At 63.0% G+C, this 56,146-nt stretch carries 57 protein-coding genes (1 of these 57 cut by a window edge); 25 read left to right on the top strand and 32 right to left on the bottom strand.

What is annotated here, in order from left to right; genetic code table 11:
* The 4 genes from AC54AF_RS18125 to AC54AF_RS18110 all read right to left on the bottom strand — a co-directional run.
* A protein-coding gene (locus AC54AF_RS18125; RefSeq protein WP_496637651.1) for a substrate-binding periplasmic protein crosses the window boundary here: on the bottom strand, positions 1-373 show its beginning. 386 nt of this gene lie to the left of the window's left edge; 373 of the gene's 759 nt are visible here — the first part of the coding sequence; the start codon lies at positions 371-373; the stop codon falls past the left edge of the window.
* Complete coding sequence (gene nadC, locus AC54AF_RS18120; protein ID WP_496637650.1) at positions 373-1,239, bottom strand: carboxylating nicotinate-nucleotide diphosphorylase; 867 nt, start codon at positions 1,237-1,239, stop codon at positions 373-375. The genes AC54AF_RS18125 and nadC overlap by 1 nt, the downstream gene beginning before the upstream one ends.
* A complete protein-coding gene (gene nadA, locus AC54AF_RS18115; protein WP_034756048.1) occupies positions 1,236-2,369 on the bottom strand; it encodes a quinolinate synthase NadA in 1,134 nt (377 codons plus the stop codon). The genes nadC and nadA overlap by 4 nt, the downstream gene beginning before the upstream one ends.
* Before the next feature lie 240 nt (positions 2,370-2,609).
* Positions 2,610-4,208 carry an ABC-F family ATPase gene (locus AC54AF_RS18110; protein ID WP_131686473.1) on the bottom strand — a complete coding sequence of 533 codons (1,599 nt, stop codon included), beginning with the start codon at positions 4,206-4,208 and terminating at the stop codon, positions 2,610-2,612.
* Between the two features lie 207 nt (positions 4,209-4,415).
* On the opposite strand from AC54AF_RS18110, the gene AC54AF_RS18105 reads away from it, so the two are divergent.
* The gene (locus AC54AF_RS18105; RefSeq protein ID WP_496637649.1) at positions 4,416-4,958 is read left to right on the top strand and encodes a DUF2939 domain-containing protein; all 543 of its coding nucleotides are present in this window, start codon (positions 4,416-4,418) and stop codon (positions 4,956-4,958) included.
* Positions 4,959-5,007: 49 nt separating this feature from the next.
* Here the strand turns inward: AC54AF_RS18105 and AC54AF_RS18100 are convergent, their stop codons facing one another.
* The 6 genes from AC54AF_RS18100 to AC54AF_RS18075 all read right to left on the bottom strand — a co-directional run bounded on the left by AC54AF_RS18100 (position 5,008) and on the right by AC54AF_RS18075 (position 11,512).
* Entirely contained in the window at positions 5,008-6,345 is a 1,338-nt protein-coding gene (locus tag AC54AF_RS18100; RefSeq protein WP_496637648.1) for an acetate kinase, read from the bottom strand.
* Positions 6,346-6,461: 116 nt separating this feature from the next.
* Complete coding sequence (locus tag AC54AF_RS18095) at positions 6,462-6,965, bottom strand: hypothetical protein (RefSeq protein ID WP_496637647.1); 504 nt, start codon at positions 6,963-6,965, stop codon at positions 6,462-6,464.
* 29 nt (positions 6,966-6,994) lie between these two features.
* Positions 6,995-7,735: a C39 family peptidase gene (locus AC54AF_RS18090; RefSeq protein ID WP_496637646.1), complete on the bottom strand. Its 741-nt coding sequence runs from the start codon at positions 7,733-7,735 to the stop codon at positions 6,995-6,997.
* 2 nt (positions 7,736-7,737) lie between these two features.
* Complete coding sequence (locus AC54AF_RS18085) at positions 7,738-8,190, bottom strand: hypothetical protein (RefSeq protein ID WP_496637645.1); 453 nt, start codon at positions 8,188-8,190, stop codon at positions 7,738-7,740.
* Positions 8,191-8,251: 61 nt separating this feature from the next.
* On the bottom strand, positions 8,252-9,799 hold the full coding sequence (locus tag AC54AF_RS18080) for a hypothetical protein (RefSeq protein WP_496637644.1): 1,548 nt from the start codon (positions 9,797-9,799) through the stop codon (positions 8,252-8,254).
* A 366-nt stretch (positions 9,800-10,165) separates the two neighbouring features.
* Entirely contained in the window at positions 10,166-11,512 is a 1,347-nt protein-coding gene (locus AC54AF_RS18075; RefSeq protein ID WP_496637643.1) for a sigma-54 interaction domain-containing protein, read from the bottom strand.
* 339 nt (positions 11,513-11,851) lie between these two features.
* On the opposite strand from AC54AF_RS18075, the gene AC54AF_RS18070 reads away from it, so the two are divergent.
* Together AC54AF_RS18070 and AC54AF_RS18065 are read left to right on the top strand one after the other, a co-directional pair.
* Positions 11,852-12,571: a hypothetical protein gene (locus tag AC54AF_RS18070; protein ID WP_496637642.1), complete on the top strand. Its 720-nt coding sequence runs from the start codon at positions 11,852-11,854 to the stop codon at positions 12,569-12,571.
* A complete protein-coding gene (locus AC54AF_RS18065; RefSeq protein ID WP_496637641.1) occupies positions 12,568-12,801 on the top strand; it encodes a hypothetical protein in 234 nt (77 codons plus the stop codon). Before AC54AF_RS18070 ends, AC54AF_RS18065 begins: the two co-directional genes overlap by 4 nt.
* A gap of 37 nt (positions 12,802-12,838) precedes the next feature.
* On the opposite strand, the gene AC54AF_RS18060 is transcribed toward AC54AF_RS18065, so the two are convergent.
* Both AC54AF_RS18060 and AC54AF_RS18055 read right to left on the bottom strand, forming a co-directional pair.
* Entirely contained in the window at positions 12,839-13,531 is a 693-nt protein-coding gene (locus tag AC54AF_RS18060) for a DUF3334 family protein (protein ID WP_496637640.1), read from the bottom strand.
* A gap of 298 nt (positions 13,532-13,829) precedes the next feature.
* Positions 13,830-15,455: a methyl-accepting chemotaxis protein gene (locus tag AC54AF_RS18055; protein ID WP_496637639.1), complete on the bottom strand. Its 1,626-nt coding sequence runs from the start codon at positions 15,453-15,455 to the stop codon at positions 13,830-13,832.
* A 136-nt stretch (positions 15,456-15,591) separates the two neighbouring features.
* Between AC54AF_RS18055 and AC54AF_RS18050 the strand changes: the two genes are divergently transcribed.
* Positions 15,592-16,428 carry an AraC family transcriptional regulator gene (locus tag AC54AF_RS18050; RefSeq protein WP_496637638.1) on the top strand — a complete coding sequence of 279 codons (837 nt, stop codon included), beginning with the start codon at positions 15,592-15,594 and terminating at the stop codon, positions 16,426-16,428.
* Positions 16,429-16,440: 12 nt separating this feature from the next.
* On the opposite strand, the gene AC54AF_RS18045 is transcribed toward AC54AF_RS18050, so the two are convergent.
* Together AC54AF_RS18045 and AC54AF_RS18040 are read right to left on the bottom strand one after the other, a co-directional pair.
* Positions 16,441-16,698: a DUF1488 family protein gene (locus tag AC54AF_RS18045; protein ID WP_131686463.1), complete on the bottom strand. Its 258-nt coding sequence runs from the start codon at positions 16,696-16,698 to the stop codon at positions 16,441-16,443.
* 15 nt (positions 16,699-16,713) lie between these two features.
* Complete coding sequence (locus tag AC54AF_RS18040; RefSeq protein WP_496637637.1) at positions 16,714-17,865, bottom strand: sensor histidine kinase; 1,152 nt, start codon at positions 17,863-17,865, stop codon at positions 16,714-16,716.
* A 169-nt stretch (positions 17,866-18,034) separates the two neighbouring features.
* Between AC54AF_RS18040 and AC54AF_RS18035 the strand changes: the two genes are divergently transcribed.
* From AC54AF_RS18035 to AC54AF_RS17985, 11 genes are all read left to right on the top strand, one after another.
* Entirely contained in the window at positions 18,035-18,352 is a 318-nt protein-coding gene (locus AC54AF_RS18035; RefSeq protein WP_131686462.1) for a hypothetical protein, read from the top strand.
* Between the two features lie 118 nt (positions 18,353-18,470).
* Positions 18,471-20,141: a DUF6138 family protein gene (locus tag AC54AF_RS18030; RefSeq protein ID WP_496637636.1), complete on the top strand. Its 1,671-nt coding sequence runs from the start codon at positions 18,471-18,473 to the stop codon at positions 20,139-20,141.
* Positions 20,142-20,252: 111 nt separating this feature from the next.
* Positions 20,253-20,939: a hypothetical protein gene (locus AC54AF_RS18025; protein WP_496637635.1), complete on the top strand. Its 687-nt coding sequence runs from the start codon at positions 20,253-20,255 to the stop codon at positions 20,937-20,939.
* Positions 20,940-20,963: 24 nt separating this feature from the next.
* Complete coding sequence (locus AC54AF_RS18020) at positions 20,964-21,296, top strand: hypothetical protein (protein WP_496637634.1); 333 nt, start codon at positions 20,964-20,966, stop codon at positions 21,294-21,296.
* A gap of 84 nt (positions 21,297-21,380) precedes the next feature.
* Positions 21,381-22,022 carry a hypothetical protein gene (locus tag AC54AF_RS18015; RefSeq protein WP_496637633.1) on the top strand — a complete coding sequence of 214 codons (642 nt, stop codon included), beginning with the start codon at positions 21,381-21,383 and terminating at the stop codon, positions 22,020-22,022.
* Positions 22,023-22,103: 81 nt separating this feature from the next.
* Positions 22,104-22,958, top strand: a complete 855-nt coding sequence (locus tag AC54AF_RS18010; RefSeq protein WP_496637632.1) for an alpha/beta hydrolase — start codon at positions 22,104-22,106, stop codon at positions 22,956-22,958.
* Positions 22,959-23,053: 95 nt separating this feature from the next.
* Positions 23,054-23,908 carry an undecaprenyl-diphosphate phosphatase gene (locus AC54AF_RS18005; protein WP_496637631.1) on the top strand — a complete coding sequence of 285 codons (855 nt, stop codon included), beginning with the start codon at positions 23,054-23,056 and terminating at the stop codon, positions 23,906-23,908.
* 182 nt (positions 23,909-24,090) lie between these two features.
* Entirely contained in the window at positions 24,091-24,660 is a 570-nt protein-coding gene (gene mntP / locus AC54AF_RS18000) for a manganese efflux pump MntP (protein ID WP_496637630.1), read from the top strand.
* A 101-nt stretch (positions 24,661-24,761) separates the two neighbouring features.
* Entirely contained in the window at positions 24,762-24,968 is a 207-nt protein-coding gene (locus tag AC54AF_RS17995) for a hypothetical protein (RefSeq protein ID WP_131686454.1), read from the top strand.
* A 237-nt stretch (positions 24,969-25,205) separates the two neighbouring features.
* The gene (locus AC54AF_RS17990) at positions 25,206-25,511 is read left to right on the top strand and encodes a hypothetical protein (protein ID WP_496637629.1); all 306 of its coding nucleotides are present in this window, start codon (positions 25,206-25,208) and stop codon (positions 25,509-25,511) included.
* A 73-nt stretch (positions 25,512-25,584) separates the two neighbouring features.
* Positions 25,585-25,830, top strand: a complete 246-nt coding sequence (locus tag AC54AF_RS17985) for a hypothetical protein (protein WP_496637628.1) — start codon at positions 25,585-25,587, stop codon at positions 25,828-25,830.
* 6 nt (positions 25,831-25,836) lie between these two features.
* Here the strand turns inward: AC54AF_RS17985 and AC54AF_RS17980 are convergent, their stop codons facing one another.
* Positions 25,837-26,058 (bottom strand): hypothetical protein, encoded by a 222-nt coding sequence (locus AC54AF_RS17980; protein WP_496637627.1) that lies wholly within the window; start codon positions 26,056-26,058, stop codon positions 25,837-25,839.
* 145 nt (positions 26,059-26,203) lie between these two features.
* Here AC54AF_RS17980 and AC54AF_RS17975 point away from each other — a divergent pair, with 145 nt between their 5' ends.
* Positions 26,204-26,920, top strand: a complete 717-nt coding sequence (locus AC54AF_RS17975; protein WP_496637626.1) for an SOS response-associated peptidase — start codon at positions 26,204-26,206, stop codon at positions 26,918-26,920.
* Here the strand turns inward: AC54AF_RS17975 and AC54AF_RS17970 are convergent.
* The 8 genes from AC54AF_RS17970 to queE all read right to left on the bottom strand — a co-directional run bounded on the left by AC54AF_RS17970 (position 26,917) and on the right by queE (position 35,501).
* Positions 26,917-28,095: a DUF418 domain-containing protein gene (locus AC54AF_RS17970; protein ID WP_496637625.1), complete on the bottom strand. Its 1,179-nt coding sequence runs from the start codon at positions 28,093-28,095 to the stop codon at positions 26,917-26,919. The two genes, AC54AF_RS17975 and AC54AF_RS17970, sit on opposite strands and share 4 nt — an antisense overlap.
* Positions 28,096-28,109: 14 nt before the next feature.
* Complete coding sequence (ldcA, locus tag AC54AF_RS17965; protein WP_496637624.1) at positions 28,110-29,027, bottom strand: muramoyltetrapeptide carboxypeptidase; 918 nt, start codon at positions 29,025-29,027, stop codon at positions 28,110-28,112.
* Positions 29,028-29,059: 32 nt separating this feature from the next.
* Positions 29,060-29,977: an alpha/beta fold hydrolase gene (locus AC54AF_RS17960; RefSeq protein WP_131686447.1), complete on the bottom strand. Its 918-nt coding sequence runs from the start codon at positions 29,975-29,977 to the stop codon at positions 29,060-29,062.
* Between the two features lie 152 nt (positions 29,978-30,129).
* Positions 30,130-31,284, bottom strand: coding sequence for a hemin-degrading factor (locus AC54AF_RS17955; protein ID WP_496637623.1), 1,155 nt, complete (start codon positions 31,282-31,284; stop codon positions 30,130-30,132).
* Positions 31,285-31,346: 62 nt separating this feature from the next.
* Positions 31,347-33,710: a TonB-dependent hemoglobin/transferrin/lactoferrin family receptor gene (locus AC54AF_RS17950; RefSeq protein WP_496637622.1), complete on the bottom strand. Its 2,364-nt coding sequence runs from the start codon at positions 33,708-33,710 to the stop codon at positions 31,347-31,349.
* Positions 33,711-33,893: 183 nt separating this feature from the next.
* Positions 33,894-34,406 (bottom strand): tRNA adenosine(34) deaminase TadA, encoded by a 513-nt coding sequence (gene tadA / locus AC54AF_RS17945; RefSeq protein WP_496637621.1) that lies wholly within the window; start codon positions 34,404-34,406, stop codon positions 33,894-33,896.
* Positions 34,399-34,845, bottom strand: a complete 447-nt coding sequence (queD, locus tag AC54AF_RS17940; RefSeq protein ID WP_131686443.1) for a 6-carboxytetrahydropterin synthase QueD — start codon at positions 34,843-34,845, stop codon at positions 34,399-34,401. The genes tadA and queD overlap by 8 nt, the downstream gene beginning before the upstream one ends.
* A gap of 20 nt (positions 34,846-34,865) precedes the next feature.
* Positions 34,866-35,501 (bottom strand): 7-carboxy-7-deazaguanine synthase, encoded by a 636-nt coding sequence (queE, locus tag AC54AF_RS17935; protein WP_496637620.1) that lies wholly within the window; start codon positions 35,499-35,501, stop codon positions 34,866-34,868.
* 256 nt (positions 35,502-35,757) lie between these two features.
* Here queE and AC54AF_RS17930 point away from each other — a divergent pair, with 256 nt between their 5' ends.
* The 5 genes from AC54AF_RS17930 (at position 35,758) to AC54AF_RS17910 (ending at position 41,515) form a co-directional block, all read left to right on the top strand.
* The gene (locus tag AC54AF_RS17930) at positions 35,758-36,663 is read left to right on the top strand and encodes a sensor histidine kinase (RefSeq protein WP_496637619.1); all 906 of its coding nucleotides are present in this window, start codon (positions 35,758-35,760) and stop codon (positions 36,661-36,663) included.
* An 88-nt stretch (positions 36,664-36,751) separates the two neighbouring features.
* Positions 36,752-37,738: a sensor domain-containing diguanylate cyclase gene (locus tag AC54AF_RS17925; protein WP_496637618.1), complete on the top strand. Its 987-nt coding sequence runs from the start codon at positions 36,752-36,754 to the stop codon at positions 37,736-37,738.
* 72 nt (positions 37,739-37,810) lie between these two features.
* The gene (locus AC54AF_RS17920; protein ID WP_496637617.1) at positions 37,811-38,098 is read left to right on the top strand and encodes a type II toxin-antitoxin system Phd/YefM family antitoxin; all 288 of its coding nucleotides are present in this window, start codon (positions 37,811-37,813) and stop codon (positions 38,096-38,098) included.
* A complete protein-coding gene (locus AC54AF_RS17915) occupies positions 38,085-38,432 on the top strand; it encodes a type II toxin-antitoxin system RelE/ParE family toxin (RefSeq protein ID WP_496637616.1) in 348 nt (115 codons plus the stop codon). Before AC54AF_RS17920 ends, AC54AF_RS17915 begins: the two co-directional genes overlap by 14 nt.
* A gap of 218 nt (positions 38,433-38,650) precedes the next feature.
* Positions 38,651-41,515 (top strand): M16 family metallopeptidase, encoded by a 2,865-nt coding sequence (locus AC54AF_RS17910; protein WP_496637615.1) that lies wholly within the window; start codon positions 38,651-38,653, stop codon positions 41,513-41,515.
* A 132-nt stretch (positions 41,516-41,647) separates the two neighbouring features.
* Here the strand turns inward: AC54AF_RS17910 and AC54AF_RS17905 are convergent, their stop codons facing one another.
* Both AC54AF_RS17905 and AC54AF_RS17900 read right to left on the bottom strand, forming a co-directional pair.
* Entirely contained in the window at positions 41,648-41,902 is a 255-nt protein-coding gene (locus AC54AF_RS17905; RefSeq protein ID WP_035819202.1) for a nucleotidyltransferase family protein, read from the bottom strand.
* 21 nt (positions 41,903-41,923) lie between these two features.
* Positions 41,924-42,709 (bottom strand): DNA/RNA non-specific endonuclease, encoded by a 786-nt coding sequence (locus tag AC54AF_RS17900; RefSeq protein WP_496637614.1) that lies wholly within the window; start codon positions 42,707-42,709, stop codon positions 41,924-41,926.
* Between the two features lie 204 nt (positions 42,710-42,913).
* Between AC54AF_RS17900 and AC54AF_RS17895 the strand changes: the two genes are divergently transcribed.
* Positions 42,914-43,441, top strand: coding sequence for an SRPBCC family protein (locus tag AC54AF_RS17895; protein ID WP_496637613.1), 528 nt, complete (start codon positions 42,914-42,916; stop codon positions 43,439-43,441).
* A 76-nt stretch (positions 43,442-43,517) separates the two neighbouring features.
* On the opposite strand, the gene AC54AF_RS17890 is transcribed toward AC54AF_RS17895, so the two are convergent.
* The 6 genes from AC54AF_RS17890 to AC54AF_RS17865 form a co-directional block, all read right to left on the bottom strand.
* Complete coding sequence (locus AC54AF_RS17890; RefSeq protein WP_496637612.1) at positions 43,518-44,531, bottom strand: response regulator; 1,014 nt, start codon at positions 44,529-44,531, stop codon at positions 43,518-43,520.
* Entirely contained in the window at positions 44,524-45,621 is a 1,098-nt protein-coding gene (locus tag AC54AF_RS17885) for a hybrid sensor histidine kinase/response regulator (RefSeq protein WP_496637611.1), read from the bottom strand. Before AC54AF_RS17885 ends, AC54AF_RS17890 begins: the two co-directional genes overlap by 8 nt.
* A gap of 1 nt (position 45,622) precedes the next feature.
* Positions 45,623-46,966, bottom strand: a complete 1,344-nt coding sequence (locus AC54AF_RS17880) for an ATP-binding protein (RefSeq protein ID WP_131686631.1) — start codon at positions 46,964-46,966, stop codon at positions 45,623-45,625.
* A 2-nt stretch (positions 46,967-46,968) separates the two neighbouring features.
* Positions 46,969-48,363 (bottom strand): class I SAM-dependent methyltransferase, encoded by a 1,395-nt coding sequence (locus AC54AF_RS17875; RefSeq protein ID WP_496637610.1) that lies wholly within the window; start codon positions 48,361-48,363, stop codon positions 46,969-46,971.
* A 369-nt stretch (positions 48,364-48,732) separates the two neighbouring features.
* Positions 48,733-49,758 carry an AraC family transcriptional regulator gene (locus AC54AF_RS17870; protein ID WP_496637609.1) on the bottom strand — a complete coding sequence of 342 codons (1,026 nt, stop codon included), beginning with the start codon at positions 49,756-49,758 and terminating at the stop codon, positions 48,733-48,735.
* On the bottom strand, positions 49,758-50,672 hold the full coding sequence (locus AC54AF_RS17865; protein ID WP_496637608.1) for a GGDEF domain-containing protein: 915 nt from the start codon (positions 50,670-50,672) through the stop codon (positions 49,758-49,760). The genes AC54AF_RS17870 and AC54AF_RS17865 overlap by 1 nt, the downstream gene beginning before the upstream one ends.
* Before the next feature lie 306 nt (positions 50,673-50,978).
* Between AC54AF_RS17865 and AC54AF_RS17860 the strand changes: the two genes are divergently transcribed.
* Both AC54AF_RS17860 and AC54AF_RS17855 read left to right on the top strand, forming a co-directional pair.
* Complete coding sequence (locus AC54AF_RS17860; RefSeq protein ID WP_496637607.1) at positions 50,979-53,516, top strand: TonB-dependent receptor; 2,538 nt, start codon at positions 50,979-50,981, stop codon at positions 53,514-53,516.
* 17 nt (positions 53,517-53,533) lie between these two features.
* The gene (locus tag AC54AF_RS17855) at positions 53,534-55,393 is read left to right on the top strand and encodes a phytase (protein ID WP_496637606.1); all 1,860 of its coding nucleotides are present in this window, start codon (positions 53,534-53,536) and stop codon (positions 55,391-55,393) included.
* Between the two features lie 81 nt (positions 55,394-55,474).
* Here the strand turns inward: AC54AF_RS17855 and AC54AF_RS17850 are convergent, their stop codons facing one another.
* Positions 55,475-55,888, bottom strand: coding sequence for a hypothetical protein (locus AC54AF_RS17850; RefSeq protein ID WP_496637605.1), 414 nt, complete (start codon positions 55,886-55,888; stop codon positions 55,475-55,477).
* Between the two features lie 53 nt (positions 55,889-55,941).
* On the opposite strand from AC54AF_RS17850, the gene AC54AF_RS17845 reads away from it, so the two are divergent.
* The coding region (locus AC54AF_RS17845) for a hypothetical protein (protein ID WP_496637604.1) at positions 55,942-56,146 on the top strand (205 nt) is incomplete at its 3' end.

Genomic DNA, 56,146 nt, shown 5'->3' with positions numbered 1-56,146 from the left:
CCCAACTGAAGCTGGCGTTCTGGCGCGTATAAAAGACCATCTGGTCCTGGTAAAACGGCTTGTCGGAAAACGCCATGCTGGCGATGCGCTCGGGCGTCTTGTAGGGGCCGATCAGGATATCGGCCTGGCCCTGCACCAGCATGGCTTGCGCGCGCGCCCACGGCACCATGCGAAAACGCACGGTATGCCCCGTGCGCGCCGCCATCAAGCGCAACAGTTCCGCGCCCAGGCCGCCATACTCGCCACTCTCCTGGTACTCGAACACGCGTTCGAACTGCGCGCCCACAGCCAGCAGCTCGCGTGCCTGCAGGGGCACGGCAAATGCCGGCCACAGCAGCGCCAGGGCCAGCAGACGCCGCCCTGCTTTTTTCATCAGCCGACGATGCGCAAGGAGTAATCGGTGGCCCGCACATCCTTGGTCAGGCTGCCGATCGAAATGCGGTCCACGCCTGTTTCGGCAATGGCGCGCACGGTGTCGACATGGATGCCGCCCGACGCTTCGAGCAAGGCGCGGCCATCGGTCAAGGCCACGGCTTCGCGCAGCATGTCGTTGCTGAAGTTATCGAGCAAGACGGAGACGGCACCCGCATCCAGCGCTTCGCGCAATTGCGCCAGGGTTTCCACCTCGATTTGCACGGGCACGCCCGCATCGAGGTTGCGCGCGTTTTCCAGGGCCTGGCTGACGCCGCCCGCGGCTGCGATATGGTTTTCCTTGATCAGGATGCCGTCGTACAGGGCCAGGCGCTGGTTCTTGCCGCCGCCCACGCGCACCGCATACTTTTGCGCCAGGCGCAGGCCCGGCAAGGTCTTGCGCGTATCTAAAATGGACGCCTTGGTGCCGGCGACCACATCGACATACTGGCGCGTGGCCGTGGCGACCGCCGACAGCAGCTGCAGGAAATTGAGGGCGCTGCGCTCGGCCGTGAGCAAGGCGCGCGCCGGCGCTTTGATCGTGCACACGACGCTGTCGGCCGTCATCCTGTCGCCTTCGGCGTAATGCCAAACGATGTCGATGCTGCGGTCCAGGCTTTTCATGATGCCTTCGAACCACGGCGCACCGCACAGCACGGCCGCTTCGCGCACGATGACACGGGCCGTGACGATATGGTCGGGCGGCACCAGCTCGCCCGTCAGGTCGCACTGGCCCACGTCTTCCAGCAAGGCGGCCAGCAAATTGCCTTCGAACGCGCGCGCCAGGGCCGGGTCAAAAGGAGCGAAAGAATTAACGAGGGTACTCATGCTGGACCGATTCCTTGGAACAATGTGGTTTCTTTTGCCAGGTCCGCGCCCGGCTTGAGGCCCGCCTTCTTGGCGGCGGCGAAGTCGAGCATGCGATTGATCGAACGCACGGCCAGCTGGCCGACGGCAGGATCGACGTGGATTTCATTGTGCATGTTTTCCAGTGTCTGCGCCAGGTTCAGCAAGCCGTTCATGGCCATCCACGGGCAGTGCGCGCAGCTTTTGCACGTGGCGCTGTTGCCGGCCGTGGGCGCTTCGATGAAGCGCTTGCCCGGCGCGGCCGCGCGCATCTTGTGCAGGATGCCGTTGTCGGTGGCGACAATAAACGTGTCCGTGTCCATGGTTTGCGCCGCCGCAATCATTTGCGACGTGGAACCCACCATGTCGGCCAGCGCCACCACGTTGGCGGGCGATTCCGGGTGCACGAGCACCTTGGCTTGCGGATACTCTTCCTTGAGCAAATCGAGTTCGATGCCCTTGAATTCGTCATGCACGAGACAGCTGCCCTGCCACAGCAGCATGTCGGCGCCCGTCTGCTTCTGGATGTACGAGCCCAGGTGTTTATCGGGTGCCCAGAGGATTTTCTTGCCCTGCGCATGCAGGTGGGCAACGATATCGAGACCGATGGACGACGTCACCATCCAGTCCGCGCGCGCCTTCACGGCCGCGCTGGTGTTGGCGTAAACCACCACCGTGCGGTCCGGATGGGCATCGCAGAAGGCCGTGAATTCATCGACCGGGCAGCCGAGGTCGAGCGAGCAGGTCGCGTCGAGGTCGGGCATCAATACCGTTTTCTCGGGACTGAGGATCTTTGCCGTTTCACCCATGAAACGCACGCCGGCCACGACCAGGGTCTTGGCCGGATGGTCGCGCCCGAAGCGGGCCATTTCCAGGGAATCGGAGACGCAGCCGCCCGTGGCTTCGGCCAGGTCTTGCAGGTCGGCATCAACGTAGTAGTGGGCAACGAGCACGGCTTCGCGCTCGATCAGCAGGCGCTTGATGCGCGTGATCAGTTCGGCTTTTTCAGCCGGGGAAGGCGTCGCTGGCGTGCGTGCCCAGGCGTGGGCAGTGCAGCTGGCTCCGTCTTGTGGATGTTCATACTCGACGGATTTGATGGCTAAAGTTTGCATGGCTGTGTCAAACAAAAACGGGATAGACCGGCACGATGGCAATGAAGCAGGTGCGCCGGAACGAAAGGACCGCGGCGCGTCGGTGCGGTGCTGGTGGCTGGCGGTTGGCAACACTGGCTGGCATTGTCGGATTACGCTACGCCTCGGCGGCCCCGCTAATCCGACCTACGCGACCAACTCACCCTGACGTAGGTCGGATTAGCGCACAGCGCGTAATCCGACGCAACGCTAGCACACGAATTAATCGATACCCTGGCTCTTCAGGTAATCCTCATAGTTGCCGCGGTAATCGACCACTTCATCTTCCTTGATCTCGATGATGCGATTGGCCAGCGAGGAGACAAATTCGCGGTCATGCGACACGAAGATCAGGGTGCCCGCGTATTTTTCCAGCGCGATGTTCAAGGACTCGATCGATTCCATGTCCATGTGGTTGGTCGGCTCATCGAGCATCAGCACGTTGTGGCGGCCCAGCATCAGCTTGCCGTACATCATGCGGCCTTTTTCACCACCGGACAGTACCTTGACGGCCTTCTTGACATCGTCGCCGCCGAACAGCAAACGGCCCAGGATGGAGCGCACGGCCTGGTCGTCGTCGCCCTCTTTCGTCCACTGGCCGATCCAGTCGGTCAGGTTCGTGTCTTTGGCGAAATCTTCCGTCGGGTCTTGCGGCATGTAGCCCACGTTGGCGTTTTCCGCCCACTTCACGCGGCCCTGGTCCGGCTGCAAGCCGGCGATGTCGCCCGCGATGCAGCGCAGCATGGTGGTCTTGCCGGCGCCGTTGGCGCCGATGATGGCGATGCGTTCGCCCGCCTCGACCATGATGCTGAAATTCTTGAACAGCTGGCGGTCGAAGCCTTTCGAAATATTTTCGACTTCCACGGCCAGGCGGTGCAATTTCTTTTCGCCGTCGAAACGCACGAACGGATAGGCGCGCGACGATGGCTTGATGTCGTCGACCTTGATCTTTTCGATCTGCTTGGCGCGCGACGTCGCCTGGCGGGCCTTCGATTTGTTGGCGGCGAAGCGGCGCACGAATTCCTGCAGCTCGGCAACCTTGTCTTTCGCTTTCGCGTTGTTGGCCAGTTGCTGGTTGCGCGCCTGGGTCGAGGCGAACATGTATTCGTCGTAGTTGCCTGGATAAATCTTCAGGGTGCCGTAGTCCATGTCGGCCACGTGGGTGCAGACCTGGTTCAGGAAGTGGCGATCATGGGAAATGATGATCATGGTGGAATTGCGCTCGTTGAGCACGTCTTCCAGCCAGCGAATCGTGTTGATGTCCAGGTTATTCGTCGGCTCGTCGAGCAGCAGGATGTCCGGGTTCGAGAACAGCGCCTGCGCCAGCAGCACGCGCAGCTTCCAGCCTGGCGAGACATTGCTCATCGGGCCTTGATGCAGCTCGATGGCGACACCGGCGCCCAGCAGCAGTTCGCCGGCGCGCGATTCGGCCGTGTAGCCGTCGTATTCGGACACTTTGCCTTCCAGTTCGGCGGCCTGCATGTAGTCATCGTCCGTCGCTTCCGGGTTCGCGTAGATCGCGTCGCGCTGCTGGATGGCGGCCCACATTTCCGTGTGGCCCATCATGACGACGTCGAGCACGCGCATGTCTTCAAAGGCAAACTGGTCCTGGCGCAGCTTGCCCAGGCGCTCGTTGGTATCGAGCATGACGTTGCCGCCCGACGGATCCAGGTCGCCGCCCAGGATCTTCATGAACGTCGACTTGCCGCAGCCGTTCGCGCCGATCAAACCATAGCGGTTGCCGTCGCCGAACTTGACGGAGATATTCTCAAACAATGGCTTGGCGCCAAACTGCATCGTAATGTTAGCTGTAGAAAGCATTAGTGGGTCTTTATCCAGTGAAAACAGGTAGTTAAGTACTTTTCTCCCATTATACAGCACCCACCCTCATCACTCTATAGTGGTCCGCCAAGGGCGCTCCCGAGTGTATGCAGAGAAATAATGGCAAGAAAATATGATTGCCGTATCTCCATTTAGCGGCTACGCTGCGTGCCATCCGTTTTCTACCCTCCATATCACAGGCCTCACTTGAAAAAAATCACCATCGCCGCCGCCGTGGCCGCCATTGCCATCGCCGCCACCGCCTATGCGTCGCCGTACTACGCCTTGCACCAGATCAAGGCTGCGCTGGCCGAACGCAACGCCGACGCCCTGGCCACACACGTGGACTTCCCCGCCCTGCGCGCCAGCGTCAAGACGCAGCTGGAGGCCAGCATGGCGCGCAGCATCGAGGCGACAGCCGGCAGCGATAACCCGCTGGCCGCTCTGGGCCAATCGATCGCCAGCGCCATGCTGGGCAAGATGGTCGACACCATGGTCTCGCCCGCCGGCGTGGTGGCGCTGGTCAACAAGAGCGCCGTCAGCCCGCAAGCAAGCGACACGGCAGATGCGCCCGCCGATGGCGCACGGAAGAAGGCCGACTATTCGGCAGGCTATGCCGGCGTGAACACCTTCGTCGTGCGCGCGAAGGATGGCAATGCGCAGGAAGGCGCACTGGTCCTGCTGCGCCATGGCGTATGGGGCTGGAAGCTGAGTTCGATCGAGATTGCATCGGCGATGGCCGGACGCTAGGGACGAGCGAGCGGCAGCCTGTCGGGGCTGCGTTAGCCACCGCCCGCCATCAAAAGGTCATCGGCAGCCTGACCGAGATGGACACATCCGGCGTATCGCGCGTCAGACCGGCGCCCACGGACACGTTCAAGCTCCGGTCCTTGCCAAGGCGATACGAAAATCCCATCAGCAAGGTGCCAAGCTGCGTGCGCACGGAACCGGGCACGGTCAGGCCATTCTGGCGCGTGCGTCCAACGCTGCTGTGATCGTAGCCCAGGCTGAGCGACGCCTTTTCATTGAGCGCCAGACCGATGCCGAAATTCACGCCTAAGATTTTTCCCGGCTCGATGGTGCCCAGAGGTTCGCGCACGCCATTGAGCACCAGGCGGCTGACGTCGGTGCGCTTGAAGCTGTGCAGGTAGCTGATGCTGCCAAAAAATACGGCTGGATCAGAGGGAAACAGCCAGGTCAGGCTGGGCTGCAGGGAATAGAAACCGGAGCCGGTGGGCAAGTCCACCGGCAAGCCCGTGCCAGTCGCATTCTCGCCCACGCAGCGCTGCGTACAGTCGGTGACGACCTCGAACGGATCGCGTCCGGTGCGCGACTTGAAGCGCAGGCCGGCCACGTAGTACGGCTTGTCGGCGCCGCCATCGTTCAGTTGGTAGCGTGCCGCCACCTCGATATCGCCCAAGGCGCGCCCGCTCGTGTCAAAGACCCGCTCTACGGCCGTGCCCGTAAACAGTTCGCGGCTGACGGTGGCATCGGAGCGATAGACATAGGGCACCTTGGCTTCGACTTCAAGACGGTTGCTCAAGCCGGTACGCACGGCCAGGGCGGCCGTGAAGGTATTGCGCTTGACTTCGCGCACATCGATCAAGCCGATCAGCAAGGCGGGAATAATGGTGTAGCCGACCAGGGCGACCCTATTGCTGGACGAGTAACCGAATTGCATCGACGGTTCCAGCACGTAGCTCCCCTTGGGCGTGAGCACGCCTGGCTGTTCGAACAGGGGCGCCACTTCGGGCGGCCGGATGGGGCGGCTGGGAGCCTGCCCCACCGGCTGGGGCGTCGATGGCGACGGCGTCTCTGGAGCGGAGACGAGGTCCTGGACCTCCGCCAGCGACAGGTATGCCCCCCGCAAACCCGTGCCCCGCTGCCTGGCCAGGCGGTTATTGTCGAGAGGTTCGGTGCCCTGCAGCACCTCGATGCGGCGCTGTTGCTCATGCATCGATGCGCGCAGCGCGTCCAGCAGGTTCCGCTGTTGAGCCAGTTGCGCCTTCAGGCTTGCCAGCTGCGCCGCCAGATCGTCCTGGCCGGCGCCGGGTGCCTGCTGGGCCTGAACGGCTGCACACAGCAAAATAGCCGATACACCCGCCGTACCCAATCGCATTACGTAAAGATGCCGCATAGTCTCTCCCGATGACAAGCCCTGCCTGTCAATAGCCGGCCCGGGCAACACCTCCGCAAAGGCCAGGCGCTACTGCACGATGCCGCCCGGGAAATCCGGGCGGCTTGCTGAAAACCCTATTTGGATCCTGCCACCGTGCCTAGCGCATGTTGCAAGGTGTCCTGGAAGTTCGCCAACTTCAACAATGCAAGACTGTTCACGCTGCTATTCACGATCGTCTGGGTACGCAAGACCTGGTCATTCAAGCTGTTCTGGATCACGGTGGCGGCCATCGTTTGCGCCATCGGGCCTGACGAAAACACATTGCCGGCGCCATTTTGCAAGACATTCATCGAGGCGATTGCCGTCCGCGCCAGGCTCGCTTCCTCGACGCTCAGGTGCGCCACATCGGCAATCGTGAACGCCACGCTGGACACCACGTTGCCATTGATGCTGACCAGGCGCTCGATTCCCAACGACAAACTCAAGCCACCGGGCATGTCGAAGCCGCCACGCGCCTGCTCCAGCGTTTCCTCGCTGACCGCCGTCCAGCCCGTTTCCGGCAGTGCGGCGTAAGCATTCTGCGCGGCAACTAGCAGGCACGCCAGGCTAGCAGCGATCCACCGCTCTTTCTTATGCATACATCCTCCAGCGTGGCGTTTGCCCGCCATTAAAAATTCCCACCGTCATTCTTCGGCATGGTGAGCTGATCGAGGCCGCTGCGGCTGATCGCCAGTCCCAGCGGCGCTTGCGGCGCCGCGCGCCAGTCATCCACATCATTGAAGCGGCCCGCCTGCATTGCCACCTCAGTCGCCGCCGGCCCCGGCGTGGACGGCGTCGCGCGGCCATGGATCACAAACAGCAGGCGGCCCTGCCAGATCTCCTCGAAAGCGGCGCGCGGCATGGCCCGCGTGCCGCCGGCCGGATCGCCGATCAACACGCGGCTCTGGTTCAGTCCCTTGACCACGACGAAATGCCGGTAGCCTTTCTCGGCCACCAGCACGATGGCGGGAAAGCCCGCCTCGACCAACTTATCGAGCGGCAACTGAAACCCGTCGGCCAGAAAGCCTCGGGTCCCGAGGAAACGCTTGATATCGAGCAAGGAAAATCCTTCGCGACGGATCTTCTGCTGATCACCCTGCTGGTACATTTGCTCAAAAACAAACGCTTCCGTCACGGGATCGGCGTAATGATGGGTCAGCAGGGTGGCCACCGCGGCGGAGCCACAGCTGAAGTCGTATTGCTGATGCAAGGTGCGCTGGAATCGCGCCTCGCGCATGCTGACAACGGGCACCGCAAAGCGCGCGCTGCCAAAGGCGCCGATATCGGCCGCGCCAGCGCCTGGGGATGCCAGCCCGCCAAGCAAGGGCAGGCACAGCAGGAGCGGCGGGAATGTGCCGGGGGTGGCCATGCCTAGCGCAATTGCAAATTGATGATGGTGGCGTTCTGGATCAACACATTGGCGCCCGAATTCTGAATCACGATCGGGATGCCGGAAGCGTTGGCAAATGCGGCGCCATCGATCGTGTTGGCCCCCGTGTTGACGTAGCTGGCCGAGTTGCCCGTGACGAAACCACTCAGGCGCGCTTCATTGGTAATCGTCTCGGTGCCGCCACGCGCCTGGTCCAGCGCATATTCGCCAGCGGCCGGGCCAAGGCCCCCGGCCAAGGTCCCATCCGCCGCCAGCGGCATCAGCGCGGTCAGCGCAGTGGTCGTCGAAGCAACAATCGGCAGACTCAACTCTGGCCCGGCAAGCAAGGGCAGCGCCGTTGCTTCCTGTGCAGCCAAGGCACCTGTGGAAAGACAGGCCAGGCTGGCACAGCATATCGAATGAAAAAAAAGGCGCATGCTCATCCCCTTGTCCATGACCTGCGACGCTCCGCCGCGGCATTGCCACGGCGGAGCCTGACACCAAGCAGACGCTAGCTTAGTGTCCCACTGCCAGATTGGCCTGCACCGTCACACTTTGCTGTATCAGCGAAGAAATGCCGCTGTTCTGGCTGATGACCAGCAAGCCTGCCGCCGACTGCGCGGTACCGCTCATGGTGTTGGACATGTCGAACATGCCGGCATTGACGGCCACCGTGCCACCGGCACCGCCCGTGCCGCCAGCGCCGGAACCGCCCGTTGCCGCGCCGCCCGTGTTGGTGCCACCGCTACCGGCGGCGCCGCCACTATTGCTGCCGCCGCCGGCACCGCCGGCGCCGCCAGCACCGGCAATGGCGCTGCCGTTCGATGGCGAGCCGTTGCTAGCGCTGCCATTGCTCGAACTGCCGCCAGCCGCACCGGCGCCACCCGTGTTTTGCGCCATCCCGCTGCTGCCGCCATTACCGCCCGCCGCACCAGCGGCGCCGTTGCCGCCAGTACTGGTGCCACCCGCGCCGTCACCACCGGCACCACCGGCACCGCCAGTTGCCGCGGCCCCTGCACCGCCCGTACTCGTCAAGGCGGCGCCAGCGCCGCCAGCACCGGAGCTACCGGCACCGCCTGCGGCACCGGCACCTGCTGTATTGGTGCCACCGGCACCACCGGCGCCGCCCGTCGCCGTGCCACCGTTGGCAGTGGAGACGCCGCCACCGGAGTTCTTGGCCAGGCCGCCGGCACTGCCGCTGCCACCAGAGCCGCCAGCGGCGCTGCGGCTATAGCCACCGTCGCCACCTGCACCGCCGATGGATTTGCCGCTATCGCCGCCGTTACCGCCTGTCGTGCGGCCAGTATCGCCGCCAGAGCCGCCTTTGGCATCACCCGCCAGGCCGCCCTTGCCGCCGTTGCCGCCATAGATATCGCCACCGGCCGCACCACGGCCACCTGCGCCACCCTTGCCACCGGCACCGGCGTCGCCGCTGCTGGCATTCTTGGCCAGTCCACCGGCGCCACCGGCCCCGGCCGTGCTGTCACCCACCATCGCAGCGCCATTGATGGCACTGCCATTCCTGGCGCTGCCCCCTTTTGCGCCCGATGCGCCGTCGCCACCGATGGCCGCGCCGCCCCAGCCGCCCTTGCCGTAGGCATCGCCCCCCTGTGCGCTGCCGCCGATGCCACCCTTGCCTGTGCCACCGCTGGTATTGCCATTGTTGGTGGCGTAGTTGCCGATGTCACTGACCTTGTTACCCGACACCGCGCCACTGAGGGTGCTCGCTGCCGTCGCCGTCGATGTATTGAAGGCATTGGCAGCGTTGCTGGTGCTGGTGCTGCCATTGTTTGCCGCGGATGAACCCAGCGCAGTGGCTTTCGCGTCGCCGCTGCTATTGTTTTGCCCAGTGCTCTTGTCATTACTCTGGTCCGAGTTATTGTCTTGCGTAGCGGTGGAATGCGCGTTCGCCCCCGGCCCGGCACCGGACTGCGTCGAGGCATTGCTCGCCGTCTGGGTATTGACACCCGTGACATCATCGACCTTGGTCGAGCCATTGTTCTGGGCATGAGCGCTGAAACCGAAGGCCAGCGCTACCGCTGCCGCGATGAGAGTTTTTTTCATTGCAGTTTCCTCTTTAAAAGTTAATCAGGATGCTGGCACCAGACTGAAGCGTCGGGTCCACAGCTACACAGCAAATTTGGTGCCAGCAATGAAAAATTTGACCAAGCCATTGAATTCAAACGCCTTATTCGATGATCTTCGGCTTGCATGGCATTCCCCCCGGAAACTTGGCAAGCAAAACACAGAAAACTGTCGCAGCCGTGCGCCACCCGCCTTTCCGGTTCCGCTTACAAGAACAGCGCTATCTACGCAAAATCAAGCACTTGCAAGGTGCCACGCCGCTCCGGCGCCTGTCTCAATCCTGTTACACCGTTTCAGCTGTGACAATCCACGCGCGGACCGCAGGATTTCCCTGATGCGCCAGGTTCAAGATTCAATATTGAGCTTTTTGATCAGCCGGTACAGCGTCATGCGCGACACGCCCAGGTCGCGCGCGGCCTTGCTGATATTGCTGCCAGCACTGGCCAGGCAGGCCTGCACGGCTTCACGGTCCGCACGCCAGCGAATGCCGTCGAGTGCGACATCGGCGCCTGACTCGTCCGCAACGGACAAGCCCAGATCTTGCGGCATGATCGCCCTGCCTTCGGCCATCACCATGGCGCGCCGCACCCGGTTGATCAATTCGCGCACATTGCCCGGCCAGGTATGACTGCAGATTGCTTCGACGGCGGCGTGGCTGAAGCCGCGCACCAGCGGCGCCCGCTCCGACACATAAGTGGCAAAAAAATGGTTTGCCAGCAACATCAAGTCTTCCTTCCTGTCGCGCAAAGGAGGCACATCGAGCGCCAGCACGTTGAGCCGGTAGTACAAATCCTCGCGAAACTTCCCCTGCCGCACGGCCTCCAGCAAATTGACATGCGAGGCGGCAATGACGCGCGCGTCTACGGCGGTGCTGTGCGTGGCGCCGACACGGTAGATCGTTTTTTCCTGCAGGAAGCGCAGCAAATTGGTTTGCAGGGGGAGCGGCAAATCGCCTATCTCGTCAAGAAATACCGTGCCTCCGGCCGCCGACTCGATCAAGCCCCGCTTCTCGCGCGTGGCGCCCGTGAACGCGCCCCGTTCATGGCCAAACAGCTCGGATTGCGCCAGGCCTGCCGGAATCGCGCCACAGTTGATAGGCACGAAGGGGCCTGCCGCCCGCGCGGAATGGACATGTATGGCTTGCGCTGTCAATTCCTTGCCACTGCCCGACTCGCCCCAGATCAGCACAGGCGCGCTGGCGCCGGCGACCTTGAGGATCTGGCGCCGCAAACGGCCAATGGCGGCGCCGCTGCCCTTTAACGACATATCAGGCAGTTCCAGTGCGCACCGCGGCGCGTCCGGCAGCTCGCGCAAAGTGGCGTAGCCATATGCATGGCCCAGGGTATGCCGCAGTCGCAGCATGTCGACAGGCAAAGTGTGATAATCATGGCAATGGTCACGGACCAGGCGCCGGCATGCGGCCACTTGCAAGGCGCGCGGTGGAAAAATGCCCACCCATTGCATATCCCAATGCTGATGCAAGAAACTGTCGAGTTCTCCCAGCCCGTCGAACGAAGAAATCAGTACCCCAACCGGAAAGGCCTGCGTGCGCAGCGCGCGTGCCGCGGCCGCCAGGCCTGTCACGCTGCACACTTGCCAGCCTTCCCACGCCACGCCAAACTGCCGCATGCCTGGCTCATGCAGCAAACCATTGCCACTCAAGTCGATACACAATAACTGTCGTTTCAACATCCAGCCTCCAAATGGACTGAGATCATCAGAAAGCATCGTGCCACCGCGTCCCGCAAGAAGAAGCACCCTGCGGGGCAGTGAATGAAGCCTTAATAATCAATGGCTTAAGATAAGGACTGGTAAAGAAATACCGGCGCTGGAATAGCTCTCTGGCAGGGTAGCGAGATTTGTGTATATGTGTGACAATCTTATTGATGCATATCACTGTGGCACAAAAAAATACTTTTCTTTTATAGCGAGTTTGTATTTCTGCCACACTGCACTTTCCATCGCCATCCCAGGTGCGGGCAAGCCGTTCGACATCTTTTTCTTCACGGACGACGCACCTCCAGAGATTCCATGCTGACAAAACCTGTTCTTACGCTGGCCATCGCCGCCTGCCTCGCCAACACGGGCATGGCTGCCGCCCCCCTCGATCTGGCCGAGCGCAGCCACTCTGTCGCCTCACGCATGCAGGCGGAAACGTCGCATGCCGCCGATCCCGACGCCCCCGCGCCGCTGCCCGTGCCCAGCGACATCTCGCTGGCCGAACTGGAGCGCCGCCTGGCATTGGGCCAGGCGCAGGCGGCTGAAAAACACTACACGAGCGCGCTCGATCCGGCCGCGCTGGCGGCCCTGGCACAGCAGATGGGGTGCCACGATATTGTCGGCGTGCAGCCGTTCGGCTTCCCGCTGGAACGGGCGCAGCCCACCGTCCTGAGCGGCGCGCACCTGCTGGCCCGCTGCCCGGACCGGGCCTACGTGACGATCACGGCCATGTCGATGGCGGGCAAGACGGGCAAGCGCGCCAGCATGTCACCGCAGTCGTTCAAGCAGACGGTGGATGGCCGGCCGGCGCGGCGCCTGTACTACAAGGCGCCCAGCGGCCGCCAGAAGGAATCGCTGACCATTGTCGACGGCAGTTATGCCTATGCGTTGGAATACTGGTCGCTCGATGATAGCCAGCAGAGCGGCATCGCGGGAGAACGGCGGCTGGAGAAAGTATCGTCGCTGCCTCCGCCCGGCCTCATGGCGGCGCCAGCGATGCGCGGGCATGGCCGGGAACGAGATAAGCCATGAATGTCAACAAGATCAGCAGGACAGCAAGCAATGCCCTTGCCATCAGCAGCGTGGTGCTGGGGCCGGCGGGCGTATATGCTTTTTTGATCGCGTCCCTGTGCAGCATGTTCTTTGACATGACGTCCGGCACGGCCCTTGCGTGGATCGGTGGTCCGCTGTTTGTTGTGTTTGGTATTCTGGGAGGTATATTTTTACCCGACAGCTTGCGCAAGGCAAACATCATCGGCTAGCGGCGGCAAGCATGCCGCCGCTAGTGGCAAGGCCCGTTTACATGCCCAGGGACTTGAGCAGGTCGGCGTTGTCGTCGTCTTCCGGTTCCGCTGCAGGCGCCGGGGAGGCGTCGCGTTCGCGGTTCGCGTATTCCGTATCCATCAGCGAGTCGGCATCGACTTCGCGCGAATCGAAATCGTGCAACTTGATGAACTCGGTCCGGTCGATCGCCAGTTCCAGATAGAAAATATTGTTCTTTTCCGTGTAGAAGGTGACGCGGCGCATTTCCGGGCGGTCCAGCGGCGTGTCGACGCTGAGCATCACCTGCTTGTTCAGCACCAGCATCTTCGGCTGGCTCTGGGTGATATTCGTCTGCAGTTCGCGCCGCACCTTGCCAGTGAAATCGCCCACGATCTGGTTCATCAGCTCGCCCATGATGTTCGACACTTCGTCCGACGTGTAGAAGCTGGCCAGCTCCGACTTCGGCATACCCATGTGCAACATGTAGCGCTCGTAGATTTCCATCGCCGTATCGGCGGCAAAATTGAGCACGACCAGGCCCGTGAAGCCACCATCGAACATCACGAAGCAGCCGATGTCCGGCTTCAGGCCGGTCTTGGTGATGCGCTGCACCATGCCCGAATAATTGACCTTGCTTTGCGTTGCAACGTTGAGCACCCGAACCACCGAGTTGCACAAACTCATCAACAAATCTTCTGTACCGTACACAACATCCTTTTCTGCATCCATGAGCAACCTCTCCTACTATTTTAAAGATGACAGCACCGTTCCCTGCCCGCGGCGAGCCGAAACACGACCGTTTCGCTCAGCTGTCGGACGACTTCACCTTTGCATGCCTGACCTTGCGTGGCAGCGCGCGCCGCGTTGCCGCCAGCACGCACCGCCCTCTTACCTTTTTCTGTATAGAAATAAGTATCATGCGCAGAATACCCAGATGTAACATTTCCGTCCAGCCATACCTGCATTTACTTGACGATCTGTGCGGAAATACCATACGCCGCCGTCCGCGGGAACACGCTGCGGGCGGCTAGCCGACCATGCTCAAGGCCCGGGGCCGCCGCGCGGCAGGCCGTGGCGCGCCGGTCGTCGTCGATGGCGGCGCGTCCTTCATGCGAAATACCTGCACGACTTGCGCCAACTGCGCCGCCTGCTCCTGCATGGCATTGGCCGCGGCCGCCGCTTCCTCGACCAGGGCCGCATTTTGCTGCGTCACCTGATCCATCTGGCTGATGGCTTCATTCACCTGTTCGATGCCGACGCGCTGTTCTTCGCTCGCATCCGTGATGTCGCCGATGATGGCGCTCAGGCGCTGGACACTGTCGACCACCTCCTGCATGGTGGCGCCGGCCTGGTCGACCAGCTTGCTGCCCGCGCCCACCGTCTCCACCGAATCATCGATCAAGCCCTTGATTTCCCTGGCGGCGCTGGCCGAACGCTGGGCCAGGTTGCGCACTTCTGTGGCGACCACGGCAAAACCGCGTCCCTGCTCGCCCGCGCGGGCCGCCTCCACGGCGGCATTCAGGGCCAGGATATTCGTCTGGAAGGCGATGCCGTCGATCACGCCGATGATATCGGCAATCTTGCGCGAGGAATCATTGATCGATCCCATGGTCTGTACCACTTCGGAGACCACCGCACCGCCCTTGATTGCCACGGCAGAGGCCGCCGACGCCAGCGAGCGCGCCGCCAGCGCATTGTCCGCGTTCTGCTGGACGGCCGCCGTCAGCTCTTCCATCGACGACGCCGTCTCTTCCAGCGAACTGGCCTGCTGTTCCGTGCGCGACGACAAGTCCATATTGCCTGCCGCAATCTGGCTCGACGCCGTGGCGATCGTCTCCGTGCCGCCGCGCACCTCGCCCACGATGCGCACCAGCGCGGCATTCATGTCGCGCAGGGCGGCCATCAATTCCCCCGTTTCATCCTGCGAACGCACGACGATGTCGCTGCCCAGGTCGCCCTGCGCCACGCGCTGGGCCAGCGCCACGGCTTCGGCCAGCGGCACGGTGATATTCCGCGTCAACAAGATGGCCAGGACCGCCGCCAGCACGACGGCGGCAGCGCCCCCGCCCAGCAGCACCACGTTGGTGCGCCATTTCAGCGCGGCCGCCTCGTCGGCACGCTGCGTCAGCAGCATACTTTCCGTCTTGCCTATGTCCGCCAGCAGGACGCGCATCGCATCCATGGCCGCCTTGCCCTTGCCGGCCTGCTCGGCCGCCACGACCGCATCGAGGCTGCCGTCGGCCGCCGCCGCGCGGCGCAGGGCGATGACGGGGTCGATGGCGCTCGCTTGCCATTGCCGCTGGGTATGCTCCAGCGCCGCCAGGCGCTCCTGCTGCGCCGGATTGTCCGACGTCAGGGCGCGGATCTTCCGCAAGTGTTCGCCAAAACTGCGCTGGCCCAAGGCCATCGGCTCGAGCGAGCCATCCTTGCCGGTGAGGGCAAAGCCGCGCTGGCCCGTTTCGATATTGATCAGGCTTTCCAGCAGGCCACTGGCTTCTGCCAGCACCTCGTAGGTGTGCACGTTCAAGCCATTGGCGACGCCGAGCCGCGACAAATTCGTCTGTGCAGAGGCGACCAGGATCGCCAGCACGGCGACGACGGCGCCGAAGGCCAGGTACAGGCGGGTGCCGATCTTTAAGTTGGACAATGCCATTGTGATTCTCCATTCAGGTGGCGCGAGATAAAAATGCTGTCCAGGACAAACATCGGGACATCATCATAGCGATAAAAATGGAAACATTTGTTGCTTTTAGTCTACAATTTATATCTTTTCGTCTATTTGTTGCCCTATGGATCGTCTGTCTGCCCTGTTGATGCGCCTGGACTTTTCTGCCGACACCTTCTTCGAGGGAGCATTTTGCGGCCGCAGCCACTTCCCGGCCCAGCCCGGAATTGGCCACCTGCACCTCGTGCGGCAGGGACCGGCGGCCTTCACGCATGAGGACGGCACGCGGCTGCAAGTCGAGCAGCCCGCGCTGATTTTCTACCCGCGCCCGCTGGCGCATGCACTGGACACGGGCGCTGGCACGGCGCGCCTGCTGTGCGCCACCGTCCGCCTGGCCGGCGGCGACGACGCCGTGATCGACAGCCTGCCGTCCTGCCTGCACGTCCCGCTGGCGCAGGCGCCGGCCATGGATGGCGTGCTCGGGCTGCTGTCCGACGAGGCGCAGCATGGCGGCCTGGGGCAGAAACTGCTGCTCAACCGCCTGTGCGACGTGCTGATCGTCCAGCTGCTGCGCCATGCGCTGGCCGGCAAGCTGATGTCGGCGGCGCGCCTGTTCGGCCTGTCCGACCCCGCGCTCGCCAAGGCCCTGGCGGCCATGCACGACCATCCCGGGCGCCACTGGACGGTGGCATCGCTGGCGACCCTGAGCGGCATGTCGCGCAGCCGCTTCGCGCGCCACTTCCACGCGGTCGTCGCTTGCCCGCCGGCCGAATACCTGACGGGCCAGCGCATGCTGCGCGCCCAGGCGCTGCTCCGGCAAGGCTGGCTGGTGCAGGATGTCGCGCTGGAAGTGGGCTATGGCAGCCAGCCGGCCTTCACCCGCGCCTTCCGCGCCTGCACCAGACTGTCGCCGCGCGAATGGCTGGCACAGGCAGGACGGGCAGATGTGCCGCCCGAGTGAAATGGATGGGAGCTAAAAGTCGAGTGCCCGCAGCACCACGCCGCTGACCAGCAGATCGCGGCTCAGGTGAGCGAAGGCGCGCTGGCCGATGCGCAGGCGGTGCGTGTCGAAGATGGCCAGCAAGTCGCCGCCCTGCCCCTGGTCCAGGCTGCGCAATGCCGTCGCGGTGATGCGGCACGTCTTTTCCACCCCGAAGACGGTCAGATGGAAACGGATGGCGTCGCGCGTCGGTTCAATCGCGATGCTGTCGCGCAGGATGTCATAGGGCATGGCTGGGGCGCGCGCTCAGGTGGCGGACGTAGCGGCCACAGCGACATGCCGGGGCAAGTCGATGATGAAGACGCAACCGTGGCCAGGCACGCTCTCCACGCGCAAATTGCCGCCATTCGCTTCCACGCTGCGCCGGGCAATCGACAGGCCCAGTCCCAGGCCCGTCTTGTTGGCGCCGCCTTGCGTAAAAGGCAGAAACATCTCATCCGCCGCCTCGGGCGCCAGGCCGGCGCCGTTGTCCTCCACCTCGATCCTGATCCGTTCGCCATTCGCATACGCGCGCAGCACCACGGTGCCATTCGGCGCGCCGAACTTGAACGCATTCTGCAGCAGGTTGCCCACGGCGGAAAGCAGCAGATCCTGGTCCGCATGGAGCTGCAGCGAGGGAGCGACGTCTTCCACGACCAGCGTGCAGTGTACCAAGTCCGCTTCCAGCTTGGCCGAATAGCTCAGTTCACTGATGAAGTTGCTCAGGAAGAAGACTGAGCGCTGCAAGCTCAGGCCCGCCTCCATCCGCACTTCCGCCAGCGAACGGTCGATCAGGGTACGCAAACCCACGAGGCTGCGGTCGAGCACGGCCCCGGTCGCGCCTGCCACACCCATGCCGCCCTGCTTGAGCGCGGCGACAGCCAGGCCGGCCGTTCCCAGGTGATTGCGCAGTTCGTGGGCTAGGTAACCGATGCGCTGGCTCAGTGCCAATGCCTGTTCATTGGCAATCAGCACGTCGCGCCGCTGGGTAAATTCCGACACGGCTTCGGCAATGCCGTTGTCGAGGCAGCGGTTCAGCGTCCTGAATTCCTCGACGGCAAATTGCTCACCGAGTGCCACGGCAAGATCGCTGACGGCCTGGCACAGGTCACCATAATCGTGTACCACCTGGCTGACGGAATAGCCGAGCGCCAGCAGCTGCCTGCCGTGCGTGGTGGCGCTGTCGGCCAGTTCCGATGTGGCCAGCGCTTCACCATCGGCGGGGCCGGAAATGGCCAGGCTTTGCCCCATCTTGCCCTCCTCTTCCGCCTTCAGGGTGCGGATCAGCTGATCCAGGAAGATGGGTATGCCTTCTCTTAACTGTATTTCGGTCGAAAAACGCAGTGGCCGCTTGGCGACTTTGTCACGGCAACGGCGCTCCAGTTCGGCGCGATTTTCCGCTAGGAATAAATGCATCATGACGTTTTCAGCAATCTCAATGATTAATAATAAGTAAGCCTAACGCGATGACCTGGCAAGCACCGTCTGCTACCGTACAGATTCGCGCACGCGCCGGTGCCGTGCAGCACACGCACCGGCCATGCCCTGTGCTATTGTCATCAGCTACATCACCAGGCAGGAGCCATGCATGAGCAACATCGTTACCAGCGTCTCGTTCCGCTACATCGATCCACGCCACAAGGAACCGGGCCCGAGCAGGGAATTCATCAATCAGAACATTTTGCTGCCGCCGGGCGCCCATCTGCCGCGCATGGGCGAAGCCATCGAACTCATGCACTGGGACTTGAACCGCGACATGAAATCCGGCGTGTATTCCGTCCTGTTTGTCCACACGCGCATTGCCTTGTTTGATGGCAACGACAAGCCTTCCGGCTGGCACACCACGATCACCGTGGGACCGCAGTCCGATGCGATCGACGAGCGTTTCCTCACCGCCCCTTCCTGACGGCCGTGCGCCCCTTGTACCAGGCAGGCTTGAACCCCTAAAATAGTATTCTATATTTATATTAAACATGACCGTGACGGCAGCCGGTGGCACAGTTACGCGCAATGCAAGGAAGTCAATGAGCACACTTTTAGAACAGGCAACGGCGGAAATGACGGCGGCAGTGGAGGCGTGGTTTGTCGAGCGCCTGCAGCGCACCGACCTGGAAAGCGCCGTGAATCGCACCACCTTACAGATGGGCATCTTCAGTGATTTTTTGCTCGACTACAAACCCGGACGCACCACGGCCGACGATTTCCAGCTGACTGATACCGATGCGTTCGCGCCAAGGACGCCATCGCGCCTCGATGAAGCCGTCGTGCGCGACAGCATCGCGCCCAAACTGGCGGCCATGGTGCAAGCGAAGCTGGAAACACTGGCCGACACGCCCCTGATCGACTACCGCTTCAGCTTTCGCGGGAAATTCCAGACGGCACAGGGCAAGCTGCACCTGAAGCTGATCGACTATGTCAACGAAGGCAAGCGCCAGACCTTGCTCGGACACATACACACGTACATCACGCAAAAACTCGAGCACGGCAGCAGGCCGACAAAAAAGCTGGAAACCTTCTTCCTGGCGCGCCACCTGCTCGATCCGTACCTGTTTCCACAGCCTGATATCGCCTGGACGATCGCGCAATTCGAGCGCATCGAGCAGCTCAACAAGTCACGCCCGCAAGCGCTGGCAGAACATCGCAGCGATATCATCCAGGCCGTGTCGGCCTGGGCGGAGAAGCAGTTCCTGCCGCAGTTCTATGACGTGCAGCAATCGAGCTACCGCGCCACCGAATACACCCTGAAAACGGCTGCGGTGCCCGATGCGCAAGGGCTGCAGCCGATCGACCTGCTGCTGTATGGCGCCGTGATGATACTGCGCCACGAACCGAGCTACGCCAAGTCGAAAGGCCTCAAATTCCTGGAAATCGCGCGTGAACTGGGCAGCGAACGGGCCGTGCGCATGCTCAAGGAAGGCAGCGGCACCTTCGCCGATGCCGACATCCACGTAAAAAATGCGCTGCTGGAATGCCGCGCCAACGATGTGTTTGCCACGATCAGCATCACCATCGTCCGCGAAGAGGAAGGCGCGTATGGGCAGGCGCTGGCCTTCATCACGCATTTGCTGCACAACGGTTTCCCGAAAAGCTACCAGATCAAGCTCAAATCCAGGGCCAAGGCCTACCTGCCCATCAAGGGACTGGCAAAATCCGACACGCACCGCTTCTTTGCCAACGCCCTTGCCTATGCCCCCCTGCAGCCGCAACTGGAAGCGTATGCGCGCGCGGCCATCGAGCAATTCGAATTCTATGCCGACACGGAAGGCGAAAAGAATTGCATGCCCGGCAGCTATGCCGTGTTTGGGCTGGGCTTGCTCGACTCTGGCTATTTCCCGCTGGTGCAGCACTACATGAAGAACGTCGACGAGGAACACCAGAGCGTGCAGAATCAGTTCACGGCCGCCTTCGCCGAACAACATGGCGTGACGACGGAGTCCATCCCCGTGCTGGCGGCATGCCTGCGCGCGTGCACGGACAGCGCTAAAGTGAAAATCCAGGCGGAACTGGAGGACGTGGAGAAACTGGAATTGTTCTGCCAGCAACTGCAAGGGCTGGAAGGCTATCTGGTCGAGCACATGCTGTATCCGGTCTGGGGCACGCTGGAAAAACTGGCCACCCTGGCGCGCAAGGCCGAAGGGCGGCGCAAGGAGCTGCTGCTGGCCCTGCTTGAAGCGGCCAGCAAGGCGCACGCCTGAGGTGGACAACGTTGCGTGCGCAACGTTATGACTTTCACCATATATAATGCGGGCGCCGAAATTGCCCCAAAGCATCTTTTGGCGCCTGACATTGAATCGTGGAGAAAATACATGCATCAAACGCAACAAACATCGCACACTTTCCTGCTGGCAGCAAGCTTTGCCGCCGCCGTGGCACTGGCCCAGCCCGCCATCGCCGCCGACGCTGCGGAACTCGCGCCGCTGGACGTGACCAATCTGTACATCAAGACCATCATCAACCAGGATGAAGCCAGCGTCGCCAGGCTCAATGCCTACCTGCGCCCCACCCGCCTGGCGGGCCAGCAGAGCGCAGAGTACGCTTCGTACAGCGGCCTGCAGGAGACGACTGCGCAATTCCCGAAAGAAACGGGCAAGCTGATCGCCGACCTGTTCCCGGCCGCCATGCGCGCGGCCGTCACGCCGGCCGCTGAATTGCTGGCCGCGAATGTCATCGCCGCCAAGAATGGCGCCGTGTGCCAGGCCACCAAGGCGGACCCTGTGACGGTGGAAAACGGCATGCAGACGGCCACCGTCAGCTTCGCATGCCAGCTCGTCAAGGTGCCGGTGGCATGGGCGGCTGCCGCACAGCAGCTGGCGAAGAGCGGCTGCAAGGTCGAGCAATGCACGGCCGGCCTGAATAAGATCGCCGCCACTTACACCAGCTCGCCGAAGCAGACGTGGCGTGCCGTATTCGCCGTCAGCCGCGAAAAGAATTCGGAAGCCTGGCGCAACGATTTCGCGCGCGAAACCTTCGATGAAATCTGGGAATATCTGTAATCCTTCACTCATCTCTGGACTCCGGTGGATAAACCCAAACTGACACCCGTCGCCCAGCCAGCAGGCCTGGCCCTGCTGCGCCTGCTCGACCCCGAGCATGTGGAAGGCGCGCTGGTCCAGCAAGCGCTGGCGCAGGATTTACCCGCGCTGCACGGCAAGCAATTGCTGGCGCTGCTGCGCCGGCTGCGCGCCGCGCAGTCCAACCAGCAGAACTATGCAGGCGCCAGCCCAGCGCAGGCCGAGCAGCAGTTCGGCGCCGCCATCGCCGCCGTCAAGACAGAGCTGGCCACGCGCCCGCACCTACCCAACAAGCAGGAAGCGAAGGCCCTGCGCCAGGCGGCGGCAAAGAGGCGCTGAGCGGGTCTGCGGTGCGCAGGCGGACACGGCCCTCCTTCTATAATCGGTGACGATACCTTGTTTCCCGCACTGAAAGGATTCCCCATGCCCATATCAATCTCCCGCCATGTAGTCGGCTGTGCCCTGCTGGCCTGGTCCAGCCTGGCGACCGCGCAGGCTGTCCCGGCCCCGCAAATCGGTCCCGTCGATGCGCGCGCCGTGTGGACGGAACGTTCGCTGTCGGCCTGCCGCAGCGAAGAGTCGCCCACCGCGCCCGACGTCTGCCTGCTGCGCACCATGCAGCGCTCCGGCGCGCACCCGCAAGCCATCGCTGCCGCCAGGATGCTGGTAAAAGCGGACAAGGCCGGCTTCATTTCCGCCTGGCGTCCGCTGGGCAAGGCGGCCCTGGCCACCGTCACCTATCCGTTTCGCGCCAACACGAATGAAGGCACCTTGCTGATCGGCAGCGATGGCGCCGCCATCGACGTCGACGAAGGCTCCGTGCGCGAGGAAGACCGCGCTAGCGAAGCCTGGCGCGCGTTTGCCGCCGCCCACCCGGACGCCGTGCCGTTCGCGCCCGCCGACTTTATTGGCAGCACGGCCACCGGCGACGGCGGCCAGAGCGTGCTGTTCTCCACGCCCCTGAAAAGTTGCCATGCCTGCACCGAGGATGGGGCCCTGCTGGTTGCCTACACGATCGACGAGGCAGGCATCGTGCGCGAGCGAAAACTATTGACGATCAAATAATGCTGCGTCAAAGATAAGATAGAATTGCTTGATGGCATGTACGAGTACATGCCATCGATCCACTACTTATCACGGGAAAACATGCGCCGCTCTTGCCTTGCTCTGCACCTCACCGCCACCCTGCTGCTGTCCAGCCCCTTCCACCTCGCCACTGCCGCGCCCGCCGCCAGCGCTGCCACGCCTCTGGTCATCGGCGAAAGTTTCAGCATCGATTCGCAGGTGCTGCAGGAAAAGCGCCACATCAATGTGTACATGGCGCGCGCCTGGGATACGCCACCCGATGCGCCGCTGCCCGTGCTGTACATGCCGGACGGCGGCGTGGCCGAAGACTTCTTACACGTGGCCGGCCTGCTGCAAGTGTCGGTAGCGAATGGCACCATGCGTCCGTTCATGCTGGTCGGCATGCAAAACACGCAGCGCCGGCGCGATTTGACGGGCCCGACGGACAGCGCCGAAGACCGCAAGATCGCCCCCGTGGTAGGCGGCGCGCCCGCCTACCGCGCCTTTATCCGCGACGAACTGATGCCGGAAGTCAAACGCCGCTACCGCACGACGGGCGAAACGGCCATCGTCGGCGAATCGCTGGCCGGCCTGTTCGTGGTGGAAACGTATCTGCTGGAACCGCGGCTGTTCGACCATTACCTGGCGTTCGACCCCAGCCTGTGGTGGAATCATGGCGCCCTGCCGCGCCAGGCGGCAGCCCTGCTGGCGCAAGGCGCGCCGGGCAAGCGCAGCCTGTATCTGGCGTCCAGCAGCGAAACGGGCATCGCCGTGGAAGTGCAGCGCCTGGCCGGGGTGCTGCAAGTACAGGCGCCACGCGGCTTGCAATGGCACCTGGAAAAGATGCCGGAAGAAACCCATGGCACGATCTACCACCCGGCAGCCCTGAAGGCGTTCCGCAGCGTCTTCCAGCCGCAGGCGCCGGCTGGCCAATAAAACATGGACAAAGTGTAATCTTGCAAGGGGCCCGTCCGCAAGATCGGGCGGGTAGAATCGGCGGCCCTGCTTTTCCCGCCCGAGTCCAGATACCCATGAGCTTTTTGCAATTATTAATCCTTTCCATCGTCCAGGGCTTTGCCGAGCTGCTGCCCGTGTCCAGCTCCGCCCACGTCATCATGGCGGAGAAACTGATGGGTCTCGATCCCACCTCGCCGGAGCTGACCATGCTGCTGGTGATGCTGCACACGGGCACCATGTTCGCCGTCATCGTGTATTTCTGGGCATCCTGGCGCGCCACGTATTTCAGTTCGGCCAGCGCCTTCCGCAGCAATGTGCTGCTGCTCGCTGGCGCCACGGCCCTGACGGGCATCGTCGGCTTTGGCTTGCTGAAAGGCATTACGCACGTCATGAGCAAGGATGCGCCCGGCTTTGAAATCGAGCACCTGTTTGGCAACGCGACACTGATGGCCGCCGCGCTGGCCGCCGCCGGCGTGCTGATCATTGTGTCGTCGCGCCTGCAAGCGCGCCAGCATGGCACCTTGTCCATCGGCAAAGCGATGCTGATCGGCGCCGTGCAGGGTCTTTGCCTGCCCTTGCGCGGCTTTTCCCGCTCGGGCGCCACCATTTCAACGGGCATCGCAATGGGCGTGCCGCAGCGCCGCGCCGAGGAATTCAGCTTTGCCCTGGCCGTCGTGCTGACGCCCGCCGTGCTGGTCAAGGAAGGCTGGCGCTTCTACCAGGCCGTGGCAAATGGCAGCCTCGACCATCTGGAACACGGCAACAGCGTGTTGCACCTGCTCGGCCCCAGCCTGCTGGGCATGCTGCTCTCATTCCTGGCCGGCTTGCTGGCCCTGCGCTGGCTGTCGCGCTGGCTGGAACAGGGGCGCTGGCATTTCTTTGGCGCCTATTGCCTGCTGGCCTCGTTGGTGGTGCTGTACGTAGGGTAAAATCGCCGGGTTTACGTTGAACACCTATAAAACCTGCTGCGCGTCGTGATTTACGGCCTGCGATGCTCACTGCACCTTCGTACAGTTGCGCTTCTCGGCCGCAACTCCCTCCCGCTCGCTACGGTTTTCTTAGGCGTTATTGAGTTAACTATCATCCAGCCAGGTTCCACAGAAAGCCAACGATGAATTTCGCCGCTACCGCCGCCCTCTCGCTTGCCATGTCCACCGATGCCTTCGCGGCGGCCGTGGGCAAGGGCGCCGCCCTGCACAAGCCGCAATGGCGCGAGGCGCTGCGCACGGGCCTGATCTTTGGCGTCATCGAAGCCATCACGCCCATCATCGGCTGGGCCCTGGGCAGCGTGGCCGCGCCCTACGTGGAAGCGTGGGACCACTGGATCGCCTTCAGCCTGCTGGGCATCATCGGCTTGCTGATGATACGCAATGCCCTCAGCGATAGCGACGAGGAGGAAGCGCCAGCGCAGTCGCACTCGTTCTGGGTGCTGGCCGTGACGGGCTTGGCCACCAGCATCGACGCCATGGTGGTGGGCGCGGGCCTGGCCTTGTTGGGCGCAAATATTGTCGTCACGGCGGCCGCTATCGGCTTTTCCACCTTCGTCATGGTCACCCTGGGCGTGATGCTGGGCCGCGTGCTGGGCACGGTAGCGGGCAGGCGCGCCGAGCTGGTGGGCGGCCTGGTGCTGATCGTCATCGGCTGCGCAATCCTGTACGAGCATATCGGCCATCCGGCCTGAGGCCTGGCAAGGCCCGCGCACGCCACGCCCACCGGCGTGGGCACGGACGCGCTTTGTGCTACATTCAATGCTCTGCATTCCTGTCTTGCAAGGTGACCACCATGGAAACTCTTGAGCTGCTTTTTGCCGCGCTGGTGCGCGAAACGGCCGAGTCGATACGCGACCACCACGTCCCTTTTGCCATCAAACACGACGAGCGCGCCTATTTCGAGTGGATGGATGCGCATCCGGTCAATGGCTATATCCAGGAAGCGTATCGGGAGATCGAGGAAACAGCCCAACAGATCCGCGCCATTCGCGCTGGGTGATGACGGCTGCAGCAAGCTACTGCGCGGGGGGCTTTGCGGCTGGCGATGCTCACCGCACCAAAGTGAGGTTGCGCTTCTCAGCCACACATCCCCTCCGCTCGCTACGCTTGCAGCAGCCGTCGTAACGTGCGTTGGACCGTCGTCAAGAATTTGAGTATTGAGCGAGATCAATTACTCAGCTGTTCGATACGCGTAAAAAGGTCTGGGCCACGACAATCAGGTCTGGAGGCGGGAGACATGGATCAGGAACAAAAACACCAGATCAGGGGCTACGAATTTCATGTGGCGGGGGCGCTGGAGAAGGATGGGCGCTACCGGGGCATGATTTTGATCAGCAAGCGCGGCGATACGCTGCAGGTGTACGCCAAGCCCGTGCTGATTGAAACACCGAGCAGTTTCAAGTCCGTGCATGCGGCCTTGATCGAGGCGTCGGCGTATGCCCAGGAACTCATCTACAACGGCGCCATCAAGGCGTTGCTGCCGGCCGATACGCCGCTCGCCGGAAAGCAGGTGCAGCAGCCGCCGGATTTCGTTGGCAATTGATGCTGGCAAGCCCATCCGGCCACCCTGGGGCATGCGTATAATGACGCGCTTTCCCGGATGAAAACTCAACACCATGGAATTTGTGAATTTACCGCTGGTGTTTCTGGTCGGTTGCGCGCTGGTCGCCTTGCTGGCCAAGAGAAATGGTTACTCGTGGTACCTGTTTTTCTTCGCCACTGCCGTACCCGCGCCCCTGTTGCTGTTGGCCTTGCCCCATGTGCTGGGCGTGGAGACCGCTTCCCTGACCTCCGTACGGCTGGGCACGGCCCTGCTCTTTCCCTTGCTTGGCCTGCTGCTGGCCCTGCGGCGCAAGCGCTAAGGCCACTCAGCCCGCCGGCACGCCATCGGCCAGGCTCCAGCCGATGGATAGCGCCAGTTGTTGCGCTTCTTTTTCATTGCTGCAATCGTCATAGTCGCAAGTGTCCGCATACGCCCCGCACGCCTGGTTCTGGCTGATGTACGAGCCGACCCAGCGGCCATCGCGGCGCTGGCTGGCCGTGGCGCTGATGGTAAAGCCTTTGTGGATAGTGGGATTTTCAAACGACATAATTCCTCCGGTGCAAGAAGCGTCAGGAAGCTGACTGGTCTCCACTGTGCTCCACCTGCCGCCCGCAGTCTGTACGTTTGACCACACACAGAAAGTACGCGCGCGCCTGCCCGCGCGGCACCCGGTGATCGGGTATGATTTCGCCATGTGTGGACGATTCGATCAAAATGACACGGCGCGCGTGCTGGCGTCATCTTTCGGCTGGACCGGCGCGGTGCTCGACAGCGAGGCCGAGCCGCACCTGAACGTGTCGCCCGGCACTTGCCGGCCCGTGCTGCATATCCAGGATGGCGTGCGCCGCGTCGACGACGTCTTCTGGGGCTACCGGCCCGCCTGGGCCGCCCAAGCCGTGCCCGCCCCAGGCAAGAAGAAAATCCCCATCGCCATCAATGCCCGCCTGGAAAAACTGGCCGGCGCCTACTGGAAGCCCTTGCTGCGCGCGGGGCGCGGCATCGTCAGCGTTTCCGGCTGGTATGAATGGACGGGAGAGAAAGGCAGCAGGCAGCCGTGGCACATCCATCGCAAGGATCGCGCGCGCCTGTTCCTGCTGGCGCTGGCCCAGTTCGGTCACTACAAGGTGAATCGGGAGGAAGCCGGCTTCGTGCTGGTGACGGCCGACAGCCTGGGCGGCATGGTCGATCTCCACGACCGCCGCCCCGTTGCCGTCAGCCTGGAAGACGCGCACCGCTGGCTCGACCCCACGCTCACTGCCGAGCAAGCGCTGCACCTGGCGCGCACCTGCATGTTGGACGTGGAACAGTTCGAGTGGCATGCCGTCGATAATCCACTGGTGCCGTCTGCCAAACCCAAGCCGCCACCGCCGGCCGCGGCGCAAGCCACGTTTGACTGGGGAAAGGATTAAGGCAATCGCGCCAGCCGGCGCCACAGCGCTTCCATCGGCCCCTGGCGGAAGGTCTGCAGCCAGTAGTGGCTGAGCAGCACCTGCCCCGCCATGATCAGTACGGCCAGGCCCAGCATCTCGGCCGGACGCAGCGTGGCTCCCCAGCCCAGGCCCGGCCCCTGCAACAGCCAGGTGCCGATCAGCGATTGCAGCAGATAATTGCTCAGCGCCATGCGTCCCACGGGCGCCAGCCATGCGCCGAGCCAGCGCAGCATGAATTGACCGGCCAGCATCAGCGCGGCCACGTAGCCGGCCGCCAGCACGGGGCCGCCGGCGAACAGGCCCACTTCGAACAGGGCCGTATCGAACACTTGCTGATACGGATCGGCCACCTGCCACGCGATGGCCCCCGCCGCCAGCAGGTTGAACGGCAAGCCCATGCCCAGCCCCACGGCACACACGCGGCGCCACAGGCGCTGGTGGCGCTGCGGCTGCGTCAGCCAACCGCAGCGTACGGACAAGATGCCCAGCAGGAACAACACGATGATATGCGGCAGCATGACGGCGGCGTACAGCAAAGAGACGAGGAAATCGTTGGCGCGCAGCCTGGCCACGGCCCATGCGCCACCTTGCGTGTAGGTGGCGTAACGCTCCGCAAAGCCTTGCAGGTCGCGCGCGATGTCCGGCGCGCCGCCCTGCTGGCCCACAGGGATCAACAGACACATGAATAATAGAAAGCCGGCCGCCACCAGCCAGGCGCGGTTGCGCACGCGGCTGAGCCTGGAAAATGCCAGGGGCACGATCAGCATGCCGGCCACCGCATACGAGGTCAGCACATCGCCGCTCCAGATGAGGAAACCGTGCAGCAAGCCGAAGGCCATCAGCCAGCGCAAACGGCGCCGGTAGGCCGCTTGCGCCAGCTCCCGGCTGCCCAGCTGACGCTGCAAGGAACGTGTCTGCAAGGCAAAACCGGCGCCGAACAAAAACGCGAAGATGGGATAGAACTTGAATTGCGCCAGCGCCGCGACAAAAAAAATGACCAGCTGGTCGAGCACGGGCGGCTGCGCCGGCAAGGTGCCGTAGCGCAAGGAAATCGTGCCCCAGGCAAAGCCCCAGATATTCACCAGCAGGATGCCGAACACGGCGATGCCGCGCAGCACGTCGAGCTGCAGCAATCTGCCGGGCTTGGCGGACATGGAGTTCAGGGCGTTCAGGGACGCGCCAGGGTGGGATAGTCGCCCACCTGCAGGCTGAAGCCGGACGCATCCGATTGCAGCCGCGCCTGGCCGCCGAACGGCAAGGTGACCCGGCGGCGGACGTGGCCGAATTCGAGTCCCGTCAGCACGGGCACGGGCAAGCGCTGGCGCACGTAGGCCAGCATGGCGTCAACATCATAGCCGTTATCCATCGGGCTCAATTTATAGCCGGAAAAATCACCGAGCACCACCGCTTGCTGGCGGCCAATGATACCCGCGTACAGCAATTGCAGCAGCATGCGCTCGACCCGGTACGGGTGCTCGTTGACGTCTTCCAGGAACAAAATGCCGCCGTCGACCTGCGGGAAATACGGCGTGCCCAGCAGATGGACCAGCATGGCCAGGTTGCCACCCCACAATGTTCCCGTGACCTCGACCTGCGGATTGCCCGCTGCCGTGCCCGTCACAGTGTGCGTGGGGCCTGCCAGGCACGACCAGAGCTGGTCGAGCGTAAATTGTTCGGGCTCGTCGCGGATGAAATCGTCGCAGAGCATGGGGCCGGCAAAGCTGGCGCGGCCCGTTTTTGCCAGCAAGCCCATGTGGAAAGCCGTGAAATCGCTGTAGCCGACAAACAGTTTGCCGCTGGCGGCCATGGCAGTAAAGTCGATGTCGGGCAGGATGCGGCTGAGGCCGTAGCTGCCGCGCAAGGCGATCACCACCTGCACGTCCGGGTCGGCTGCCGCCGCGTTCAGCTGCGCCAGACGGCCCGCATCCGTGCCGCCGAAGCGCTGGAATATGTGGTCGTGCTTGTAGTAATTATGGACGGTGGCGCCTTGCGCCTGCAAGCGGGCGATGCCGCGCGCCAAGGCCGCCTCGTCGGGCGCATAGCCGCCCGGCGCGACGATGGCGATGCCAATCTCAGGTGTTTTCAAAATATGCCTGGCTAGTCAAGTGGTGGGCGCGCCTAGGCTGGCTGGGAGCGCATCTGGGGCGCCATCTTACCTTGCAGATGCACATCGATCAAGGCGAGCAGGCGCTCGATCAGCTGGGGCGGCATGTCGTGCCCCATGCCTTCGATCACTTCCAGCCGGGCGCCCGGGATCAGCGCCGCCGTGTCGATGCCGCAGGCGACGGGTATCAGGGGGTCGGCCGCGCCATGGATCACCAGCGCCGGGCAGCTGATGCTCGGCAGCAAGGCCGTACGCTCGCCCGAGGCGGCAATGGCCACCATTTGCCGCGCCACGCCTTCCGGGCAACTGCCGCGCTGCAACGCCGCTTCGATGCGCTGGTACAGCAGTTTTTCCGAGACGGGATAGGCGGGACTGCCGATGACGCGCACGGTGGACGCCATGTGCGCCATCAGTTCGGCCCGGCTGGCATTGCGTTTCGGCCGTTGCAATAAAGCGTTGCGCGCGGCCCGCGTGGGGCCGGGCAAGCCGCGCCGGCCGCTGCTCGACATGATGGAGGTCAGGCTGAGCACTTGCTGCGGCGCGCGCGCCGCCATCACTTGCGCGATCATGCCGCCCATCGACACGCCGATCACGTGCGCCTGGGCAATGCGCAGGGCCGCCAGCAAGCCCAGCGCGTCTTCGGCCATGTCATCAAGGGTGTAGGAAGTCTTGAGGGGCCAGCCGACGAGGTTTTTCACGTAGGCCAGCGGCAAATAGGGTTTGCCCGCCAGCGCCATCTTGCTCGACAGACCGCTATCGCGGTTGTCGAAACGCAAGACGCGAAACCCTTGCTCGACGATGCCATCGACGAATTCCGCCGGCCAGGCGATCAGTTGCATGCCCAGCCCCATGACCAGCAGCACGCACGGATCGTTGGGGTCGCCGTGGCTCTCATAAGCTATGTTGAGGCCGTTCGCCATGATGGTTGCCATGATTGCCTCTCTTCCAGGAACCAGCACGCAGGCACGATCGCTGCGGCCATGGAGTCAGCATACCACTATTGTGATCTTGCCATCATGACTCATGCGGAAGTCCATCTGAAGTGTTGCCGCGCCGGTACGCCGGGCGGCAACGGTGCTGCTACTTACTTGGCTTTTGGCAAGGAATCGGCCAGGTCCACCCAGCTTTGCGGCTGCGGCTTGCCCCGTTCGCGCACGCCGAAGAAGGAGACCACTTGCGTGCCGTCGTTGTCGAAGAACTCGACCGAGGTGACGCCGCCGCGCTTGACGACCCAGCCGCTGCGCAGGGCCGTGTCGCGGATGTGCAGGTTGAAGTCCGGGTCCAGCACATTGAAGAAGCCGCCGGCGGCCATGGTTTTCCCGATCTTGCCGCTGTAGATCTGCGTCAAGCCGTCATTGCCCAGGAACACCATGATGGCGACCTTGTCCTTCGCTGCGTTTTCCAGCAAGGTGCGCAGCGCTTGCGGCGTCACGCGCTCGACCACGCCGGCTGGCGCCAGGCGCAGCGCCTGTTCGCGCGTCAAGTGGAATTCGCGCATGATTTGCGCAAACTGGTGCACGTCCGTCATGTCTTTCCAGGCCAGCTGGAATTCCTTGACGTCGATCTCGGCATCCGGTTTTTCCGCCGCTTTCGGCGCCACGGCCAGCACGTTCAGCTCCGCACTTTGCTGTGGCAGACGGAAGGTCGCCACCAATTTATCGTAGACGGCCACGCCCGGCTCATTGCGCAAATAGATCTTGTGCACGGCCGTGCCGTTGGCGTCAAAAAACTGCAGGCTGCGCGTCGGCTTGCCATCGCGGCCTGCCTGTTCCACGGCAAATGCGTATTTCCAGTGTTCAAAGTGGAAACGCAGGTCGATCTGGCCGCCCAGGTAGCCGCCGGCGATATTGCGCTGGCGCGCCTGCGTTTCCGGGTCCTTGGCATCGGCCTGCTCGGATTTATCGCCCGCCTGCTTGAACTTGCTGGCGACGCCCGTCGTTTCGATAACGCCGTTTTCATTGCGCGTGATCGCTTGCACGATGCCCAGGTCCAGCGCGGCGCGCATGATTTCGCGCGGCTGGTTACCGTCCGCCTGCAGGCGCGTGACGCCCTTGCCGATATTGGTTGCCAGCAATTGCGCTTCGGACACACCCAGCGCGCGCGCCGCGTCGCGGATCTGCAGCTTCGGCTGCTCCGTGCGCAAGGTGGACCAGCGTTCCGCCAGGGTGGCTGGGGCCGCGTATGCGTTTGCAATCAGCAGGCTGCCTAGCAGGGATAGAACGAGTTTGGATAACTTCATAGAGAGACCATTCAATCAAACATGGAAAAAAAGAGGGGCAAGCACCCCTCCCCGGTAAAAATTTAGAAGTTCACGCTGAGGCTGGCGGCGACGTTCCGGCCCGGCTTGGCGTAGCGCTCGATCTCGGCGCGGGTAGCCACCGTGGTGCCGGCGGACAGGCTGCGCGCGGCGGCGTAATCCCAGTACTTGCGATCCGTCAAGTTGTACACGCCGACGATGATCTTCGCGTTCTTGTGCACATTCCAGTAGGTCGCCAGGTCGAAGATGGTGTACGACGGCACGGTGAAGCGCGGCGCGGTCGTACCCATCAGCAAGTCGTTCGGCGCCTGTTTCTCGCCTGCATGCAAGGCCGTCAGCTCCAGGCCGAACAAATTGTTGCTATGGTCGTAGCCGAAAGTCAGCGCCGTCTTGGCCGGCGCCACCGAGGCCAGGCCGCCGCTCTCGCCCGTCCGGGTATTGAAGGAACGGCCCTTGGCCACGCCCGTGGCCAGGTCGACGCGGTAGCCCTGCATCGCGGGCGACCAGGCGCCCAGCTCCGCGCGCAGGCTCAGCTCGCCACCCCAGGTACGGGCATTGCCGATGTTTTCCGGACGGAACAGGCCCTGCACGATGGTCGGATAGTTCACCGGATCATCTTCCTGCGCCACATACTCGATCATGTCCTTGTATTCCGTCTGGTAGACGGAGGCGTGCATGCTCAAGCCCTTGACGATGTCGCCCTTCAAGCCCAGCTCATAGGCCTGGCTGGTTTCCTTGCGCAAGTTCGCATTGCCCAGCACGGCATAGCCCGTACCCGCGCCCGTATAGCTGAAGGAATCATAGGTGCCCGTGCGCTCGGCCGCCGTCGGCAAGCGCGTGCCGCGCGTCACGGTGGCATAGGCATGCATTTGCGGCAACACTTCCACGGACAAGCTCAGGCTGGGCGTGAAATAGGTGTCGCTATCCTTGCGCACTTCCTTGGCCGCGCTGGGCACGGCGATCACGTAGTTTTGCAGGTTTTTCGGCTCCAGCTTGCGGTAGTCGGCGCGCAGGCCCGGCGTCAGCACGGCTTTCTTGCCAGCAAGATTAAAGCTGAGGTCGTCGCGCACATACACGGCCAGCTTGGTCGTGTCCATGTCGGCCATGCGGTTCTTGCGTGTGATCTGGTGCACACCTGTGGCGATGATGGTGCGGTCTTCCACCCATGGACGGCGCGATTGCGCCTGTTCCAGTTGCACGCCGTACAGCAGCGCGTTGTCGGCGTTGAGCTGCTTGAACGCTTCCGAGCTCAGGCCGATGCTGTCATTCTTGAAGCTGGTGGCTATGGTACGCTGGGACGGGCTGCCAAACGTGTAGCGGCCTTGCGTCTTGTCATCGATTTTCGCATTCTGCAGATACACTTTCGACGTCAGGCGGTCGAACAGGGCGAAGTCTTTCAGTGCCACATCGTGGCCCAGGCTGACGCGCGTGCGCCTGGTGGTGGAATCCTGCTGCACGCCCGTCGGATAATACGTGCTGACCTTGTTGCGCAGATCGCGTTTGTTCTTGCGTTCGAACATGTCGACCGTCAAGTCCAGCTTTTGTTCACCCGGCAAGGCCCACACCAGCTTGGACAGCAAGGCGTTCGAATGCCAGTCGTCGGGATTGACGGGGGTGCTGCCGCGGCTGCCCGTCTGTTCGCCGTCGCGGTGCACATACACGGCCAGCCCTTGCAGACTGGCGCCGAGCTTGGCGGCACCCGTCAGCGTGTGCGCATTGCTGCGGTCGGCCGTGGCGCGGCCGTATTTATACGCCACGTAATGGTCCTGCCCGTCGCCCAGGTAATCCTCGGGCGACTTGGTGATGAAGGCCACGCCGCCGCCCAGGCCCGGATTGGCGCCGCTGACGCCCGTCGTGCCCGAATCGATGCGCACTTCGCGGAAGGTTTCAGGATCGAAATAGTCACGGCCCGTGCCGAAGGCGTTCAGGGTGGTGCCATCGGGCTTCGGCGCCGCATCCGGCAGGGAAATGCCATCGACGTCCAGGCTGACCCGGTTGCCTTCCAGGCCACGGATGTTATAGCCGGTGTTGCCCGAACCATCCCACACGCTGCCGCCGCCCGATGCCGCCATTGGCGTGCTGATCAGCGGCTGGTAGCGCACGATGCCTGCCATGTCCGTCACGCCACGGCGCTCCAGGTCGTCGCTGGTAATGACCGTCCTGGTGCCGGCGCGGCGCTCGTAATCCTGCTTGGCGTTGACGACGATTTCCGGGAAGACTGGTAGCTTGGCCGGTTCCTGGGCGGCCGTGCCAGCGTTGATGGGGGCCGTTTGCGCGACGGCAGGCAGCAGCGGCGCTGCAAACAGGCCCAGCAAGGCGGCGCGCAGCACCAGGTTGTGGCGGCGGACAGGCAGTTGGGAGGCAGGAACAACGGGGGCAGCGAAGCGCTGCATAGGCACAGTAGTCATGATGATCCGGTCTAAGAGTAAAAGCTGGCTCTTGAACCCGGATCGATAACGATGCGCAAGGAAAGTTTGCTGGCGAAAACAACACTGTAACACGAATCATTCTCATTTGAGAATGACAAAGTAGTCTAGACAGATGTTATTGCGCAACAATTGTAAAAATGCCAGCCGCGATGGCTGGCATGGCTAACAGGCCGAAGGATGGGCCAGCTTGCGCGCTTGCGCCTGCGCGCGGCGGCGCTCGGCAAAGAAGCGCTTGAGGAAGGCGCCGCACTCGTCGGCCAGCACGCCGCCAACGGTCGCCGTCTGGTGATTCAGCGCCGGCTGCTCGAACAGGTTCAGCACGGAACCGCAGGCGCCCGTCTTCGGATCGCCCGCGCCGTACACCACGCGCGACAGGCGCGCATGCAGCATGGCGCCCGAGCACATCACGCACGGTTCCAGCGTCACATACAGCTCGCAGCCGGGCAAGCGGTAGTTACCCAGCTTTTCAGCGGCCGCGCGCAAGGCCATCACTTCCGCGTGCGCCGTCGGGTCGTGGCGGCCGATGGGCTGATTGTAGCCCACGGCGATGACTTCGCCATCCTTGACGACGACGGCGCCGACGGGCACTTCGCCCAGGTCCCACGCGTGCTGGGCCTGCTCCAGCGCCAGCTGCATGTAGCGCGCGTCCTGCGCGCCAGCCTGCGTTTCAGTCATCGGTTACTTCTGCCCAGCAATTCGGCGTTTCATGCAGCACCAGCTTATGCAAGTGCAAGCCGGTGCCGAAATGGTCCTTGAAAGCGGCCTTGAGGATCTCGAAGGCGATGCGCGCCAGGTTTTCCACGGTCGGGATGCGGTCGATGACGACGGTTTTATGGTCGGGCAAGCTGGCCAGGAAGTCGCGCACGGCCGTATCTTTTTCGTAGACGAGGAAGGCGTGGTCCCACACGTCGACCAGGTGCTGCTTGGCCAGGGTTTTCACGTCGGAAAAGTCCATGATCATGCCATTGTCGGAATTGCCTTCCGCTTCGATGACCTTGCCGACCAGGGTGATTTCCACCGTGTAGCGGTGGCCGTGCAGGTTGCGGCACTGGCTTTTGTGGTCGGGAATGCGGTGGCCCGCGTCGAATTCGAGCTTGCGTGTGATAGTCAGCATATTATTGTGAATACTATTATTTAAGGGATTTGCAGGAGTTTATGGGTTTGCAGGCTCAGCTTCCACTTCGGGTTGCTTTTGCACGTCTCGATGGCCAGCTGCATGTTATGCGCGGCCAGAGGGCCGTCCATCGCCTGCACGAAGAAGTTCTCGAAGTCCAGTTGCTCGTAGGCGGCCAGGTCTTGCTGGAACTGGGGAATGACCACCTTGATTTCGTTACCCTTGTGCACGACCAGGGTGGAGCCCATCTTCGGGCTGACGCAGATCCAGTCCACGCCGGCCGGCACGGGCAAGGTGCCATTCGTTTCGATGGCGATGGTAAAGCCCACGGCATGCATAGCGTCGATCAGGGCCGTGTCCAGTTGCAGCAGCGGCTCGCCGCCCGTAAACACCACGTATTTGCTCGGCGCGTAGCTGGCCGGCCACAGGCTGTCGATCAAGGTGGCCAGTTCCTGCGGCGTCTTGAACTTGCCGCCCAGTTCGCCATCCGTGCCGACGAAATCCGTGTCGCAGAATTGGCACACGGCCGTGGCGCGGTCGCTTTCGCGGCCCGTCCACAGGTTGCAGCCGGAAAAGCGGCAAAACACGGCCGGACGGCCTGCATGCGCGCCTTCGCCCTGCAGAGTGTAAAAAATCTCTTTGATGCTATAAGTCACTGTATTTCCTAAGAGCTGGCTGGCGCAATGCGCCGTCACCGCAAAAGCCGATTGACAACCCTCTATTATATGCCGCCAAGACACTTCCCGTGCAAATGCCGTGCCCGCCACCTGCCGCTGCGGCATCGAGGGCCAAGAAAGCGACACTGGCAAACATAACAGCGCAGCTTTTGCGTTTAGACAATATAAATAGCCCCAAGTTAATATATTTTCTGTAATAACATTGCCCGTTGGAAAATATTTTTGGAGCGAGGAAATGATGCAACGCTGGCTACGCATGCCGTACCGCCTGAGTATTCTGGCCTGCCTGGCGGCTGCCGCACTCGCTTGCGTGCACGCCAGCCATGCCGCCGGGACGCTACCGCCGGCTGGCACGCCCTCCCCCTTGATGCTGGCCTGTGCCATCCTGCTCGGTGCGCTGGCCCTGCTGCTGTGGCGCCAGCACCGCCTGGCGCTGCGCCTGCAGGCGCTGGAACAGCTGCGCGCGCAGGCCGAGCAGGCGCGCCTGGCCGGCGAGCAGCACAAGGCGCGCGCACAGGAACGCCTGCGCATCGGGCGCGACATCCACGATGACCTGGGCCAGCATCTGCTGACCCTGAAAATCGACCTGGCCATGCTGCAGACCAGCACGCATGACGCGGCGCCCTTGCTGGCGCGGCAACTGGCCATGATGGCGCGCAATGTCGACCTCAGCATCGCGGCGCTGCGCTGCGTCATCCATGACTTGCGCCCACCCGCCCTCGACGCCGGCTTGCAAGCGGCGTGCGACGGGCTGCTGGCAGACTTCAGGCGCACCACGGGCATCGATTGCAGCTGCGATTACCGGCTCGACGCCGCCGCCGGCAGCGCGCATGGCCCCCTGCTGTATCACGCGCTGCAGGAAGCGCTGGCGAACATCGCCCGCCATGCGCGCGCCACGCATGTCTCGCTGAGCCTGCAGCAAGCGGGAACCACCCTGGCATGCCGCATCAGCGACGATGGCGTCGGGCTGTCGGGCTCGCCGCCGCGCCTCGGCTGCGGCCTGTCCGGCATGCATGAGCGCGTGGCTGCCGCCGGCGGCAGCCTGCACATCGAAAGCCACAGCGGCGCCGGCACCACCTTGCACCTGTCGCTGCCACTGCCACTGCCAGGAGGCGATGATGAGGCGATGGTGCATCGCTGAAAATATTGCTCAATATCAACACCATCGCTTCTCCACGCTGCATCATGGCCAGCGAGCCAGCCCCATTCACCCCAAGAAGGATGCTTACATGCCGGATAGCCATGCACATGCCAGCACATCGCCCTGCGATGAAGCCCAGGGTTTCGCCGTCAAGATGATGGAATTGCTGGTGGTGCCCACCTTTGTCCTCGACGTGCATGGCCATGTGATGATCTGGAACCGCGCCTGCGAGCAACTGACGGGCGTGCCGGCGGCAGAAGTGCTGCGCACGCGCGAGCCGGGCCGCTGCTTCTACAATGACGAGCGCCCCACCCTGGCCGACCTGCTGCTGGCCGGGCGCGGCGGCGACATGCGCGCGCTGCACGCGCAACAGCAATACCGCGGCAGCACAGGCAGCAATCTGTGCGCGGAGAACTGGTGCGACATGCCGCGCACGGGGCGACGGCGCTACCTGGCCGTCGATGCCAGCCCCATCTATGGCAACCACGGCGAATTGATCGCCGTGGTGGAAACCCTGCGCGACATGACGGAGGAAAAACGCGCGCACGTGGAACTGGAACGCCTGGCCACGCGCGATGGCCTGACGGGCCTGGCAAACCGACGCTGCTTCGACGACACCATGCTGGCCGAGTGGCAGCGCGCCCAGCGGCAGGGCCAGCCCCTGTCGCTGCTGATGGTCGATGTCGACAATTTCAAGGAATACAACGACAGCCACGGCCACCAGGGCGGCGACCTGTGCCTGCGCAAGGTGGCCGGCGCCGTGGCCAGCGAAATGCGCGCGAACGACTTGGTGGCCCGCTATGGCGGCGAAGAATTTGCCGTCATCCTGCCGAACCAGTCGCTCAAGGGCGCGGCCATCGTGGCCGAACGCATCCGCCAGCGCGTGGAGCGGCTGCAACTGCCGCGCAAGCGTCCCGACGGCGCCTGCGTCACCGTCAGCATCGGCGCCGCCACGGCCCTGCCCGGTCCCGGCACGCAACTGGGACAACTGATCCACACGGCCGACTGCGCCCTGTACCGCGCCAAGCACCTGGGCCGCAACCGCATCAGCCTGCCGGAAACGACGCTCACATAAGCAACAAGGAAGCAAGACCAAATTTGGTGTATATTTGGTCCTGTCGCAGTATTTTTCTCATTTGGGGCCGCCATGAACTTCAAGGAACGCATCAAGCCGATTTCCTACCTGAAGGCCAATACGACGGAAATCGTCAACGGCTTCGACGCAGGCCAGGACGAACCCATCATCATCACGCAAAATGGCGAAGCGAAGATGGTCGTGCTGTCCATGCACGCGTATCAGGAAGGCAAGCGGCAGGCGCGGCAGATGCAGGAACAGCACGCATTCATGAAGCTGATCGCCATGGGCAACCAGGAAATCGCGCGCGGCGACGTGGTGTCCGAAGAGGACTTCCTGGCCGGCCTTGACCAGGCTTGAAGTGGCGCGCATCGTCGTGCTCAACAGCGCCGCAGCCGATTTCAATGAACTGCGCAGCGACTTCCAGGCGCGCCATACGGCCGCCGCCCAGGCGCAGTTCCTCCTGGCCTTCCGGCAATTATTCACTGACCTGAAAGCCTTTCCCGACAGCGGCGCCCCCATCGAGGCCGCCCGGGAAGTCGGCTTGGATGTGCGGCAACGCCTGTGCGAAGACATCCGCGTCGTCTACCACCATGACCGTGCGCACGGCATCGTCTATATCCGCATGTTCCTGCCGACCCGGCGCGATTTCCTGACGCATCTGACGACACGCATCCTGCGGCCCGACTTTTAGAGCCCCTAACATAACCTACTGCGCGTCGCAATTTGCGGCCTGCGATGCTCACTGTGCTCTAGCACAGTTGCGCGTCTCGGCCACAACTTGCTGCCGCTCGCTACGGTTCTGTTAGGAGCTCTTAATCTCGCCCCTATGCAGGGCGGCACGAATATTCTATGCTGCGGCGTTGCACTTTCCACATTCCAAGAAAAGAAGGAGCCCCCGTGTCAAGAATCATGCCTGTTTTATTACCCGCTTTCGCCCTGACCCTGTCGGCCATGGCCGCGTCGAACCTGGGCGCCGCGCCCGTCAAACCGGCCGCTGCCCAAAGCGCTGCCGCCAGCAAGGCCGATTTGCTGCCGTTCAAGGCGACGGAAAAGACCCTGGCCAATGGCTTGAAAATCATCATCGTGCCGACCGGCTTCCCGAACCTCGTTTCGCTGCAGATTCCCGTGCAGACGGGTTCGCGCAATGAAGTCGAGCCGGGCAAGTCCGGCTTTGCCCACTTTTTCGAGCACATGATGTTCCGCGGCACCAAGGCTTATCCGCCCGAGAAATACCAGGAAGTCATCACCCGCGCCGGCGCGCGCCAGAATGCGTATACGAGCGACGACCTGACCAATTACCACACGACGTTTGCCAAGCAGGACCTGGAAACCGTGCTGAAGGTGGAAGCGGACCGCTTCCAGCACCTCGACTATGCGGAAGACGCGTTCAAGACGGAATCGCGGGCCGTGCTGGGCGAGTACAACAAGAACAGCGCCAATCCCGTCTCGAAACTGTTCGAAGTGATGCGCGACAGCGCCTACACGACGCATACCTACAAGCACACGACGATGGGTTTCATCCAGGACATCGAAGACATGCCGAACCAGTATGCGTATTCGAAGCTCTTCTTCGACCGCTGGTACCGTCCCGAGCGCACCACCATCATCATCGCCGGCGACGTGGAACCGCAGCAAGCCATCGCACTGGTGGAAAAATACTGGAGCAGCTGGCAGCGCGGCAAGCAGCAGGCGGCCGTCCCCGTGGAACCCGCGCCGCGTGGCCCCGTCTACAAGCACGTGGCCTGGCCCACGCCGACCCTGCCGTGGGTAGCCGTGGGCTTCCACGCGCCCGCTTTTTCCGTCAAGGACAAGGACCAGGCCGCGCTGGCAACCCTGCTGTCGCTGTCGTTCGGCCGCACCTCGCCGCTGTACAAGCGCCTGGTGCAGAACGAGCAAAAGGTCGACCAGCTGTTCGACATGACGCCGGAGCGGGTCGACCCGACCCTGGCCGTGCTGGGCGCGCGCGTGAAAAACATCGATGACGCCGTCTACGTGCGCGACGCCATCCTGGCCACCGTGGCGCGGCTGCGCGACACGCCCGTCAGCGACAAAGACCTGGCGGACGCCAAGTCGGCTGAAAAATATGGCTTGATCCGCTCGCTCGACAACACGGAGCAGATCGCCGGCACCCTGGCTTCCTTCGTGCATTTCGACCGCTCGTACGCCACCATCAACCAGTACTACCGCCTGATCGATACGCTCACGCCGGCCGACCTGCAGGCGGCTGCGCGCAAATACCTGACGGACGACGGCCTGGTGGTGACCACCCTGTCGCACCAGCCGATGGCGGCCGCCATCGCCACCACGCCGACACTGGCCAGCCTGCTGCCAGCCGCCTCGAACGCGAAGTTCGACGTGCTGGTGCAAAAGTCTGCGCTGCCGCAAATCCGCTACAAGCTGCTGTTTACGGCCGGCTCCGCGCAAGACCCCAAAGGCAAGGAAGGCCTGGCCGCGCTGACGGCCGCCATGGTGGCGTCGGGCGGTTCGTCCGAGCGCAAGATCGACGAAGTCAACCAGGCCCTGTTCCCGCTGGCCGGCAGTTTTTCCCAGCAGACGGACAAGGAAATGACGACGTTTACGGGCTCCATCCACAAGGATAACTGGACCCAGTTCAACGCCATCGCCCTGCCGCTGCTGCTCTCGCCGGGTTTGCGCGAAGACGACTTCCGCCGCCTGAAGGATGCGCAAAAGAACGCGCTGCTGCTGGACCTGAAGGACAATAACGAAGAGGAATTCGCCAAGGAACGCCTGCAAACCAATGTCTACGCGGGCACGCCGTACGGCCACCCGGTGCTGGGCACGGTCGCCGGCATCGACGCCATCACCCTCGACGATGTGAAACAGTTCTGGAAGAGCGCGTATGCGCAAGGCGCCGTCAAGGTGGGCATTTCCGGCGACGTGTCCGACGCCATGACGGCCTCGCTGACGCAGGCACTCGGCAAACTGCCGGCCGGCCCCGGCTTGCCGGCCACCGTGAAGCCAGCGGGCCGCAAGGCGCAGGGCCTGGAAGTGGAAATCATCGAGAAAAACACGCGCGCCACGGCCATTTCCTTCGGCCTGCCTTTGGAGGTGACGCGCACGCACCCGGACTTCCCCGCCCTGTGGCTGGCGAAAACCTGGCTGGGCGAACACCGTGCCTCGAACTCCTACCTGTACCAGCGCATCCGTGAAATCCGCGGCATGAACTACGGCGATTACGCGTATATTGAAGCCTTCCCGCGCGGCATGTATCAATTCTTCCCGAATCCGAACCTGGGCCGCAAGGCGCAGCTGTTCGAAATCTGGATCCGCCCCGTGGCGCCCGACAACGCCCACTTCGCCCTGCGCGTGGCCCTGACGGAATTGGGCAAGCTCATCGACAACGGCTTGACGCAGGACGAGTTCGCCACCACGCGCGACTACCTGATGAAAAACGTCTTCGTCATGACCTCGACGCAGGACCAGCAACTCGGTTATGCGCTCGATTCGCAATGGTATGGCACGCCCGAGTTCACCAAGCTGATGCGCGATGGCTTGTCGACACTGACGGTGGCGGACGTCAACCGCGCCATCAAACAGCATCTGTCGGCGAAGAACCTGTCCGTGGTGATCGTCGCCAAGGATGCGGCCGGGCTGAAGGAAAAGCTCGTCAGCGACGCGTTCTCTCCCATCAAGTACGACGGCAACAAGCCGCAGTCCCTGCTCGATGAAGACAAGGTCATCGGCGCGATGAAGCTGGACATCAAGCCCGCAGCCGTCACAGTAACGCCGGCGGCGCAGGCGTTCGCGAAGTAAGCGTTTTGCCAGATCAACCTTGTCCGACAAGCTGCATGGGACAAGGTTGATCTGGTATTCGGTGCCGGAGTAGCTCAGCCGGACTGGCTACTATCGCGCCGCCAAAGCGGCACGGTAAACTTCCCCCCGGCGTCACTCGAACGGATTGGCCACCGACGTCACTTCAGGCGGCGGCAGTTGGTCGGGCAATTCCTGCTTTTCCAGCTGGGCCACCACATCGGCCAGCAGTTTTTGCAGCTGCTTGGCCAGGGCCAGGCCAGGCTTGTCCAGGGTCAGGTCGATGTCGCCGCTGATGCTGATGCGGTCGATCCGGTTTTCGATGCTCAGATTGCCAATTTCCAGCACATCGCTTTCATTGGCGTAGGGGACGAATTTTTTTGCGCACATGGGATTTCCTTTTTGACGGTCTTATTTCCTGGACTTGCTATTGATCTTCGGCAAACTCAGCATGCGCAGTTTTTGCTGGCGCGTCAGCGACGGTAACAGATCGATGCCTATCCTGTCTTCCAGTTGCGCAATGCTCAGCACTTCATATTGCTTGGTATCGACGTTTTCAATGAAGTAGGCGGCGCCGGCGCGCTGGCGCGGGCTGTACACGGCCTTGTACAGATGGCTGGGCACAATGACTCTTCCCACCTTGCGCAGGTTGCCGCCGATAAAAGCCGGTCCCGTGATCACATACAGGTCGCCCTCTTTCTTCGCCATCTTGCGCACGGCGCCCTCGATGCCGGCCCACACATAGCGGTTGTTGCGCGCGTCCTGCGGCACCATGTTGGCCAGGGTAAAGCTGTCGCGCTGGCTCTGGCGGTCCGGCATGTCGCCGTTCGGCGCCATGTGGCCACGGTCGAAGCCGCTGCGCGCATAGTCGGCCAGTTCGGCGCGCTGGGCGGCGGGCAGCTTGCGTTCGGCATGGAAGGAATTTTCGCGCGACAAGTCCTGCGCCGCTTCCAGGTTGTTCGCCGTCAGGTGTTCCGCCGACCACAGCGGCGTGCGCGTGATCCCCGAATGCATCACGCCAAACACGTTGTAGCACAGCTCTTTGGTCGCCACGTCCAGCTTGGGGTTGGTGATTTCCGGCTTGCGGCCATCCACGTAATGGGCAGGACAGGCATCGGCATGCGCCAGGTTCGCGGCAAAGGCGGAAGCCAGCAAGCCGCACGCCAGGGTCAGCCTGGCGATCGATCGTTGAATCATATTTCCCTCTGAAATCTTTGCAGGCCAGCATTCTAGCGGACGCCGGCCCTCAGCACCAACCGGCACAAACCTGGCGTGCGCGCCGCAAAACGGGCGGGCAGGCGGCCCTGCGCAAATAAAGGCCAACAGGCCGCGCACAGCGATTCATATCTGCTAAGATTGCCTTGATTCGTTCGCATCGACCATTCAAGATTTGGAGAGCATATGATCAAAAAAACCCTGCTGCTGATCGTTGTCGTCGTCGCCGCCATCCTCGGCTATGCCACCACCAAACCCGACACCTTCAGTGTCCAGCGCGAAATCACCATCAAGGCGCCGCCCGAGAAGATCGCCGCCCTGATCACGGACTTCCGCTTCTGGGCCGCCTGGTCGCCGTGGGAAAAGCTCGATCCGGCCATGCGCCGCACGTTTACAGGTCCGGCCAGTGGACTTGGCGCCCAGTATGCCTGGACGGGCAATGACAAGGTGGGTGCCGGCCGCATGGAAATCACGGAAGCGGCCCAGCCCGAGCGCACTGTCATCAAGCTGGACTTCCTCAAGCCGTTTGAAAGCCACAACACCACCACCTTTACCATGGCGCCCGAAGGCGACAGCACCAAGGTGAACTGGACCATGACAGGCCCCAGCCCTTACGTCAGCAAGGTCATGACGGTCTTCGTCAGCATGGACAGGATGATCGGCAAGGATTTCGAGAAGGGCTTGAACAACCTGAAGGCGGCAGCGGAGCGCTAAGCCGACGCGCGGCAAGCAGAAACGGGGCCAGCGCGGCCCTGTTTTAGTTGGCGCCGCCCCCTGAGGGACGGCCTGCTCAGAACTGCTCGATCCAGGCCGCCAGGTGGTCCGGCGTGAGCGCCGGTTCAGCCTGCACCACCTTGCCCTGCAAGCCCAGCTCCGTCTTATTGAGCTGCAAGGACCAGCCGCGCCGCGCCAGCCACAGCAAGCTGGCCAGCCAGAACGAGTGGATGGACGAGACGGGCGTGGTGGTCGGCGTTTCCAGGAATTCCGTCAACAGCCGGCCGTCGAGGAACAGCGCCGTGCCGCCGTGGTTTTGCAGCGCCGCGCCAAACACGGGCAGCAGCATGTCGATCGCCTGCGCCACGCCACGCCCCGGATACTCGCGCTCGAGCGTGTCGAGCTGCTGGCGCACGGCGGCGGCAAAAGCCGTGCCGCGGAAGGCTTCCGAACTGACCAGGTCGGCATAATCCATCAGCAGCCAGTCCGGCTCGGGCGGCGTGACGCCGGCCGTCAGGGCCGCCGACAAATACGCTTCCACGGGCAATTGCTGTTCCGGACCGGCCAGGCTGGCGCACAGGGCGTACAGGGTGCCGATGCGGTTGGCGACGGCTTGCCGCTGGCGCACCATCAGCTTTTCGCGCAGCAACTGGGCGTGCTCGTTGCGCAGCCGCGCCAGTTCCAGCGCCTGCTTCAATTCCATGCGCAGGGCCGCAATATCCCACGGCTTCTGGATGTAGCGGTGGATCTGCCCCTGGTTGACGGCTTCCACCGTGTGCTCCAGCTCGGAATACGCGGTGGTCAGAATGCGCACGATGTGCGGATGGCGGTCCCAGCAATACGACAGCAATTCGTTGCCGTAGGCGCCGGGCATGCGCTGGTCCGATACCAGCACGGCGATGCGGTCGGCCTGCTCGTCGAGGATGCGCTTGCCTTCCTCGACCGACGTGGCCGTCAACACGTCGGCCAGCGGCGCGATGGCGCGCTGGAAGTATTTGAGGGCGTTGGCCTCGTCATCGACATAGAGTATCGTCGGCAAGCCTTGCACCGGCTCACGCTGAGCCGGTAAACGCAGATTGGCGTCAATCATGCTCGTTCCTTATATGTACTGGAAAATTCAGGGTTACCGTGGTGGAAGTGCCAAACTCGGTGGCGATATCGAGGTTGCCGCCGAACGACTGCATCATGCGGTGGCAAAACACCATACCCCAGCCCTTGCCTTCGCCGCCGCCGGCACTGACGGGGTCGATCAACAGCTGTTCGACTATCTCGGGGGCGATGCCGGCGCCGTTGTCGCGCACCGCGATACGGCCGGCGTCGATACGGATGCCGATCGCCGGATGGGCTTGCTCGCCGGCCGAGCGCAAGGCGTTCGCCAGCACGGACGACAAGATCAGGGCGACGCAATTGGGCGACTCGGCAATGGAGAAATCGTCGCCCACGTCGACCGTGATGGCGGCGCGCTGGGCCGTGCTCAAGGGATAGCTGTCGAGCAAGGCGGTCAGCAACTGGTGGGCGCTGCCGGCGCGGCGTCCGCCCTGCATGCCCGGACCGGCGCTGGCCAGGCGCACCGTGTCGATAAAGCTGGCCAGGACAGACAGGCAATAGCGCGCATTGTCGTGCATCAAGGCGGCCGCTTCGCCGATCTCGGCCTGCGGTGCGGCGTCCGCCTGCGCGCGCCGCGCAATGCCGCGCGCAAAATTGGCGATGGCCGCCAGCGGCGTGTTCAATTCATGCGCAAGGAAGGCCAGCGATTCCTCTATCGCCACCAGGCCCTGGCGGCGCGCGGCGCGCTCGCGTCCCGTCTGCACGGCCAGCTGCAGCGCCGTTTGCATGGCGGCCAGGTCGAGCGGCTTTTCCAGCAGGCGGAACAGCGCGCCGCCGTTGATCAGTTCCAGCAGCACGTCCTTGTCCGCATAGGCGGTGACGAGCATGCAGACGATGTGCGGATAGCGCTGCGCCACTTCCTGCAGCAGCTCGCTGCCCAGGCGGTCCGGCATGCGGTAATCGGTGACGAGCACGTCGATCTGGCCCGCTTCGTCTTCCAGCAAGGCGAGCGCCGCGTCGACGCTCTGCGCCGTCAGCACGCGGTAGCGGGGCCCGACGGCGCGCTCGAAATACTTGCAGGCGAGCGCTTCATCGTCCACGTACAGCACGCTGGCGCGGCTATCGTTATCCATGCTAGCGGCCCTCCCAATCGGAGCGCTGCAGGTCGAAATTCATGCTGGCCCATTCGCCCAGCTCGCTTTCGGCGCTGAGGGTACCGCCGTGGCGCTCGATCACGCCATAGCTGATGCTCAGGCCCAGGCCCAGGCCCTGCCCCACTTCGCGCGTGGTAAAGAACGGTTCGAAGACGCGCGCCAGGTTTTCCGGGGCGATGCCGGGGCCGTTGTCGCGCACGCTGATGCGCAGGCGGTTGTCATCCCAGTGGGCCGTGATGCGGATCTCGAACGGCGGCGCATTGCCCTTGCGCATGGACAGCACGGCATTGCCCAGCAAGTTGATCAGCACGCCCACGATAGCCGCCTCGTCGCCGCGCACCAGGGTGTCGACCGGCAAGTCGTGGCTGATGCTGACATTTTTCGTTTCATGCCCCACCAGGCGGATGGCCGCGTCGAGCGCGCTGCGGAACTGGAAATGTCCCGTTTCCAGCTGGTTGCCGCTCTTGCGGTAGGCAAAGGTCTTCAAGTCCGACACGATGTGCTGCACGCGCAACATGCCCTGCTTGGCGTCGGCCAGACATTCGCTGACCAGCGCGCTTTGCCTGGCGGCCGGGTCTTCGATGGCCACCTCGATGGCCATCATGCAGAAATTCACGGGGTTGTTCACTTCATGCAACATGCCGGCGGCCAGAGTGCCGAGAGCGGCCATTTTTTCCTGCTGCAGCATCTGTCCCTTGATATCGGCCAGGCTTTTGTTGGTTTCTTCCAGCTGCGTATTCTTTTGCGCCACTTCCGCCTTCAGCTGAAACAACATGAAGCGGGCACGCTCATTGAAATAGGTAAACACGGCGCTGATGCTGGCCGACATGATGAGGAACAAACAGTTGACGACAAACGTGCCCGGCAAGTCGAAGCCACCCGCATGCCAGGCGCAGGCGGCCACGTACAGCAGGCATGAAATGGCGCCGAAGACCATGTTTTGCCACAAGCCGAAGGCCAGCACGATGCCCGACGAATAAATGGCCAGGGTCATGCCCACGTAATAGATCGAGGTGGCGCCTTCCGTGACGGCGATCATCCAGGCGATCATGATTTGCGGCAGGATCAGCCAGACAAAGGTCAAGCCCTGGATGCGGTCTTGCGCCCAGCGCGTGCGCATGGCCAGCACGACGCAAAAAATCAGCACCGATACAACGATGCGCGCACCGGTGAAGGCCGACTGCTTGTCCGGATACAGGGCCGAATCGAGGCCCATGCCCAGCAGGATCAGCACGATGCCCGTGTAGGCCCCGCCGCGGCTGAATTCCAGGCGGAAGTCGCGCAAAACGGCCGAGTAGCCGGCGTGCAGGCCTGGAGTATCCATCATCAAGGAATGCTCACTTCCGCAAACACATTCACGCCCGTGGCGTCGACATAGATCAGCGGATCCATGGCGTGCTCGGGCAGCAAGGCCGACAGGCCCGCTTCATTGCGATAGATCAAATGCCATTCCAGCAGATGCTCCATGCCGAACTTGCCCGGATTGTCCGCATGCACATTCGTGACGAGCAAGCGTCCACCCGGTCCCACGCGCGAAGCGAAATGCATCAGCAGGCGCGCGCACACCTTGTCGGACAGATAGTCGAACAGGCCGGCGCAATACACGGCGTCGAAACTGCCGGGCAAGCCAGTGATACCCGCGCCGTGGCGGCGCTTGAGCAGGTTATGCACGGAGTCGTGCACATAATCGATCTCGACCACGCGCCCCGTGCGCTGCATGATGCTGGTCAGGCGCGCGCGCGTCCAGTCCAGGGTCTCGCTGCTGAAGTCGACCAGCTCGAAGGCCAGCCACTGCGCATCGGGGCAGGTCTCGAGAAAGCGCTGCACCTCAATGGCCGGGCCGCAGCCCACGTTGAGCACTTTATACACACGCCCTGCCGCACGCGCCGCAGCCGCCTTCTGCGCCAAAAATTCCGTCAGGATATCGATGCGGTTGCGGTGCGCCGTCGCGACGGCCGCCTGCAGGAAGGCCGCATTGACGATCTGAAAATACGTGCTCGGGCCCTGGCGCGGATCGTCCAGCAACTGGTTGACCATCTGGTAATCGCCCGCGTAGCCGAGCGGTTTGGTAAACGTGCGGAAGACGAAGGGCGCGCGCAGTATCAACGGGTGCAAGGCCGCCTGGGCGAAGGCCCGATGGGCCGGCGCCCGCTCTTCCTCGACGAGCGACGCTTCCACCTCGAGCTGGCGCAGATACAGCTGGGTCTGCTCCATCAGCGGCAAGGCCAGTTCATCGAAGATATCGGGGCGCAGGCGGCCGTTTTCCTTGGGTAGCGAGTCCGACAAGTCGACCTGCTCGACCCAGCGCGCCACTTCCGACAAAAAGGCGCGCATTTCATTGACGACGATCTGGTAGTCGCGGCGGATGCGGAAGCGCTCGCCCCAGCCAGCGACAAAGGCGCTGGACTCTTTCGCCACGGCGCCCTTGACGACGACCACGTCGCTCAGCTCGCGCCACTCGTCGATCAGGGTCACGGAAACGATGGCGGTCAGGCCCGTGTTGACGCTGCTGATGACGACGGCCTTGCCCACGTAGGCGTTTTTCGCCCCCATGCGCACCGTCACGTCATTGAGCACCTCGCTGACCTGCACAATCGAATATGGGTTGTAGATTTCCATGACCAGCGAATTGCGCTGCAAGTTGAAAATCGTGCCGCGCACCGCCTCACCCTGGGTGTTGCGGAAACTGACGACTGGATCGATCTGCGATTGTGAATACACGATTGAGCATTATCAAGTTGCCCGGTTTCCGGCGCACCACGCTGGGCGCGCCGATTTCCAGGCGGGGTTAAGGCACGGCACACCGGTCGTCTGCCGCCGTGCCGGAGCGCCTCAAAGCGCGTCTGTCCGCTCTCTGATCGAGTGTACTATGGATGTGGCAGAACGGGCAATTGTTCCCGCTGGAACGACAGTCCGTGGCGCTGGCGCGCAACGCCCAACAAAACCCACGCCACCCACATGGAATGGGTGACGCCCATCAAAACCGTAGCGAGCGGAAGAGAGAGGTGGCTAAGAAGCGCAACCGTACGAAGGTACGGTGAGCATCGCAGGCCGCCTATATCGACGCGCAGTAGGTTTTGATCGGCGTTCTCAACCAGCCACAAACAAGGCCAGCGCGTGACGCAGCAACTGTGGCGTTTGCCCCGTCCAGCGCTTGAACGAGCGGCGGAAGTTGGTGGCATCATGAAAGCCAAGGTAGGCGGCCACGGCGTCGTTGTCGTAGCCATGCGCCTGGAACAGATAAATCGCCTTGTGCGCGCGCACCTGGTCCAGTTCGGCCTGGAAATGCGTGCCATGGCGCGCCAGATGGCGTTTCAGGGTGGCAGGACTGACGCCGAACTCCTGCGCCGTGCGCTCCAGCGTGGGCGCGCAACGAATGTTCGCCAGCAGGTAATCGTACAGCGCGCCGAGCAGGCTGGCGGCAGGCACGGGCGCCAGGTCCGCCGCGCGCAAGGCCAGCGCGGCCGCCGTGGCATTTCCGCGCGGCCAGGACTTGTCGAGCCAGCTGGAATCGATGAGCATGGCGTCGACCTGGCAATCGAAACGCAGCGCCTGGCCCAGGTGCACTTCATGCTGCTCCACATGACGGGGCCGCGCGCGGTTGAAGCAGAAGCGCCACGGCAAAGATGCGCCCGCCAGCCAGCGACACATGGCCGCCAGCGCCGTCATGTGCATTTCCACCAGAAACGGCAGCTGGCTGGGCGCGCCGAACGCATCGACCCAGTACAGCACGTGCATGTCGCCCGCTTCGCGCAAGCGCGGTTGCAGCAGCGGGCACAGCAAGGTATGAAAATCGCACAGGATGGTCAAGGCCTGGCGCAGATTCTGCGCCTGCAGCAAGGCGTGGCTGGCCGCGCCGTAATGGCCGGGCAGCATTTGCTGGCCCAGCATGAAGCTCGTGTCGGCACTGTCCAGGCCGCGCGCCACGTTGGCCAGCAATTGCAGGAATTGCGCGGCGCTGACCTGGCTTTCGGCGGACGGCAGCGCGCCGCCATCGAGGCCCGTGCCCTTGAGCAGCGGCGCCACAGCCAGTTCGCGGCTGCGCGCGTAATCGAGCACCAGCGCCGGCTGGTGATGGGCCGCGATGCTGGGGTCGCCCTGCTGATTCAGCGGCATCAGGCAGGCGCGGCGGTGCCGGCCCTGGGAATGGGACCGGCGCTGCGGCCCGGCGTTTCCACGGCCCGGCTCAGCTCGGCAAGCACTACTTCCGGCACCCCATCGGTGAGCGAGCACGCGTGCCGCAAGCTCAGGCGGATTTCGCGGTTGTCGTTGGCGTGATGGCGCATCTGCCCCACCATGGCGCACAGGTGGCGCGCCTTCACGGCAGCATCCTCGCGCGACACGCCCGGCATCAGCACGGCGAAGCGGTCGCCCGCATAGCGGCACAGCAAATCGTCATTGCGCAAGTTCAGCAGCAGCATGTGGCCCACGGCTTGCAGCACGCGGTCGCCTTCACGGTGGCCGTACTCGCGGTTGATCAGGTGAAAACTGTCGATGTCGAGCAAGACCAGCGCGCAATCGAGGCCGGGCCGGCGCTCCTGCTCCAGGCGCATCTGCGTGCGCAGGTAGCTGGCGTCGGCCAGCTGCGTGATGCGGTCGAAGGCGCGGTGGTCGCGGAACAGGCGTTCGCGCTTTTGCAGGTGTTCGTTCAGGCGGAACTGTTCCTGGCGCCAGTAATACATGCCGATCGTCAGCAGCAGCATGCCAAACGGAATCAGGCCTTCCAGCCAGTTATCCCACACGGCACTCTTATCGACGGCAAAAAATTCATCCAGGCAATCGGCCCAGGACCCCAGCATGATGGCGCACAGGCCGCCGGCGATCAGACTCGTTACCCGGCCGCGCGGACGGCTGCTAAGGGTAAACAAGAACCAGATGCCCGCCATGACGGCCGTGCCGCCTTCGCAGACGATATCCATCCACTTCCAGATGGCAAACGGTTTAAGCTGCCCCAGCGTGGTGTACAGGAACAAGAACAGGGGCAAGGCCAGCGCGGCGGCGATCAGGCTGTTACGGTGCAACGGCAGCATGTGGGGAACCTTTAAAAGTGGTGCTGTCGCCACGATAGCGCCTGCCCATGACGGCACGATGACATGCGCCGCGCCCGCGCGGCAGGTGCAAACGGCTCACCATTCGCATGCAGCCACACGCAATTCCGGCATGCCGCCCGCCATGCGCCCACAGCCGGCAGGTCATTTCAGCTCATGGCCTTGCCATTCCTGCAGGAAAGTGGCTGCAGGCCGTTGTTTTCAGGGTGACAAGCCCGGCCCTGTCACGCAACCGTCATATTTGCTGCCTAGAATCCGCCCGGTTCCTTACCCCTAACCGAGCTCTTCATGAAAACCATGCACACATCGTTCCCCTCCCCGCTGCGCCTGACGGCCCTGGCCCTCGGCATCACGGCCGTCTTCAGCGGCCACAGCCACGCGCAAGCGCAAGCGGCGGATGGCCAGCCGGCGGCCACCGTGGTCGTCAGCGGCCAGCGCGCCAGCCTGCGCAACGCCATCGCGGCGCAAGAGAAAGCCGACAACATCATCAGCGTCATCAGCAGCGACGATATCGGCGGCTTGCCCGATAAAAACGCGGCCGAGGCGCTGGCCCGCTTGCCGGGCGTGTCCGTGCAGCGCGACCAAGGCGAAGGCCGCTACATCACGGTGCGCGGCCTGGGCCCGGACCTGAATGCCGTCACCATCAACGGCGCGCTGGTGCCGTCGCCGGAAGCGGGCCGCCGCGCCGTGGCGCTCGACATCCTGCCTGCCGGCCTGATCCGCACGCTGGAAGTGTCGAAAACCTTGCTGCCGGAAATGGACGCCAATTCGCTGGGCGCCACCGTCGAAGTCAAATCGCTGTCCGCCTTCGACTTGCCGGGCAAGCTGCTGTCGGCCAACGTCGGCGCCAGCTACGACGAAAAGACGGGCAAGACCAGCCCCAGCGGCGGCGCCCTGTGGGCCCAGCGCTTCCTCGACGGCAAGCTGGGCGTGGCAGCCGGCCTGAGCGCGGAAAAGCGCTCGTTCGGTTCGGATGACGTGGAAACGGGCGGCGCCTGGAGCAAGGGCAAATTGTCAGGCTTGGAATTGCGCGACTACCTGCCCGTGCGCAAGCGCGGCGCCCTGGCCGTCAACCTCGATTACCGCCCCGAAGCGGGCAACAGCTGGTTCTTGCGCTCCTTCGTCAGCGAGTTTTCCGATGATGAAGTGCGCGACCGCCTGACCATCAGCAATATCGCGGGCGGCAGCCTGGCCGAAGGAGCCACGGCCAGCGCGCGCGCCGAGCGCCGCATCCGCCAGCGCAAGTACACGCAGCAAGTGCGCTCGCTGGTGCTGGGCACGCAGCAGAAATCGGGCGACTGGACGCTGGACGTGAAAGGCGGCCTGAGCCGCGCCACGGAAGACACGCCGGAATCCTTGAACGATGGCCGTTTCCGCGGCCTCAGCAATTTCGCCGGCATCCGTTTCACGGATACGCAAGAGCCGACATTGAGCGGCCCCGCCTCGCTGTACGATCCGGCCAGCTACGCGCTCAACGCCATCACCCTGCAAAAGCGCTACTCGAAGGACAATGAACACCACGCGCGCATCGACCTGGCGCGCAAGTTCGACATCGCCACCCTGAAATTCGGCGCCAAAGTCAGCCGCCGCGAAAAAACCAATGACACGGATCAATGGGCGTATAACAGCAGCAAGGCGTCGAGCGGCAATTACTGGGGCGCCGGCTCGACCTCGATGAGCAACTTCGTGCAAGGCCATAATCTCGACTATGACCTGGGCAACATCGGCGTGGCGCTGGACCCGTCTCTCATCCGCGCCCGCGTGGCGGGCCTGGACCGCGCCAAGGCACGCCTGGCTACCGAGTCCATCATCAACGACTACCGCATGCATGAAGACATCAACGCCATGTATGTGCAGAACAGCTACGACTTCGACGCCTGGCACATCCTCGGCGGCGTGCGCGCCGAACGCACCAGCTTTGAGGCAGCCGGCTCGCAGGTGGACAGCGCGGGCGTCGCCACGGCCTTGACGCGCGAACGTTCGTATACCAACTGGCTGCCGAACCTGCAAGCCCGTTATGACGTCGATCAAAAAACCAGCGTGCGGGCCGCCTGGACGCAAGCCGTCGTGCGCGCCAACTTCAGCCAGCTGGCGCCCGGCATCAGCCTGGCCAGCAACACGGAAGCCGTGATTGGCAACCCGGACTTGAAACCGCTGAAGGCGAACAACCTCGACCTGGGCATCGAGCGCGTGCTGGGCAATGACGGCGTGATGTCCGCCTACGGCTTCTACAAGGACATCAAGAATTTCACCTACACGACCAACCTGGCCGGCACGGGCCAGTGGGCCAGTTACACCTCGGCCACATCATATGCGAATGGCGACGCGGCCAAGGTGAAAGGCATCGAACTGGCCTACATGCAGCCGCTGCGCATGCTGCCGGCGCCGTTCAACAAGTTCCTCGTCGGCGTCAATGGCACCCTGAGCACGTCGAGCGCGCAAATCGGCCGCTTCGACAAGGCGACGAACAAACAGATGAACCGCGACATCCGCCTGCCAGGCCAGTCGAACCAGGTGATGAACTTGATGCTGGGCTATGAAACGGGCCCCGTCAGCGCCCGCCTGGCCCTCAACTACAAGTCGCCGTATCTGCTGGAAATGGGCAACGATATCCTCGATCAAAGCCAGGACCATATCGTCGCCGGCCAGAAGCAGCTCGATTTCTCGCTGTCGTACCAGATCAACAAACAGTTCCAGGTACTGTTCGAGGCGGCGAACCTGAACAACGAAAAATACTATGTCTACCAGGGCACGAAGCAATACAACGTGCAGAACGAACAATATGGCCGCACTTTCAAAGTGAGCCTGAAAGCCAGCGCCTTCTGATGATGATTTCTACTAACATGAAAAAAAACGTACTCTGCGGCGCCTTGCTGGCCGCCTTCTGCGCCACCGGTGCCGTCTTCGCCGCTCCCGCCAACACTTTGCCTTCCTTCACGCAGGAGGCCGAGGAACTGGCCCGCCTGCCCGGCGGCGGCTGGTTGACTTTGGACAAGCACGGCTTGCGCCTGTTCAATGCAAGCGGCCAGGAACAGGACCGCATCGCCGTGCGCGCCAAGCAGCTCGATGCGCGCAGCGATGGCAATCGCGTGCTGGCCGTGTTCCTGGAAGCGGACACGCAGCGCCCGCTGCCCGTCTCCGTCGATGTGCAGGCCGGCAAGCTGGTCAAGCTGGCGCCGTTTCCCGTCCCAACCTTTTCCGTGGAAGCGTCGTGCCTGTACCGCGACGCCCAGCGACTCGACCATCTGTTCTTGATCGGCAAGGATGGGCAAGCGGAACAGTGGGTGATGCAGGGCGAACAGCGCCGCCTGGTGCGCAAGCTGGCCTTGCCGCCGCACGCGAAACATTGCCGGGTCGACGATGGCGCCCAACGCCTGCTGGTGAGCGAGGCCAACATGGGCGTGTGGGCGTATGAGGCCGAGTCCGAAGGCATGGGCAAGCGCGAAGTGGTGGCCCTGCGCAAACCGTATGGCCAACTGGACGGCGGCGCCGGCGCGCTGGCCGTGCTGCCGGGCGGCGTGGCCGTGCTCGACGGCAAGGCGGACAAGCTGCACCTGTTTGCGCATGAAACCGGCAAATGGACGGCGCAGCCAGCCCAAGCGGTCGCCTTGAACGTGCGCAAGGGCGACAGTCAACTGGCCCTCGACGGAAATTCCTTGATGTTGCGCGGCAAGGACGGTTGGCAAGCGCGACCCTTGAAATGGAATGGCAAGGCGGAAACGCAGCCTGCGGTCGCCATCGTCGCGCCGCAAGCGCAAACGGAACCGATGGCGCGCCAGGGCGACGCGGCCGACGACCCGGCCATCTGGCTGTCCAGCAACCCTGCCAACGCGCGCATCCTCGGCACCAACAAAAAGCAAGGGTTGCTCGTCTACGACCTGCAAGGCAAGCAGACGCAGCTGCTGGAAGTGGGCCGCCTGAATAACGTCGACGTGCGCCAGAACATCAGTCTTGGCGGCAGCAAGGTCGACCTGGCCGTGGCCACCCAGCGCGATGACAACAGCATGATGCTGTTCACCATCAATGCCAGCGGCGAAGTGGCGGAAGCGGGCCGTTTTCCTACCGGCCTGAAAAGCATCTACGGCATGTGTTTGTACCAGCCCGCCAGCGGCGGCGTGCAAGCGTTCATTAACGACAAGGACGGCACTTTCCAGCAATACAGCATCGGCCTGGAAGGCAACAAGTTCAGCGCCACCCTCTTGCGCAGCTTCAAGGTTGCCACCCAACCGGAAGGCTGCGTGGCCGACGACGCCAACGCAAGATTGTTCCTGGGCGAGGAAACGCGCGGCGTGTGGACCACCTCGGCCGACGCCGCCAAGCCGGACACCCTCACGATGGTCTTGCCGGTGGGATCACACTTGAGCGCCGACGTGGAAGGCATGGCCATCTACCGCCAGCCTGGCGCCAAGCACGACACCGGCTACCTGATCGTCTCCAGCCAGGGCGACAGCAGCTACGTGGTGCTCGACGTGCAAGCGCCATACAAGGTGCGCGGGCGCTTCAAGGTAGGCTTCAACTTGCCCGCCGGCATAGACGGCACCTCGGAAACGGATGGCCTCGACGTCACGTCCGCCAACCTGGGCGGCGCGTATGCGCAAGGCATGCTGGTGATCCAGGACGGCTACAAGCGCTTGCCCGATGGGCCGCAAAATTTCAAATATGTGGCGTGGGGGGATGTGGCGAAGGCGTTGGGGCTGGAATAATCAGGCTGGGGCGGGGTCGGCTCCGCCGGAGGAATGCGCCTCAATGGGCGCATTCCAATCCCGAGGAGCCCCGCCCCGATACTATCTGCGCGGCATATCGATATGAAATGGCAGGCGCTTGCCGCACAAGTCCACCATGCCCGACACAAGCAGGCGCCGTGCCGACAATTCAATGATATTGACGGCCGACACCTCGCCATATTCCATCATATAGATACCCGATTCCTCTACCTCGGGATGCATATCCAGCATCCCGATCGCAAACGCTCGCCCCTGCCCGTCCGAAATGCGCAAGCCATGCAAGAAAAAGGCCGGCGGATACAGCGCCCACGACCATTCCGCATCCTCCGGCTCAGTCAAGCGCATAAACACATCGTCATCCCCATGGATATCAATATTGAGCTCCAGCATGCCGCTGTCATGAGCTTCCAGACTAATGCTTGATTTCGCTACATCCACTTCAAAATTGGTCTCGCCGATACTGAAAACAGTCATTCAATACTACTCCTGATGTACAAGCAAATATACGGCGCGACAGGCAGCAAGAAATGCAGGATTACCCTGTCTTCACCATATTCATTCAACTATTGTCAATGCGCACAGCAATGGCATTAAACTTTACGGTCTTTAATAATGTCAATGAATGCAAGAAAGGGCCGTTTATCCGCAAAACAGATAAAACTTGTAGTGTCCGCTTCCGCCCCAAAGCGGACCTGGCAACACTATTTTTAGCAGAAGTTTATAGAGCTTGGC

The sequence above is a fragment of the Janthinobacterium sp. JF4 genome (assembly GCF_059617925.1).
Note: the sequence above shows the minus strand (reverse complement) of the source record. Positions and strands in the feature narration are given on the sequence as shown.

Bases quoted from the DNA above. Each gene is read 5' to 3' on its own strand.
- nadA (WP_034756048.1), bottom strand. From the start codon at position 2,369: ATGCAAACTTTAGCCATCAAATCCGTCGAGTATGAACATCCACAAGAC.
- AC54AF_RS18030 (WP_496637636.1), top strand. From the start codon at position 18,471: ATGAGCACACTTTTAGAACAGGCAACGGCGGAAATGACGGCGGCAGTG.
- AC54AF_RS17980 (WP_496637627.1), bottom strand. From the start codon at position 26,058: ATGTCGTTTGAAAATCCCACTATCCACAAAGGCTTTACCATCAGCGCC.
- AC54AF_RS17925 (WP_496637618.1), top strand. From the start codon at position 36,752: ATGCCGGATAGCCATGCACATGCCAGCACATCGCCCTGCGATGAAGCC.
- AC54AF_RS18090 (WP_496637646.1), bottom strand. From the start codon at position 7,735: ATGGCCACCCCCGGCACATTCCCGCCGCTCCTGCTGTGCCTGCCCTTG.
- AC54AF_RS17920 (WP_496637617.1), top strand. From the start codon at position 37,811: ATGAACTTCAAGGAACGCATCAAGCCGATTTCCTACCTGAAGGCCAAT.
- AC54AF_RS17855 (WP_496637606.1), top strand. From the start codon at position 53,534: ATGAAAAAAAACGTACTCTGCGGCGCCTTGCTGGCCGCCTTCTGCGCC.
- AC54AF_RS17985 (WP_496637628.1), top strand. From the start codon at position 25,585: ATGGAATTTGTGAATTTACCGCTGGTGTTTCTGGTCGGTTGCGCGCTG.
- AC54AF_RS17900 (WP_496637614.1), bottom strand. From the start codon at position 42,709: ATGATTCAACGATCGATCGCCAGGCTGACCCTGGCGTGCGGCTTGCTG.
- AC54AF_RS17990 (WP_496637629.1), top strand. From the start codon at position 25,206: ATGGATCAGGAACAAAAACACCAGATCAGGGGCTACGAATTTCATGTG.
- AC54AF_RS17910 (WP_496637615.1), top strand. From the start codon at position 38,651: ATGCCTGTTTTATTACCCGCTTTCGCCCTGACCCTGTCGGCCATGGCC.
- AC54AF_RS17860 (WP_496637607.1), top strand. From the start codon at position 50,979: ATGAAAACCATGCACACATCGTTCCCCTCCCCGCTGCGCCTGACGGCC.
- AC54AF_RS17960 (WP_131686447.1), bottom strand. From the start codon at position 29,977: ATGGCAACCATCATGGCGAACGGCCTCAACATAGCTTATGAGAGCCAC.
- nadC (WP_496637650.1), bottom strand. From the start codon at position 1,239: ATGAGTACCCTCGTTAATTCTTTCGCTCCTTTTGACCCGGCCCTGGCG.
- AC54AF_RS18060 (WP_496637640.1), bottom strand. From the start codon at position 13,531: ATGGATGCAGAAAAGGATGTTGTGTACGGTACAGAAGATTTGTTGATG.
- AC54AF_RS18045 (WP_131686463.1), bottom strand. From the start codon at position 16,698: ATGCCCTATGACATCCTGCGCGACAGCATCGCGATTGAACCGACGCGC.
- mntP (WP_496637630.1), top strand. From the start codon at position 24,091: ATGAATTTCGCCGCTACCGCCGCCCTCTCGCTTGCCATGTCCACCGAT.
- AC54AF_RS17865 (WP_496637608.1), bottom strand. From the start codon at position 50,672: ATGCTGCCGTTGCACCGTAACAGCCTGATCGCCGCCGCGCTGGCCTTG.
- AC54AF_RS18025 (WP_496637635.1), top strand. From the start codon at position 20,253: ATGCATCAAACGCAACAAACATCGCACACTTTCCTGCTGGCAGCAAGC.
- AC54AF_RS18110 (WP_131686473.1), bottom strand. From the start codon at position 4,208: ATGCTTTCTACAGCTAACATTACGATGCAGTTTGGCGCCAAGCCATTG.
- AC54AF_RS18055 (WP_496637639.1), bottom strand. From the start codon at position 15,455: ATGGCATTGTCCAACTTAAAGATCGGCACCCGCCTGTACCTGGCCTTC.
- queD (WP_131686443.1), bottom strand. From the start codon at position 34,845: ATGCTGACTATCACACGCAAGCTCGAATTCGACGCGGGCCACCGCATT.
- AC54AF_RS17975 (WP_496637626.1), top strand. From the start codon at position 26,204: ATGTGTGGACGATTCGATCAAAATGACACGGCGCGCGTGCTGGCGTCA.
- AC54AF_RS18065 (WP_496637641.1), top strand. From the start codon at position 12,568: ATGAATGTCAACAAGATCAGCAGGACAGCAAGCAATGCCCTTGCCATC.
- AC54AF_RS18050 (WP_496637638.1), top strand. From the start codon at position 15,592: ATGGATCGTCTGTCTGCCCTGTTGATGCGCCTGGACTTTTCTGCCGAC.
- AC54AF_RS17970 (WP_496637625.1), bottom strand. From the start codon at position 28,095: ATGTCCGCCAAGCCCGGCAGATTGCTGCAGCTCGACGTGCTGCGCGGC.
- AC54AF_RS17930 (WP_496637619.1), top strand. From the start codon at position 35,758: ATGATGCAACGCTGGCTACGCATGCCGTACCGCCTGAGTATTCTGGCC.
- AC54AF_RS18095 (WP_496637647.1), bottom strand. From the start codon at position 6,965: ATGCATAAGAAAGAGCGGTGGATCGCTGCTAGCCTGGCGTGCCTGCTA.
- AC54AF_RS17890 (WP_496637612.1), bottom strand. From the start codon at position 44,531: ATGATTGACGCCAATCTGCGTTTACCGGCTCAGCGTGAGCCGGTGCAA.
- AC54AF_RS17950 (WP_496637622.1), bottom strand. From the start codon at position 33,710: ATGACTACTGTGCCTATGCAGCGCTTCGCTGCCCCCGTTGTTCCTGCC.
- AC54AF_RS18100 (WP_496637648.1), bottom strand. From the start codon at position 6,345: ATGCGGCATCTTTACGTAATGCGATTGGGTACGGCGGGTGTATCGGCT.
- AC54AF_RS18010 (WP_496637632.1), top strand. From the start codon at position 22,104: ATGCGCCGCTCTTGCCTTGCTCTGCACCTCACCGCCACCCTGCTGCTG.
- AC54AF_RS17895 (WP_496637613.1), top strand. From the start codon at position 42,914: ATGATCAAAAAAACCCTGCTGCTGATCGTTGTCGTCGTCGCCGCCATC.
- AC54AF_RS18015 (WP_496637633.1), top strand. From the start codon at position 21,381: ATGCCCATATCAATCTCCCGCCATGTAGTCGGCTGTGCCCTGCTGGCC.
- AC54AF_RS18035 (WP_131686462.1), top strand. From the start codon at position 18,035: ATGAGCAACATCGTTACCAGCGTCTCGTTCCGCTACATCGATCCACGC.
- AC54AF_RS17870 (WP_496637609.1), bottom strand. From the start codon at position 49,758: ATGCCGCTGAATCAGCAGGGCGACCCCAGCATCGCGGCCCATCACCAG.
- AC54AF_RS18080 (WP_496637644.1), bottom strand. From the start codon at position 9,799: ATGAAAAAAACTCTCATCGCGGCAGCGGTAGCGCTGGCCTTCGGTTTC.
- AC54AF_RS18040 (WP_496637637.1), bottom strand. From the start codon at position 17,865: ATGATGCATTTATTCCTAGCGGAAAATCGCGCCGAACTGGAGCGCCGT.
- tadA (WP_496637621.1), bottom strand. From the start codon at position 34,406: ATGACTGAAACGCAGGCTGGCGCGCAGGACGCGCGCTACATGCAGCTG.
- AC54AF_RS17885 (WP_496637611.1), bottom strand. From the start codon at position 45,621: ATGGATAACGATAGCCGCGCCAGCGTGCTGTACGTGGACGATGAAGCG.
- AC54AF_RS17880 (WP_131686631.1), bottom strand. From the start codon at position 46,966: ATGGATACTCCAGGCCTGCACGCCGGCTACTCGGCCGTTTTGCGCGAC.
- AC54AF_RS17955 (WP_496637623.1), bottom strand. From the start codon at position 31,284: ATGAAGTTATCCAAACTCGTTCTATCCCTGCTAGGCAGCCTGCTGATT.
- AC54AF_RS17995 (WP_131686454.1), top strand. From the start codon at position 24,762: ATGGAAACTCTTGAGCTGCTTTTTGCCGCGCTGGTGCGCGAAACGGCC.
- AC54AF_RS17905 (WP_035819202.1), bottom strand. From the start codon at position 41,902: ATGTGCGCAAAAAAATTCGTCCCCTACGCCAATGAAAGCGATGTGCTG.
- AC54AF_RS18005 (WP_496637631.1), top strand. From the start codon at position 23,054: ATGAGCTTTTTGCAATTATTAATCCTTTCCATCGTCCAGGGCTTTGCC.
- AC54AF_RS18075 (WP_496637643.1), bottom strand. From the start codon at position 11,512: ATGTTGAAACGACAGTTATTGTGTATCGACTTGAGTGGCAATGGTTTG.
- AC54AF_RS18085 (WP_496637645.1), bottom strand. From the start codon at position 8,190: ATGGACAAGGGGATGAGCATGCGCCTTTTTTTTCATTCGATATGCTGT.
- AC54AF_RS17850 (WP_496637605.1), bottom strand. From the start codon at position 55,888: ATGACTGTTTTCAGTATCGGCGAGACCAATTTTGAAGTGGATGTAGCG.
- AC54AF_RS18070 (WP_496637642.1), top strand. From the start codon at position 11,852: ATGCTGACAAAACCTGTTCTTACGCTGGCCATCGCCGCCTGCCTCGCC.